A 57,208-nucleotide genomic window follows, 5' to 3' on the forward strand; every position below is an offset into this window, starting at 1 on the left:
CGTGAACCATATTGACATTATCAAATGCGTTCTCTACAGTCCAAAGAATAAGAAGGCTGCCCTGGTTTCGCGATCGGGAGCAAGCCGCCCCAAGGGTATGGAGACAACGTGGAAGATTCTCGTCAATACGACTGCGACGTGTTGGTGGTCGGGTCGGGCGCGTCGGGCATGGCAGCTGCAATCACCGCGGCAACGTCAGGCCTGAAGGTCCTTATCGTTGAAAAAGAGCCGCGCTTTGGCGGCTCCACCGCGCGTTCCGGCGGCTGGCTGTGGATACCGGGCACCTCGCTGGCCAAGGTGCAGGGCATCCATGAAACACCGGACGAAGGCCGCGCCTATCTGCGTCACGAAGCCGGCGACAGCTACAACGCCGAACGCGTGGATGCCTTTCTGGAGCAGGGGCCGCGCGCTGTCGACTTCTTCACGTCGAACACCGAAGTGCAGTTCGACATGCCGCTGGTGTTCCCCGACTATCACGCGGAAGCCCCCGGCGGAAAGCAGGGCGGACGTTCAATGGTGGCGCGGCCCTACGATGGCCGCAAGCTCGGCGCCCACGTCAGGGACCTGGCGCCCGCGCTGCCCGAGTTGACCGTGTTCGGCATGATGCTGGGCTCGGGCAAGGAGATCGTGCATTTCATGCGGGTCACGCGCTCGCTGGCGTCGGCCTGGTACGTGGCCAAGCGCCTGAGCCGGCATTTCCTGGATGTGGCCAAGCATGGCCGCGGCATGACGCTGACCAACGGCAATGCGTTGGCCGGCCGGCTGGCCGCCTCCGCGTTCAAGCTGGGCGTGCCCCTGTGGCTGAATGCGCCGGCCAGGTCGCTCATCATCGAAGATGGCGCCGTGCGCGGCGCGGTGGTGCAGCGCGATGGCGCGACCGTGCGCGTGCGCGCCGCGCGCGCCGTGGTACTGGCTTCCGGCGGCTTTCCCTATGACATCGAACGCCGCAAGCAGCTGTATGCGCACGCACCCAACGGCACGGAACACTATTCGCCATCGCCCACGGGCAACAGCGGCGACGGGCTGCGCCTGGCCGAGAGCGCGGGCGGGCAGGTCAATAACGCCCTGCCCAATGCCGCGGCATGGGTGCCGGTGTCCGTGGTGACACGCAAGGACGGCAGCCCGGGCTACATGCCGCACTTCATCGACCGCGCCAAGCCGGGCGTCATCGCCGTCACGCGTAATGGCCGCCGCTTCACCAACGAAGGCAGTTCGTACCATGACTTCGTGCAGGAGATGGTGCGCGCATGCGAGGGACAGGGTGAGACCTGCGCCTGGCTGATCTGCGACCACAAGACCCTGCGCAAATATGGCCTGGGCAGCGTGGCGCCGTTCCCGTTGCCCATCAAGCGCTACCTGGACACAGGCTATCTGACTCGCGGTGCGTCGGTGGCGGAGCTGGCGCAGAAGACCGGCATCGATGCCGGCAGCCTGCGCCAGACGGTCGAAGCGTACAACCGCGAGGCCGCGCTGGGCCGTGATCCGCAATTCGGCAAGGGCAGCAAGGCCTACAACCGCTATCAAGGCGATGCGCTGCATGGCCCGAATCCCTGCGTGGCGCCCATCGTGAAAGGGCCGTATTACGCGATCAAGGTCATGATCGGCGATATCGGCACCTTCGCCGGCCTGAAGGTCGATGGCCAGGGCCGCGCATTGAACGAGCTGGGCGCGGTCATACCCGGCCTGTACGCCGTGGGCAACGACGCCTGCAGCATCATGGGAGGCAACTACCCTGGCGCGGGCATCACCTTGGGTCCGGCGCTGACCTTCGGCTACGTCGCGGGCCAGAGCATTGCAGCCGCCGGCAAGGCCGCTGCGCGCGAGCAAGCCGCGGACGCTTCCGCGCAGGCGGCCGCATGAGCGCCGCGACGGCGGGGCTGCTGCAGGGCAAGCTTGCCCTGGTGACGGGAGCGGGGCAGGGCAACGGACGGGCATTGGCGCTGGGCCTGGCGGCTGCGGGCGCGCGCGTGGTGGCGACCGACGTGCAGGCCGATAACGCCATGCAGACGGCAAGCGCCATCATCGCCGCGGGCGGAGAGGCCTGGAGCCACGCGCTCGACGTGACGGACCCCGAGGCATGCACGGCGATCGCGGCGCAGGTGCAGCTGGAAGTGGGGCCGATCGACGCGCTGGTCAACAACGCCGGCATCCTGATCCGCGAAGGCATAGACAGTCCGCGCGCCGCCGAGAACTGGCGTCGCGTGCTGGACGTGAACCTGAACGGCAGCTTCAACATGATCCACGCCTTCCTGGGCGCGTTGCGCGCCACGCGCGGCGTCATCATCAACGTCGGCTCGATCGCGTCGTTTGCCGGGGTGGGCGCGACCCTGGGCTATTCACCGTCCAAGGGCGGTGTAAAGATGATGACGCAGGCCATGGCGCGCGACCTCGCGCCCGACGGCATACGGGTCAATGCCATTGCGCCAGGTGTCATCGAAACGCCGATGACGCAGTACACGCGGGACGATCCCGCCCGGCTGGCGAACTTCATGCAGCGCATTCCGCTGGGACGGGTGGGACAGCCCGAAGACCTGGTGGGCCCCGCCGTGTTCCTGGCTTCGCCGATGGCGCAGTACGTGACAGGCGTGTCCCTGCCGGTGGATGGCGGCTACCTCGCGGTATAGCGCCAGGCTCCACGGGCGAGGGACAGAAAAAAGAATCATCGACGTGCAGCACATCTGAAAAACACTGGAGACAACGATGAAAGCAACGGGGATTTTTTCCACCTTGTCCAAGGCGGCTGCCTTGTGCGCGCTGGCGGTGGGCGCGCAGGCCTACGCCCAGGACATCAAGATCGGCTTTAACGGCGACCTGTCGGCTTCGCCGTCCGCGCAAAGCGGGCAGGCCGCGGTGCTGGGCCTGCGCACGGCCATCGACGACATCAACGCCAACGGCGGCCTGCTCGGACGCAAGCTGGTGCTGGTGGTGCGCGATGACCTGTCGCAGCCGCCGAAGTCGATCCAGAACATGACGGACCTGATCGACAACGAGAAGGTCGTGGCCATCGTCGGCCCCACCAACTCGGGCAACGCGCTGGCCTGGAAGCACATCCCGAACCAGAAGAAGATTCCCGTCATGGGCGCCATCGGTTCCGGCACCGACATCACCAAGCCCATGCGCGCAGGCGCCGACAACTACATGTTCCGCGTCGGCATGGTGGACCGCGAACAGGTCGATGGCGTGATCGGCTACCTGAAGAAGAATCCCAAGGTCAAGAACGTGGGCTTCATGATCGAGACGACCGGCTACGGCCAGAGCGCGCTCAAGGACCTGGAGGAAGTGGGCGCGGCGCAGGGCGTCAAGGCCGTCGCGGTCGAGAAGTTCGGCGTGGCCGATACGGACATGACCTCGCAGCTGAACAAGCTGAAGGCGGCGGGCGTGGACACGGTGGTGATCTGGGCGCAGAGCACGCCGATCGCGCACGTGTTCCGCAGCATGGAGAAGATCAACTGGTTCCCGCTGACGCTGACCTCGTGGGCGGCGGACAACATCGCGTTCTACGACACGGCGGGCAAGACGCTGTCGGAAAAGCCTTTTTTCCTGCGCACCATCACCGACAACCGCACGGCCGCGCAGCAGAAGCTGTATGACCGCGTATCGGCCAAGATGACCTCGCCCACCGCGTTCGGCTTTCTGGCGCATGCCTATGACGGCATGAATCTGCTGGGCATGGCGATCAAGCAGGCGAACTCCACCGATGGCGACAAGGTGCGCCTGGCGCTGGAGAACCTGGATGGCACCTACGAAGGCGCGATGAAGACCTACACCAAGCCGTTCTCGGCCACGGTGCATGACGCGCTGCTGGTAAGCGACTACAAGTGGGCGCACTGGCAGGACGGCAAGCTGGTGCCTTACGCGGATGACGTGACCGTCGCCGTCGCCAAGTAGCAGCAGGACAGCGACAGGCATAAGGGGCCATCATGTTGGCGACATTGTTGCAGGCGCTCGTCAGCGGGCTAGCCGTAGGGGGCGCGTATGCGTTGGTGGCGCTGGGCTTCAGCATCACGTTCACGACCACGCGCACGCTCAACTTCGGACACGGGGAATTCGTGTCCGTGGGGGCGTTCATCGGCGTAGGCGCCTTGTTCCTGTTTGCCGGCAAGCCGATCACTACCGCGGCCTTCACAGGCCTGGAACTGAGTGGTTGGGAGTACTTGCTGGCCGGGCTGGCGGCGGTGCTGGTGATGGGCTTGCTGGGCGTGCTGCTGTACGTGTTCGGCGTGCGGCCGTTCGCCTCGCGCCCGGGCATGGCCTGGGTCATGAGCACGCTAGGCTTCGGCATCCTGCTGCAGAGCGCCGCGTTCGCGGTCTGGGGACCCGCGCCGGTCACGGTGCCGGCGCCCTTCGGCGACGAGGTGATCCGCGTGTTCGGCGCGGGCGTGCGCAGCCAGGAACTGCTGCTGCTCGCCGTGGCGGTGGTGGTGATGGTGCTGTTCGACCGCGTCATGAACCGCACGGTGCTGGGCAAGGCGATGCGGGCCGTGGCCGCCAATCCCGCGGTCGCCAACCTGATGGGCATCAATGTGAACGCAGTGATGACCGGAGCCTTCTTCGCCAGTTCGGCGCTGGCCGGCCTGGCGGGTTTTCTGGTCGCGCCGATCACGTCGGCTTCGATATTCATGGGCCTGGCCATCGGGCTGAAGGGCTTTTCCGGCGCGATGATAGGCGGCCTGTCGAATCCGCGCGGCTGCGTGCTGGGCGGCTTCGTGCTGGGGCTGCTGGAGTCCTATGTGAACCTCTGGCAGTCGCAATGGCGTGAAGTGGCGATCTTCGGGTTGGTGATCCTGGTGCTGGCAGTCAAGCCCACCGGCCTGTTCGGCAAGCGTCTGGTGGAGAAGGTATGAAGCGGCACGGCCAGACCCTGATCGCCGTGGCGCTGGCGGCGGCGCTTGCCGTATTCGCCGCCCTGGTGGACAACGATTACTACCTGCGCATCGTATTCATGGCTTGCGTGTACTACCTGTGCGCGGCGGGCGTGAACGTGCTGGTGGGGTATGCGGGACAGAAGTCGCTGGGCCAGGCAGGCTTGTTTGCGGCCGGCGCCTATACGGCGGCCTTGCTGACCTCGCGTTGGCAAGTCGATCCGTGGCTGGCCCTGGCCGCGGCGCCGGTGGTGGCCGGCGTGTTCGGCGTGCTGATCGCCCTGCCGTCGCTGCGCGTTAAGGGGCCGTACCTGGCGATGGTGACGCTGGCTTTCGGCATCGTCATGGAGAAGATCGTCACAGAATGGGTGGACGTGTTCGGCGGCCCTTCGGGCCTGTTCGGCATCATGCCGTTGACCTGGGGCGGCAACCCGTTCACCAACCAACAGTGGGTGTGGTTCGCGCTGGTGCTGTGCGTGGCGACGCAGCTGCTGCTGCGCAACGTGCTGGACGGACGCTTCGGACGCGCATTGCTGTCGGTGCAGGCCGACGAGATCGCCTCGTCTTCCGTCGGGGTGCGCGTGTATCGCGCCAAGGTCATCGCCTTCGTGGTGGCGGCCGTGACCTGCGGCATCGCGGGCGCGCTGGTGGCGCAGCAGAACCAGTACATCAACTCGGATTTCATCGGCTTCAACCTGTCGATCTTCATTCTGCTGCTGGTGCTGTTCGGCGGGGCGGGCTCGAAGGCGGGGCCAGCCGTGGGAGCGATAGCGCTGACCATCATCGACGCGATGCTGGCGCGCTGGCCGTCGGTGCAGCATTTCTTCTACGGCGCGTTGCTGCTGTTCGCGCTGTACTTCATGCCGGGCGGCGTGATGGGTCTGTTCTCGCGCCGCGCGCGCCGGGTCGCGGATGCGCGGCCGCAAGGCGGCGGCAGCGAGGCGGCGGCGCCGGCCATGGCCAAGCCGGCGGTTGCGGCGCAGGAAGAGCTGCTGCTCGTGGTCGAGAGCCTGTCCAAGGCCTATGGCGGGGTGAAGCCGGCGCAGGACATTTCCTTCTGTCTGCGGCGCGGCCACGTGCACGCCCTGATCGGACCGAACGGCGCGGGCAAGAGCACGCTTATCAACATGCTCAGCGGCGTGGTGCTGCCAGACGCGGGCGTGGTCCGCTTCCAGGGCACGGACATTGCGGGCGAGCGGCCGCACGTCATCTGCAAGCTGGGCATAGGCCGCAGCTTCCAGAACCTGCGCCTGTTCGGCGAACTGTCGGTGCTGGACAACGTGCTGCTGGGCCGCCACAGCCGCATGAAGAACGGCTTCTGGGCATCGCTGCTGGGTCTGCCGAGCGCACGCGCCGAGGAGCGCCGCGCGCGCGAGCACGCCTATCGGCTGGTGCGCATGGTGGGCCTGGAGCATCTGGCCGACACGCCGGCGGGCAGCCTGCCGTATGGCCTGCAGCGGCGCGTGGAACTGGCGCGCGCATTGGCGACGGAGCCGACCCTGCTGCTGCTGGACGAACCGGCGGCTGGGCTGAACCCGCAGGAGACCGCGGAGCTGGGCGAGCTGCTGGTGCGCATCGGCGCATCCTGCGGCATCACGCTGTTGATGGTCGAGCACCACATGGATCTGGTGATGGCGATTTCCGATCACGTGATCGTGCTGGACTACGGCATCAAGATCGCCGAGGGCAAGCCCGCCCAGGTGCAGGCTGACAAGCGCGTGATCGAGGCGTATCTGGGAACCGGCATGGCCTGAGGCCAGGCCATAGGCATAGGAACAGGCCGCAAGACGATGCTGAAACTAGAATCCGTGCAGATTTCGTATGGCGCCATCCAGGCGGTGCGCGATGTGTCGCTGGAGATCCGCGCGGGCGAGATCGTGACCATCATCGGCGCCAACGGCGCGGGCAAGAGCACCCTGCTGAAGGGCGTGGCGGGCCTGGAGCCCTTGCAGGGCGGACGCGTGACCTTCGATGGGCGCGACATCACGCAGGTGGCGGCGCATCAGCGCGTGGGCCTGGGCCTGGCGCTGTCGCCGGAGGGGCGCGGCGTGTTCGCGGACCAGACCGTCTACGACAACCTGGTGCTGGGCGCCTACATCCGGCGCAGGGACCCCGCGGCAGTGGCCGAAGGCGTGGAGCGTGGCTACCGGCTGTTCCCGCGGCTGCGCGAACGGCGCGAGCAGCTGGCCGGCACCTTGTCGGGCGGCGAGCAGCAGATGCTGGCGATGGCGCGCGCCCTGATGAGCGAGCCGCGCCTGCTGTGCCTGGACGAACCCTCGCTGGGGCTGGCGCCTTTGATCGTGCAGGACATCTTCGCGGCGATCTGCAAGCTGCGCGACGACGGGCTGACCATCGTGCTGGTGGAGCAGATGGCCAACCAGGCGTTGGGCGTGGCGGACCGGGCCTATGTGCTGGAGACCGGACGCATCACGTTGAGCGGCTCGGGCGCGGAACTGCTGCGCGACCCCAACGTACGGGCGGCGTATCTCGGCGCGCATTGAGTCCAGGCCCCAGGCGCGATACCATGTCCGCGGCGCCGCGTGGGCGGCGCGTCCCATTTTCCTTCCAGGCCGGCGCCCGTGACGTCCCCGACAGTTGATGCAAGCCAGGACCGCACCGGTCTTATCTATCTTCAATTGATGTTCGTCATGGCCACTTGGGGCCTGAACATCGTCTCGGTCAAGTACCTGACGCTGCACATGGATGTGCAGGCCCTGGCGGCCGTGCGCATCGTCATCGCGTTCATCACCGTCACCCTCATCATCAAGGCCCGCCGGGGCCGCATTCCGCGGCTGGGCCGCGCGGAGTTGGGCTGGGTCGCGCTGGCGGGCTTCCTGGTGGTGTATGCGCACCAGATGGCGCTGGTGACGGGACTGCGGGTGTCCTCGGCCGCGAATGGCACGCTGATCATGGCGACCAGCCCTTTGCTGTCGGCGCTGCTGGCAGCCATCTTCTATCGCGAGAGGCTGACGCTGGTGCGCATTTCCGGCGCCTTGCTGGGCCTCTTGGGCGTGGGCATGGTGGTGGTCGGCAGCGGCGCGCGGATCGGCCTGACGGGCTGGGGCGATGCCATCGTGTTCGTGGCGGTGCTGGTGTTCGTCTGCGGCGGGCTGGTGATCCAGCGCATGTCGCGCAGCATGGATCCGCTGGGCATGCTCTGGTACATGTACCTGGCCGGTGGCCTGATGCTGGTGGTGCACGCGGCGCTGACGCCCGCGACCTATCAGGGCGATACCTGGCAGATGACGTGGTGGCCGTGGCTGGTGCTGCTGTTTTCGGCGGTGATCGCCTCGGGCGTCAGCAACATCGTCTGGAATGCCGGCATTGCGCGGCTGGGCATCAGCCGCGCCGCCTTGTTCGTGAACTGGCTGCCGATCTTCGGCCTGCTGTTCGCGGCCCTGTTCCTGGATGAGCACGTCACGCCCACGCACGTCGCGGGGCTGGCCTGCGTGCTGGGGGGAACCTGGCTGGGATTGCGGCGCGGGGCGCCGGCGGCGGGCCGCAATGCGGCCGCCAAGACCTGATCCGCGGCAAGCGTCGCGGCCGGCCGGTACAGGCCCGGCCCGCGATGCCGCAAGCGCTTAACGCTGGCTCTTCAGCAGCTTCGCGGCTTCGACCGCGAAGTACGTCAGGATGCCGTCGGCGCCGGCGCGCTTGAACGCCAGGAGCGCTTCCATCATGACCTTGTCGTGGTCCAGCCAGCCGTTGGCGGCGGCGGCCTTGATCATGGCGTACTCGCCGCTGACCTGGTAGGCGAAGGTAGGCACGCGGAACGTGTCCTTGACCCGGCGCAGCACGTCCAGGTAAGGCATGCCGGGCTTGACCATGACCATGTCGGCGCCTTCCTGCAGGTCGGCCGCGACTTCGCGCAGGGCTTCGTCGAGGTTACCCGGATCCATCTGGTAAGCCATCTTGTTGGACTTGCCCAGGTTGGTGGCCGAGCCCACGGCGTCGCGGAACGGGCCGTAGAAGGCGCTGGCGTACTTGGCGGAGTAGGCCATGATCTGCGTGTGGATGTGGCCGTTGGCTTCCAGCGCGCGGCGCACGGCGCCGATGCGGCCGTCCATCATGTCGCTGGGGGCGACCATGTCGACGCCGGCCTCGGCTTGCGTGAGCGCCTGCTTGACCAGGATTTCGACGGTGGCTTCGTTGATGACGTAGCCGTTGTCGTCGATGACGCCGTCCTGGCCGTGGCTGGTGTAGGGGTCCAGCGCCACGTCGCACAGAATGCCGAGTTCGGGGACCTGCTTCTTCAGTTCACGCACCACGCGCGGGATCAGGCCGTTCGGGTTGGTGGCTTCGATGCCGTCGGGCGTCTTGAGCGAGGGGTCGATGGCGGGGAACAGCGCCAGCACGGGAATGCCGAGTTCCACGCATTCGCGGGCCACCGGCAGCAGCGTGTCCAGCGAATAGCGGACCACGCCCGGCAGCGACGGCACGGCCTGTTGCAGGCCGGTGCCTTCGGCCACGAACACGGGGTAGATCAGATCGTTGACCGTCAGGGCGTTCTCGCGCACCAGGCGGCGGGTGAAGTCGTCGCGGCGCAGGCGGCGCGGGCGGGATACCGGGAATTCAGGGGAGATGATCTGCGGGTTCATGGTACGACCTTGGGTGAAATCCAGTTTTCTATATGCGCGCCGGCCTCTTCCAGGCCGATGCGTTCGGGCGCCGAGAAGGGGATGGTGTGCAAGGCGCCGATGTCGGCCAGGTCCTTGCGCACGGAGAACACGGTGCGCATGCGCTGGCCGTAGGGCAGCTTGTCGGCCTTGGTCAGCAGCGCCAGCACCGGGCGTCCGGTGGGGGCGATGAAGTTGGCGAGGCGGCGGTCCAGTTCGGTGACGCCGCGGCGGATGTCGATGAGCAGCACGATGCCGACCAGCGATTCGCGGTCACGCAGGTAGCCGCCCAGGATGTCGGCCCACTTTTCCTTTTCGTTGCGGGCCACGGAGGCGTAGCCGTAGCCGGGCAGGTCGACGAGATAACCGATGTGGCCTTCCGGATCCAGGGGGTCGGGCAAGCCGAACATGTTGATCAAGCGCGTGCGGCCCGGCGTCTTGCTGGAGAAGGCAAGACGACGCTGGTTGCACAGCACGTTGATGGCCGTGGATTTGCCGGCGTTGGAGCGGCCGACAAAGCAGACCTCGGGAGCGCCGGCGGCCGGCAACTGGTCGAGGCGAGCCGCGGAAGTGAGGAAAGAGGCGCGATGTAGGAGGGACACGGGTGGCTTTGGATACGGTTGGTTTCGAGCCCTATTGTATAATCCGGCGTTTGCAACAGTGGTCCCCGTGCGCGGAGCCGTCTTTTTTGCTTACTGTTTGGCTTGCTGATCGCTTTATCCGGCAAGTTCGCAGCAACATCGCAGGCAGGAAGGCAAAACAGGTTCGATACGGCATTCCAGGGTGTGCGGGCAGGCGTGGGCGCCTTTTTGCGCCTTGATCGATGCGATCGTCGAGGTCTTCATGAAGCGTGTGCTGTCCCGGATGTTGGTTGCGAGCGGGCTGTTGCTCGGCGCCTCCGCCTTATCTACTACGAGTTTCGCCGCCGAAGGCGCCGCGGGCCCGGTAAAACCAGATGCCGCCAAGGGCGGACAGCTGTTTGACCAGGGTGATGCGGCCAGGGGCATCATCGCCTGTGCGTCCTGTCATGGCGCGGCGGGCAATAGCACCATCCCGGTGAACCCCAATCTGGCCGCGCAGTCCCACGAGTACCTGGCCAAGCAATTGGCGGACTTCCAGATCAAGCCTGGCGCCAAGCTGCCGGTGCGCAATGGCGCGGGCGGCAATCCCACCCCGATGACGGCCATGGCGCAGAACCTGACGCCCGCCGACATGCAGAACATCGCGCTGTACCTGGCGCAGCAGCCGCTCAAAGAGCCCGCCACGGCCGGCCAGGAGAAGCTGGTTGATCTGGGTCAAAAGATCTGGCGCGGCGGTTTGCCGGATCGCAAGGTTCCGGCCTGCGCATCGTGCCATTCTGCCAATGGCGCGGGCATTCCCAGCCAGTACCCCCGGTTGTCGGGCCAGTTCCCCATGTACATTGAAGAGCAGCTGAAGCTGTTCCGCAGCGGCGACCGCAAGAACGACGTCATGTTCGCGATCGCGGACCGCATGTCGGACGCCGACATCAAGGCCGTGTCGGACTACGCCGCGGGTCTGCGGTAGGCGCCAGCCAGCCACGCGCGCGGCTGGTCCGCGTTCTGCAAACTCAGCGCAGCGGAACCTGGTTCCGCCGCGCGTTGTCTATGAGGGGGGTAGCCGATAGCGCGGCCCCCCTTTTTTCATGAATTCGACCCGTACACACTCCCGTCCTTCCCTGCGCAGCCTGCCCGGCGATTTCTTCGAATTGCTGGGCTCGATGCGTTTCGCCGTCAGCCTGCTGATGTTCATCTGCGTGGCGAGCCTGGTGGGAACGGTCTTGCAGCAGAACCGCTCGTCCAACAATTACATCGACCAGTTCGGGCCGTTCTGGTTCGAAGTGTTCGACAAGTTCTCCATCTGGCACGTCTACAACAGCTGGTGGTTCCTGCTGATCATGGGGTTCCTGGTCGTGTCGACCTCGGTCTGCCTGATCCGCAACGCGCCCAAGATGCTGCGCGATGCCCGTTCGTTCCGCGAGCACGTGCGCGCCAGCAGCCTGCGCGCCTTCCCGCACCGGGTGGAAACCGAAGAACCCACCGACGTGCCGCAGACGGCCGCGGGCCTCAAATCCCTGCTGGGCCGGCTGGGCTATGCCGTACGCGAACGCCAGGACGCGGACGGCGTGCTGCTGGCGGCCAAGAAAGGCAGCGCCAACCGCCTGGGCTATGTGTTCGCCCACGCGGCCATGGTCATCATCTGTATCGGCGGCTTGCTGGACAGCGAGTTGCCGGTGCGCCTGCAGGTCATGTTCGGCGGCAAGAAGCCCATCGTCGAGAACATGCTGATCTCGGAAGTGCCGGAAAGCGGCCGCCTGTCGGTCGACAACCCGAGTTTCCGCGCCAGCGTGCTGGTGCCGGAGGGCGGTCAGGCCAGCACGGCGGTCGTGATGGTGGGCGACGGCGCCCTGGTGCAGCCCATGCCCTTCACGCTGAAGCTCAAGAAGTTCGTGGTCGACTATTACTCCACCGGCATGCCCAGCCGCTTCGCCAGCGAGGTCGAGGTCACCGACCCGGACACCGGCAAGAGTTTCGACTCCACCATCGAGGTCAACGAGCCGCTGCGCTTCAAGGGCATGACGGTCTACCAGTCCAGTTTTGACGACGGCGGCAGCGCGGTGACGCTGAAAGGCTACCCGCTAGTAGGATCTGACGCCGCTACCTTCGCGGTTGACGGCACGGTGGGCAAGACCAGCGAAGTAACCGCTCACACTGCCCGCGGCGCGCGCAGCATGGGCATCGAGATTACGGCCCTGCGGCCCATCAACGTCGAGGATCTGACCGGGGGCGCGCCCAAGGGCGGCAACCAGAGCTTCGCCGACCATGTCGCGTCGGTATCCGGCAGCGCCGCGGGCAAAAAGAACGAAAACCTGCGCAACGTCGGCCCCAGCGTCGAGTACAAGCTGATCGATGACGCCGGCCAGGCCCACGAATTCCAGAATTACATGCTGCCCGTCGAGCTGGACGGCGCCGCCGTGTTCCTGGCCGGGGTGCGCAACAACGCCTCCGAGCCGTTCCGCTACCTGCGCATTCCGGCCGACGACGACAGCTCGATCGCCGAATTCATGCGCCTGCGCGCGACGCTGGCCGACCCCGCGGCGCGCCAGGAAGCCGCGCGCCGCTTCGCGGAACGCAACAGCCCTGCGGGGACGGATCGCCAGCCGCTACAGACGGCCGCCGAGCGCGCCCTGGAAACCTTCTCCTCCGGCGGCTTGCAAGCCGTGGCGGCGTTCCTGCAGGCCAATACGCCGCCGCAGGACCTGGAACGGGCAGCCGACGTGGTGATCCGCCTGATCGGCGCCAGCATGAACGAACTGCGCGCCATCGAGCGCGAGCGCGCCGGCCTGCCGCCCGTGGCCACCGAGGGCCCGGAGGCCGAACGCGCCGCCGTCTGGTCGCGCCTGTCCGTGGCCGCGCTGTCGGACCTGACCGTCTATCCGGCGCCGGTGTTCCTGTCGCTGGCGGACTTCAAGCACGTGCAGGCCAGCGTGTTCCAGGTCAGCCGTACGCCCGGCAAGAACACCGTCTACCTGGGCAGCCTGCTGCTGGTCCTGGGCGTGTTCTCGATGTTCTATATTCGAGACCGCCGCATCTGGATCTGGATCAAGCCGCAAGGCGGCGGCAGCAGCGTCCTGGCGGCCATGACGTCCCAGAAGCGTACACTCGACTTCAACCAGGAGTTTGAACGCTTCAAGCAGGCGCTGCTGCGCCAGAAGAGGTCTTAAGGTTTCCTATGTCCACTACGACCACCACGCATCCCTCCTCGCCGCAGTCGCTGGCAGCCTCGCCGGACCAGCTCTGGCAGGACGCCTTGTCCGAAACCGGCGATGGCCGCGCCCAGCGCGGCAGGCCTGACTGGACCGACGTCGTCTTCTTTTTGTTGCTGGCAGTGGGTGCGGGCTTCGCGCTGACCCGCTACAGCAACGCGATGGACTATTACGAGAAGATCATCCTGTGCGGCACCGTGCCGGTGCTGGCCTGGATGGGCTGGTTGTGGCGTCCGCTGCGCCACCTGATGGTCGCCTGTGCCATCGCGGCCGGACTGGCGCTGATGCTGTACGGCAACGACCTGGCCCGCGCCGAGCAGGTGTTCTTCCTGAAGTACCTGTTCTCCTCGCAATCCGCCATCCTGTGGATGTGCGCGCTGTTCGCGCTGGCCATGGTCTGCTACTGGATCGGCTTCTTCAGCCCCACGGCCGCCTGGCTGGGCACGGCGCTGAGCTGGGGCGCGGTGTTCGCCGGCGTCACGGGCCTTTTGGTGCGCTGGCGCGAAGGACACCTGATGGGCCCGGACCTGGGCCACATCCCGGTCAGCAACCTGTATGAAGTATTCGTGCTGTTTGCGCTGATCACGGCGCTGTTCTACCTCTACTACGAACGCAAGTACGCCACGCGCGCGCTGGGCGGCTTCGTGATGCTGGTGGTGACGTCGGCCGTGGTGTTCCTGCTGTGGTATTCGTTCACGCGCGATGCCGGGCAGATCCAGCCGCTGGTGCCGGCGCTCAAGAGCTGGTGGATGAAACTGCACGTGCCCGCCAACTTCATCGGCTACGGCACCTTCTCGCTGGCCGCCATGGTGGGCTTTGCCTACCTGGTCAAGCAGCACGGCCAGACCACGTCCTGGGCCAAGCTGGCCCCGCTGTTCGTGCTGGGCGTGCTGTTGTGCGCCGAGCCCATGGTGTTCCGCACCGACGGCCTGTCGGCCACCTGGATGCTGTATTTCGGCGTGGGCGCGGTGATCGTGGGCGCCATCCTGCTGGGACGCCGCCGCATCGCAGCGGCGCTGCCCTCGCTGGAAGTGCTGGACGACATCATGTATCGCGCCATCGCGATCGGCTTCGCGTTCTTCACGGTCGCCACCATCCTGGGCGCGCTGTGGGCGGCCGACGCCTGGGGCGCGTACTGGCAGTGGGACCCCAAGGAAACCTGGGCGCTGATCGTCTGGCTCAACTATGCGGCCTGGCTGCACATGCGCCTGATCAAGGGCCTGCGCGGCACCATGGCGGCCTACTGGGCGCTGATGGGCCTGCTGATCACCGGCTTCGCCTTCCTGGGCGTGAACATGTTCCTGTCCGGGCTGCACTCCTACGGCGAGCTGTAGTCGCTGACGGCCTGTTCAGGCCTTCAGCACGACCATCACGGGCTGGGGCGAGTACACCTTGACGCCGGGCGCATTGATGGTGTTCTGCAGGGTCAGGCTGGTCATGCGGACGATGGGCGCGCCGCGCACCAGCATGGTGAACGCGCCCGTCATGTAGCGCGACTGTCCCATGAAGGTCTGCGAGATCAGGCCGCCGCCCACGCCGGCGGTATCGCCCAGCGTGACGGGTATCAGCGTGGCCATGTTGTGCACGGGCGCGGCCATCAACCATACATTCCAGACCACGGGGATACCCATGGACGACGTCGCCGTGTCGATGTGCGGCACCGGCGGCACCGGGGTTTTGCAGACGTCGGGTACGCCCACGGCCAGGCTGGGCAATTGGCAGACTGCGAGCATATTGATCTCCTTGTGCGGCGAGGGGGCGGCGATGCCGCGTGGGGTCAAAGGGGGGCGCGTCCGGCTGACCAGAGTTCGGCTTCAAGCAGGGGCGCGTCGTTTTCGATGATGCCGCGGCGCTGCGTCCAACGCGCGCCGTGCGTCAACGCGCGATGCATGCGCGTGCGCAGGAACGTGGCGTCGCGCAGGTCGGCCCCGCCCAGGTCGGCCAGCGAGAAATCGGCATCGGTCAGGTTGGCGCCGCGGAAATCGGTGTCGGCGCAGCGCGCGCGCTGGAAGACGCACAGCGACAGGCTGGCGCCGCGCAAGGACGCGCCGTCCAGCGTCGCCTCGGCCCAGATGGCGCCGTCGAAACGGCCGCCCTGCAGGTCGGCGCCGCTCAGGTCGGCCTGAGGGAACAAGCACTGTGGGGCCGACGCGCCAGCGAAGCGCGCGCCGCGCAGCGTTGCGCCCTTGAAGCCGGCCTGGCGCAGGTCGGCATTGCGGAAGTCCGCGCCGTCCAGCTGGCTGTCGGTGAAATGGCAGAGCGGGTAGGCTTGCGAGGAGAAGTCCTGCGCCGTCAGATCGCATTCGATGAACATGGTGCTTTCCGCGCTGGCTCCCGCCAGCACGATGCTGCGCAGGTCCAGCTGGTGGAGCAGGGTGTAGCTCATCCGGGCCTGAGACAGGTCGGCACGCGCAAGCGCGCCGCGCGAGAACACCGAGCGCTCCACGCGGGCGGAACGGAAGGAGGCCGCTTCGAGCGAGGTGGAGTTGAAAGCCGCTTCCCGCAGCTCGGCCCCTTCCAGGCTGGCCTGTCCCAGATCGCATTCGGTGAAGCTGACGCCATGGGCGTGGCTGCGGTCCAGCACCGCGCCGCGGGCCTGGCAGCGAAACAGCCGGGCCATATCCAGATTGGCGTCCGCGGCGTCCACGCCAGCCAGCACGCAGTTGAGGAATTGGCTGTCCTGCAACTGGCAACCGCTCATCCTGGCGCCGCTCAAATCCACCTGATCGAAGAACGCGCCCGCCAGGTCCAGGCCGCGCAGGTCCTGGCCCGCCAGGCTGAGGTGCGCTATCGGCTCGCCGTGGCCCACCTGGTCCAGCAACTGGTCCAGATTCATGCGGCGTTCTCCGGCTGCCGGGCCGGCCAGAGCTTGGCGCCCTGGGTATGGGCGTCGTCCAGCCCGGTGCTGCCGTCCATCTGCGCCTGCGCGACATCGGCGCGAAAGAGGTTGGCGCCGGTCAGGTCGGCGCGCAGCAGGATGGCCTTGCCGAGCAGGCTGTTGATCAGGTTGGCGTTGCGCAGCCGCGCGCCGGTGAAATCGGCGCGCACGAAGTGGGTGTCGGGGACGGCCACGCCGCTGAGGTCTGCTTCCCGCAGGCTGCAGTTCGAAAAGTCACTGGCGGCAAGTTGTGCGCCACGCAAGTCGGCGCGATCGAGCATCGCGCCACGCATGCTGCCCACCTTGAACCGCATGCCGCGCAGGCATGCGCCGGCAAGCGCTACGCGTCCCGCGTAGGCGCAGCCATCGAGCGTGGCGTTCTCCAGGCTATGGCGGCCCGAAAACTCCACGTCCATGAAGCTGACGCGCAGCAGGTCCGCGCGGGAGAAATCGGCGTTCGCCATCGTTCCCTGCATGAACACGCACTGATTCAAGCGCGCTTCGTGAAAGCGGCAATCCTCGAAGGCGGCCATCATTGCGGCCCATTGCTCGAATGACGCGCCGCTCAGGTCGCAACCGCGCAAGCGCGCCTGATGCAGGCGTCCCAGCAGCCAGACGCTGCCGGCAAAGCTGCAATCCTCGCAGCTGGCATGGTCCCAGATGGTCTCCGTGATGCGGCTTTCGGTGAAGTCCGTCTGCACGCATTGCGTGCGGCCCAGGTTCGCGCGCGACATGTCGGCGCGGCGCACGCTGGCGCGCGTCAGGTCGGCGCCGGCCAGCACGGCGTCGGCGAGGTTGCAGCCGTCCAGCCGCGCGCCGGCGAGCCGGGCGCCGGCCAGGATGGCGCGCTGGAAGTCGACCCCGGAAAGATCCATGCCGCTCAGGTCCGCGCCGGTCAGGTTCATGTCCCGGCAATCGCGATCGCCTTTCAGGCGCGCTTCCAGCTTCATGCGCGTGCGCCGTGCCCGCAACGGCGGCATGGGCGGGGGCGGCGCGAACTGATGCGCCGATTGCTGATAGGCCTGATGCACCTGCGGGCCCAGGGTTTGGCTGAGCGATGGCGGCGAATCTGCGGCTTGCTGTACGCCGCGCTCGGCCTGCGCGTGAGGGTTGGCATCGAAGTCGGCGATGTGCCGCTTCACCACGCGCGGGTCGAAGCCGGCGGGAAGCTTGCCGTCATCTTCCAACTTGCGCAGCGCGTCCACGTCGACGCCCGAGACCGCGGCCATGGACGGCAGGTTGGGATCGGCCAGCGCGCGCGCGGCGGGTCCGCCGGACAGGCGTTTGGCCTCTTCCAGCTCCTGCTGCATGCGCAGGATGGTCTGAGGCAGATCGGCCAGGTCCGGCGCCTTTGACGGCGGCTCCAGGGGAACCATGTACAGGTCGGGATCCAGGCCCTGGGCGAGCAGCGATTCGCGCTCGCGGGCATGCCGCCGTGCCGCGCCGGCATGGAGGTTGCGGTTCGACGGCCGCTGGACCGTGGCTTCCATGGCCGCCTGCGGCAGCTCGCCGCAAATGTCTTCCGGCACGAGCTGGGCATCCAGCAGGGCATGGACCGCGCCGAGCTCGGTCTCGAGGCGCTGTCCCATCACCGTCTGGTAATGCGCCATGTCGCGCGCCTGGCCGGCGTGTTCCAGCGCGGGCATGATGTGCAGGATATCGGCGGCGTCATCTTCGCGCACCGGCAGCGCGCCGTGCCAGATCAGCGCCAGCTGCGCGCGGTCGGGAAAGAACCAGGCCGTGGTCAGGCGCAGCGCGACTTCTTCAAGCGCGCTGCCGTCGGTCTGGCGGCTGACGAAGCAGCGGGCGCGCCAGTCGGGCAGGCGGCCGCGCAGCACCTCGTGTTCAGGGTGCATGTTCCACAGCTCAAAGTCGGCGCCGCCAGCAAGCGCCGAATTGGCGGGGCCCCATTGGTCGGGCGGCGCGGCATTGAAGAAGCGCCAATCCATGTCGGACGCGAAACCCGGGAAGTCATGCTCCAGCCACTGCTGGCCATACTGGCGGCCCAGCAGCGCGGCCCGTTGCGGCCAGTCCATGGGCATGGCCGTAAAACCGGCGGGGGCGACGCGCTGGGAGGGCGACGCGACGCGCTCCTGCGGGTGCTCGATGTTGGGCAGCCGGCGCACGCGCACGCCGTTGACGTCTTCTTCCTGCGCGCCGATGCCCAGCGGGTTCTCCGCGCAGCCGGGGCCGCCGTAGGCGCGGCTCCAGTCCAGACGCATGCGCTCGAAGGGCTGGGGGGCGGTGGCCTTGCCATCGAGCCAGTAGCGGTCGCCGAAGACCAGCAATGATTTGTCGATCGCGCCCACCTTCAGGCGCACGGCGCAGGCGCCGGGACTCGCGGGATCATGCGGGTAGGCGTGGCCCGCGACCAGCACCTCCGGACATAGCTTGGGCGTGGCCAGGTCCAGCAGGCCGCCGGCTTCGGCGCCGGCCAGCTTCCACAGTTCCTGGTCCATGAGCAACGTGGGCGCCTGCGCGATATCGACCAGCGCGAAAACCGCCACGCCCAGCACGTCGCGGCGCTGCCAGCGGTAGGGGCGGGTAAGCAGGCCCAGGCGGAACGGCTTGATGGTCTTCATAGCTATCCCGTGGCCTGGTCCAGGACAACCTCCCGGGTCGCGGGATCGACCCGCACCTGTATGGTCTTGCCGGCGCTGAAATCGGCCAGGTGCAGGGGCGACAGCGGCACGCTGAGCGTGCGCGACAGGGCGGGCGTGGCGCTGGTGGCGGCGACCTCCAGGTCCAGTTCGATGATGAAGTACAAGGTGTCGCCGATGCGGCGGCGCGTGTCGCGCGCCGCAGTCACCCGCGCGGTGCCAGGCAGTCCGCTGGCGCGCAAGCCGTCCTGCCGCCGCACTTGCTTGCGTCCCGCCGCGCGGCGTTGGCGCTCGCGCCACAGCATGTACGCCGCTTGCGCCAGGGACAGCAAGAGGCCCAGCCACACCCACTCGGCCCAGCCGGGCCATGCATCGATGAAGTCGGACATGGCGGCCTTAGATGATGCTCCAGAGGCCGGCCATCGACGCGCGCAGCGGAACCTGTTCAGCCTTGACACCATCGTAGGCATAACTCGAGCCGGTGGTGCGGTAGGACACTACCTGTCCGATACTGCTGACGATGGCATAGTTGGTGAACGACGTATTCAGCATGACCGTCGTGCGGAACAGCGCCATGCGATGCATGCCGAATTCCGCCTTGGCCACCGCCAGGCCGATGGAGAAGGGCGTGGCCTGCAGCCAGCTCTTCTTGGAAAGATCCTTGACGTTGGCGGCGTCCATGACGACGTCGGCGGGCGTTTTTAAAGTGATGTTGCCATCGGCCTTGACCAGCACGGTGGATCCTGTCGACTCCATGTCTATCTTGCCCTTGGCTTTGAGATCCATGGTGGACGTTTCGGACTCCACGTGCATCGCGGTCTTGGCCTTGACGTCCATGTTCGCGTCAGTGGAAAGCACCTCGACCTTGCCCTTGGCCTTCTCGGTGAGCGCGCCGGTCTTGACGTGATGGAGCGAGTCGCCTTCGTTCACGTAGACCTGCTCGCCATTCTTCAAGGTTTCCTTGAAGAGTCCCGTGATCTCGCGTTCCTCGCCCTTGGCCGCGACCGTCGTCTTCAGGCCGTTGTCGAATTTCTCGTCCATCAGGCCGTCTTTCACGTTGACCGTGCGCGATGCCTTGACGGTGTATTCCTCGTGTCCCTTCACGAACACGTCGCGCGTCTTTTCGATGTGCAGCTTGTCGGTGCCGGTGACCTTGATGTCGCGGTTGCCGCCGATCTTGGTGGTGTCGTTGTCGCCGATGGTGGTGGTGCGGTTCTCGTCGGTCGAGTGGAACTCGTTGGCCTCCACTTCGGTGCACAGTTCGCGTTCCGCGTGCAGCCAGATGCGTTCGCTGCCGCTCTTGTCCTCGAACATGAGCGCGTTCGCAGTCGCGGGCGTGCCGCTCTTGGAGCGGCTGAGAAAGCCGCTTTGCGTGGCATTGTCCGGCAGGTCCCAGGGCGGCAGATTGTTGGCGTTGAAGACGCGGCCGATCACGATGGGGCGGTCGGGCTGGCCGCCGATGAAGTCGACGATCACTTCATCGCGCACGCGCGGCAGTTGGATCCCGCCAAAGCCGCCGCCGGCCCAGGGGCTGGACACGCGCACCCAGCACGAGCTGTTCTCGTCCTTCTTGCCGTAGCGGTCCCAATGGAACTGCACCTTGATGCGGCCCATCTTGTCCGTCCAGATTTCCTCTCCTTCCTTGCCCACTACCGTGGCGGTCTGTGGGCCATGGGTGCGAGGGACGGGAGTCACGCGCGGCGCGCGGAACTGGGTGCTGGACGGCAGCACGACGAATTCCAGGTCGAAGTCGCCGGGATCGGGCTGGCCGCTGGCATAGCCTGTTTCACGGATCCGGTAGTAGGTGCTGACGACGAGGTACTCGCGGTTCTCGGCCTGGCGCGGATGATTGCGCAGCGTGAAGAGATGGCCCGTGGCCAGCCCGCGGGCGTTGGAGCCGCCTGCGCTCTGCTCCTTTCGGCATTGCAGGTCTTCAAGCCGCACGCGGGTGTAGTGTTCCGCGTCATCGGGGTTGGTGTAGCCGCCTTGCCATTCGTACATTTCCAGGTCGCCGTGATCGTGGGCGCCGGGGTTGTTGCGGCGCGCTTCCAGGCTGGCGGCGGGCGTGAGCGGGTGATAGTCCGTGGTGGCAAAGGCGCCGGGCGTGATCTGTTCGGCCACTTCCCATTTGTAGACATGGTCTTCGCGCGGGATGGTGATGCGGTCCGGCCCGTAATAGGGAATCTGCTCGTAGCCGGAGACGGGCTCGTGCTGCGTGATGTCGTCGGTGAGGACAAGGGTGTGCTTGCCCTTGTCGTGCTTGAACCAGAAGTAGATGCCCTCGTGCTCCATCAGGCGGCTGATGAAGGCGTAGTCGGTTTCCTGGTACTGGACGCAGTATTCCCAATTGCGGTAGCTGTCCACCAGCTTGAACTCGATGGGATAGTCGTAGTCCTTCAGCACTTCCCGGATGACGTCGGGCACGCTCTTGTTCTGGAATATCTTGTTGTCCGAGGTCTGGGTCAGGTACCAGAGCCACGGCCGCACCGTGGCGCGGTAGATGGTGTAGCGCGAGGTGTTGTTCTCGCGGCCTACCAACGCGCAACGCGTGATGTGTCCGCTGAGATAGCGCGGCGCGGCGGACCCGGTTTCGATCTCCAGCGTCAGCGGCTTGCCCAGCAGCGACTTCATGTCCAGCGAATAGGATTCCGAGACCAGTTCGATCTCCAGCTCGTACAGCTGCGAAAGGCTCTCGGCGCCGTGCATGGCGCGGAACTTCAGTTGTTCCGGCGGCAGGGGCGTATGCGCCTTGACGACACGTTCGCTGGGCACGTTGCGGTCCATCTCACCGTCTCCTTATGAGAATGCTTCGCCTGTTGCTGCGTGTGCTGCTTTCGATTTCTTCGCGGCCGCGCGTGAAGCGCGTCGCGATGACTGCAATGGGATGTCCGGCCACGCGATGGGGCCGCTTGCAAAGGGCGGGCAGGGCTCGTCACGAACGGGTCTGCGCCGGGGAAATCTGTCTCTGGATCTGATGCGCGCCGGTCTTGCCGCCAGCGTGAGCGCCGATTGTAGGCAGGGGCGAAAGCGCCCGAGAAGCGCTCTCACATGCTTTTGTGTTTTTTACGCTTCGGTAACAGTCCTTCCGCGCCGGGCTGGATTCCGTAAGGTCTGTGTCTAAAAATCAATGCAGCAGGGAGAGAAGTGTTCAATTATTTACTCGGGTGTTAGTTATCTGTAAGAAAAATCTGTAGTTGTTAGGTTGCCGTTGCATGCGGAAAGAGATGCCTAGAATTCACCCTTCCGTGAAGCAGCGCGGAGCGTAGTGGTTGTATCCAGGCAGCATCCCAGCAGGCATTTAACTGATGACTATGGAATTCGCCGACATCCTCAATACACTCGATTCACGTCTGCCCTGCGGGGAAGACCTCGAATACGACGCCGACTTCCTGCAACTGCAGCAAGCCGCGGCGGGTCGCGACGAACAGCAGTTCGGCTCGACCATCATTGCTGCGCAGCCGCCCGACTGGCGCGAGGTCGAACGTCTGGCGCGCGCGCTGCTGGAGCGCACCCGCGACCTGCGCATCATCGGCCTGTTGACCTCTGCCTGGACCGAGATCCGCGGCCTGCCCGGCTATAGCGACGGCCTGGCGCTGGCCGTCGATACGCTGGAACGCTATTGGGAGCCGGTGCATCCGCGGCTCGACAGCGTCGGCGAAAACGATCCCATGCCCCGCATGAATGCGCTGGCGGCCTTTGGCGACATGCAGGGCTGTGCGCGCAGCGTGCGCTCGGCCAGCCTGGTCAGCGGCGTGCACGGGCAACTGAGCTTGCGCGATACCGAGGCGCTGCTCGATGGCAGCCGCCAGGACGCGGACGCCTATCCTGGCGGACGGCCGCGCCTGGTCGAGCGCTTGCGCCAGGCCTGGGCGCAGGGCAATGCCGAGGCGCACGCGCTGCAGTCGGCCGCCCAGGCGCTGCGGCGCATGCAGAAACTCGTGGCGGACAAGCTGGGCGCCGCCTGGGCGCCCGATTACGCCGCCATTCTCCGCACCCTGGACCTGGTGCTGGACGCAATGCGGGACGTTCAACCCGCGCCGCCGGCCGCGATGCCCGCGGACGATGCGCCGGCCGCCGGCGACATCGCCGCCATGCCGCTTGCCGCCGCCGCCGAGGGCGCGCCGCGCTGGCGGGACATGCCCATCCAATCGCGCGACGAGGCCGTGGCGATGCTGTCCAAGGTCTGCGCCTACTTCGAGGCCAACGAGCCCGGCCATCCCGCGCCCTACCTCATCCGCCGGGCCCAGCAGCTCATCCCGATGAGCTTTCACGACATCATCAGGAATCTGGCGCCCCAGGGGCTGGAGCAGTTCGAGGCATGGCTGCCGCGGTCCGAAGCAAACCGGCAGGAACCGTAAGGCGGGCCAGCCGCCGCACCAACAAGAGGAGACGACATCATGGCGACCAGCCTGAAGGGAAGCGGCCAGAAGTTCATTGCAAGAAACCGCGCGCCGCGGGTGCAGATCGAGTACGACGTGGAGATCTACGGCGCGGAACGCAAGATCCAGCTGCCGTTCGTGATGGGCGTGCTGGCGGACCTGGCCGGCAAGTCCGAAACGCCGCAGCCGGAAGTGGGCGAGCGCAAGTTCCTCGACATCGACATCGACAACTTCGATGAACGCATGCGCTCCATCCAGCCGCGCGTGGCGTTCCAGGTACCCAACACGCTGACGGGCGAAGGCAACCTGAACGTGGACGTCACGTTCGAGAGCATCGACGATTTTTCGCCGGCCACCGTAGCCCGCAAGGTTGGCGCGCTGAATGAACTGCTGAGTGCGCGCACCCAGCTGGCGAACCTGTTGACGTACATGGACGGCAAGACCGGCGCCGAGGAATTGATCGGCAGCGTGCTCAAGAATCCGGCGCTGATGAACGCGCTGGCGGCCGCGCCTAAGCCGCAGGAAGATCCGCGCGCATCCGATGCCCCCGCGCAGGATCCGGCCGCCTGATTTCCGCTTGAATCGTTTTTCGGAGAATGCCATGACCGCAGTGGCCAAACGCGCCGACGCGCGCGCTGTCGAGACCCTGCAGGCGGACGATCTTTCCGCCCTGCTGAAGAAGGAATTCAAGCCCAAGACCGAGCAGGCGCAGGAGGCGGTGGAGCATGCCGTGCGCACGCTGGCGCACCAGGCGCTGGAGAACAGCGGCGTCGGCCTGTCGTCGGACGCCTACCGCACCATCCAGGCCATCATCGCCGAGATCGACCGCAAGATGTCGGAGCAGATCAACCGCGTGATGCACCACCCCGACTTCCAGCAGCTGGAGGGCGCGTGGCGCGGCCTGCATTACCTGGTCACCAACACCGAGACCGATGAGCTTCTGAAGATCCGCGTGATGTGCCTGTCCAAGTCGGAGCTGGGCCGCACGCTCAAGCGGCACAAGGGCGTGGGCTGGGACCAGAGCCCCATCTTCAAGCGCGTGTATGAGGAAGAGTACGGCCAGTTTGGCGGCGAACCCATCGGCTGCCTGGTCGGCGACTACTACTTCGACCACAGCCCGCCCGACGTGGAACTGCTGGGCGAGATCGCCAAGATCTCGTCCGCCGCGCATTGCCCTTTCATTGCGGGCGCTTCGCCCAACGTAATGCAGATGGATTCGTGGCAGGAACTGGCCAACCCGCGCGACCTGACCAAGATCTTCACCAACACGGAATACGCCGCATGGCGCAGCCTGCGCGAATCCGAGGACTCGCGCTACATCGGGCTGGCGATGCCGCGCTTCCTGGCGCGGCTGCCGTACGGCGCGCGCACCAACCCCGTCGACGAATTCGACTTCGAGGAAGACACCGACGGCGCGAATCACGACCGCTACACCTGGACCAATTCCGCCTATGCCATGGCGGCCAACGTGAACCGCTCGTTCAAGCTGTACGGCTGGTGCACCTCCATCCGCGGCGTGGAGTCGGGCGGCGCGGTGGAAAACCTGCCGTGCCACAGCTTTCCCACCGATGACGGCGGCGTGGACCTGAAGTGCCCGACCGAGATCGCCATCAGCGACCGGCGCGAGGCCGAACTGGCCAAGAACGGCTTCATGCCGCTGGTGCATCGGAAGAACTCCGACTTCGCCGCCTTCATCGGCGCGCAGTCGCTGCAAAAGCCGCACGACTACTACGAGGCCGACGCCTCTGCCAATGCCAAGCTGGCCGCGCGCCTGCCGTATCTCTTCGCGTGCTGCCGCTTTGCGCATTACCTGAAGTGCATCGTGCGCGACAAGATCGGCTCGTTCCGCGAACGCGACGACATGGAGCGCTGGCTGAACGACTGGATCATGAATTACGTGGATGGCGATCCCGTGAACTCCTCGCAGGAAACCAAGGCGCGCAAGCCGCTGGCCGCCGCCGAGGTGCAGGTGCAGGAGATCGAGGACAACCCGGGCTATTACTCCGCCAAGTTTTTCCTGCGGCCGCACTATCAGCTGGAAGGGCTGACGGTGTCGCTGCGATTGGTTTCCAAGCTGCCTTCGCTCAAACAGAACGAAGGCTGAGTGGCGCTGACAAGTCGGGGCGCAACCGTGCCCCATAACTCCAGGAGACAGATGTGGCAGTGGATATGTTCATGAAGATCGATGGCGCCAACGGTGAATCCAAGGACGCCAACCACAAGGACTGGACCGATATCGTGTCCTTCTCATGGGGCGCCACCCAGCCAGGCAACCTGGCCAGCGGCGGCGGCCTGGGCGCGGGCAAGGCCAGCTTCAACGACCTGCACGTAGTGGCCCGCATCGACAAGGCCGCGCCGGCCGTGATGAAGCACTGCGCCAGCGGCAAGCACCTCAGCAAGATCGAGCTGTCCATGTGCAAGGCGGGCGGCGAGCAGATCGAATACTCCAAGATCACGCTGGAAGACGTGCTGGTGTCGTCGGTGCAGATATCCGGGGACCGCAGCGCCGAAGGCGTGGTGGTGAACTTCGCGTTCCAGGCGGCCAAGGTCAAGCAGCAGTACTGGGAGCAGACCGACAAGGGCGGCAAGGGCGCGGAAAGCCTGGTGGCCTGGGATATCAAGCAGAACAAGGAAGTGGGCTAGGGCGGAGGCACCCATGTCCATCGCCGCGGTTCCTTTCGGCGCGCTCAGCCTGGCTGGCCAATTGGACGAGCTGCAGGCGCAGGTGCGCCGGCAGCCCGCCGACGCGGACCTGCGCGCCCAGCTGTTCCAGCTGCTGGCGGTGCAGGGCGATTGGGCGCGCGCGGCCGAGCAGCTCAATGTCTGCGGGCATCTGAACGCGCAGGCGCGACCGACGCAGGTGCTCTACGCCAGCGCCATCGCGGCGGAGCGCGAGCGCGAGGCCGTGCTTGCCGGGCAAGGCGAACCCGCGCTGCTGGGCGAACCCGCCGATTGGCTGCGGGCCATGATATCGGCGCTGCGCCTGGACGGTACCGCGCCAGCCCAGGCGGCCGAGCTGCGCGGCAAGGCTTTCGAGGATGCCAGCGCGCGCGCCGGTCTGCTGGAACTGGCGGCGCAAGAGACTGCGCAGCCGTTCCAGTGGATCTGCGACGGCGACAGCCGCCTTGGGCCGGTGTTCGAGTTCCTGGCAGGCGGGCGCTACGTGTGGTTGCCCTTCGCCGCGCTCAAGCGCGTGCGTCTGCTTGCGCCGGAAGGCCTGTGCGATCTGGTCTGGGCGCAGGCCGAGATCGAACTGGAAGACGGCCGGGTGCGGCAGGGCCTGGTGCCGGCGCGCTACCCCGCGGCGCCCGGCGCGCGCATGGTGGAACTGTCCGACTCGGCCAAGCTGGGCAGGACGACCGACTGGCGCGCGTTGCTGCGTGATACCTACGCGGGCGTGGGGCAGAAGATGTGGCTGACGGATGCGGCGGATATTGCGCTGCTCGAGGTACGCAGCCTGGAGCTGGCGTGATGGGCCACGCCGACCGTCCGGGCGATTGGGAGCCGCTCTCGCGCGGCCAGCGCGCGGCGCGCGACCGGCTGCAGCCGTCGCTGCTGGACCGCCTGATGGACAACGAACCCGCCAAGCGCGAAGAACCGCGCGAAAACGCCATGCTGACGCATGAGGCGCTGCGCGCGGCGGTGCTGCGGGACCTGCGCTGGCTGCTCAATACCGTCAATCTTCAGGCGTCCCAGGATCTGTCTGCGCACCGCCCGGTGGCCGCCTCGGCGCTGAACTTCGGCGTGCGCGCCATGGCCGGGAAGCGCATGTCGGAGATCGACTGGATCGACGTCGAGGAGTCGATCCGCGAAGCGATCGCCGCGTTCGAGCCACGCATCCTGGATTCGTCGGTGGAAGTGCGCTGCGTGTCCGATGCCGGCACGCTGGAGCACCACAATGTGCTGAGCCTGGAGATACGCGGCATGCTGTGGTGCGTGCCGCAGCCGCTCGAGTTCCTGTTCCGCACGGACATCGACCTGGAAAGCGGCCACATGGATCTGCGCGATCTGGGCGGTGCCTGATGGACGATCGGCTGCTGGATTACTACAACCGGGAACTGGTCTATCTGCGGGAGCTGGGCGCGGAGTTTGCGCAGGCCCATCCCAAGGTGGCGGCGCGGCTGGGCATGAATGCCACGGAGGTCGCCGATCCTTATGTCGAACGCCTGCTGGAGGGCTTCAGCTTTCTGACCGCCCGCATCCATATGAAGATGGATGCCGAGTTTCCGCGCTTCTCGCAGCGGCTGCTGGAGGTGGTGTATCCCAACTACCTGGCGCCCACCCCGGCGATGGCCATCGTGCAGTTCGCGCCCAGCATGAACGAGGGCACGTTGGCGGGAGGCTTCGAATTGCCGCGCGGCACGCTGTTGCGCGGCCGTGTGGCGCGCGGCGAGCAGACGCCGTGCGATTTCACCACCGGCCACGCCCTGCGCCTGTGGCCGCTGCAGGTCACGCAGGCGGAATTCACGGCCGCGCCGCAGGATCTGCCGCTGGCGCGGCTGGGCCTGGCCGGGCGCACTGCGCGCGTGCTGAGCGCGCTGCGCATCCGGATAGAGGTTTGCGGCGGGCAACGCCTGGAGGACCTGGATCTCGATCAGCTGGTGTTCCACCTGAACGGCCAGGACCTGCAGATGCAGCGTCTGCTTGAAGTCGTCATGGGGCATACCGTGGCGGTGCTGGGGCACGACACCGCCAGGCCGGTGGCATGGATCAACAGGTTGCCGCCGGACGCGGTGCGCCACGAAGGTTTTGCCGACGAACAGGCGTTGCTGCCGGGCGACGCCCGCGTGTTCCAGGGCTATCGCCTCTTGCAGGAGTATTTCGCATTTGCGCAACGCTATCTGTTCTTCAGCGTCAACGGATTGAAGCAGGGTCTGCGCACGCCCGCGCTGCCCCAGGGCGCGCAGCGCGAAACCCGTGCTTTCGACCTGACCCTGCTGTTCTCGATGGCGGCGCCGGAACTGGAAGGGGCGATATCGGCCGCCAACTTGGCGCTGCATTGCGTGCCGGTGATCAACCTGTTCGCCAAGCGGGCGGACCGCGTGGCGGTAACGCCCAGGACTTCCGAGTACCACGTGGTCATCGACCGCAGCCGCCCGCTGGACTACGAGGTCTACGGCGTGACGCGCGTCGCGGGCCATGCTGCCGCGCAACGGCAGGAGCAGGAGTTCCGGCCGTTCTACGGTTCGCTGGGCAGCGACCCCGACGAGCATGGCGCGTACTTCTCCATGCGCCGCGAGCCGCGGCTGGTGTCCGATAGCGCGCAACGCAACGGCACGCGCAGCGGCTACATCGGCAGCGAAGTGTTCCTGTCGCTGGTGGACCGGCGTGAGGCGCCGTTCTCGGGCGACCTGCGCCACCTGACCCTGGAAACCCTGTGCACCAATCGCGATCTGGCGCTGCTGTTGCCGCTGGGCGGCGACACCGACATGACCTTGCGCGTGTCGGCGCCGGTGCGCGCGGTCAAGGTGCTGCACGGGCCCTCACGGCCGCGCGTGGCGCTGGCCGAGAACGCCGCTACCTGGCACCTGATCAGCCACCTGGGCCTGAACTACCTCAGCCTGACCGACCTGGACGCCGAGCAGGGCGCGCAGACCCTGCGCGAGATGCTGCATGTGTACGGCAACCTGGCCGAGCCGGGCATGCGCCGGCACATCGCGGGCCTGCGGCACGTCAGCGCGACGCCGGTGCATCACCGCCTGCCCGTGCCCGGCCCCATCGTCCACGGGCGCGGCGTGCGCATCGCGCTGCAGGTGGACGAGACCGCGTTTTCGGGCATCAGCCCCTATCTGTTTGGCGCCGTGCTGGAGCAGTTCTTCGCACGCCATGTATCGATCAACCTGATGTCGGAGCTGGTCCTGTCGACCCTGCAGCGCGGCGAGATCGCCCGCTACAAGCCCCGCATGGGACGCCGGCCCGTGGTCTAGGGGCTGTGCACACTAAAAGGAGCGCGTGATGAAGTCCGCCGCACATCTTAGCCGCATGGCTTATGACCCCGTCCATTTGCTGGGCGAACTGCTGCGCCGCGAAGACGACGGCAGCTATGCCGTGGCCTGCGATGGCCGCGTCTGGACCGTGCAGCGCGCCGCCAGCTGCCTGCTGGAGCCGCAGCCGGGCGACGAGGTGCTGATCAGCGGCCCGGACCCCGCCCGCATTTACCTGATCGCCGTGACCGTGCAGGCCGATCCCGCGCGCGCCACGCTGCAAGCCGAGGGCGATCTGGTATTGCGCTCGCGCAGCGGCGGCGTGCTGCTGGAGGGCGAGAGCGCCGTGCGCGTGCGGGCGCCCGAGTACGCGGTAGAGGCCGGAGAGGAACGCCATACCTGCGGCAGCATGCGCATGGTGGCGAAGCAGCTGCATGCCACTGTGGGTGAAGTGCGGCTGGTGGGCCGCAGTTACGAGGCGGTGATGGACCGCATGACGCTGATGGCGCGGCTGTCGCAGCGCAGCGTCAGCGAGATGGACCAGGTGCGCGCCGGCGCCATCGATTTCCAGGCCGAGCAGAGCGCGCGGCTGCACGCGGCCTACACGGTGGTGACGGGCGGCGACCTGGTCAAGGTGGACGCCAAGCAGATACACATGGGGTAGGACGGTGGATATCGCCCAGCCCGTCGCCGATCCCGTCCATCCGTCCGCCGCGCCTGTTGGCGCGCTGGCGCAATGGTGGCGCGCAGTCGAGCGTGAACCGTACGCCCATGACCTGTTCCATGCCTTGCGCTGGATCGATGCGCTCTCGGGCGCGCGCAAGCCCTTGGGACGCGATACGGTTGCGCGCCACGAACCCGTGCGGCTGCGGCAGGAGCCGTCGATGGCGTTCGCGCCGTCGACCGTGGCCGCCGCGCGCGCCGCGACGGGCGGGCGGCCCGCGGAACTGTCGATCTACAGCTTCGGCCTGTTCGGTCCCAACGGACCCTTGCCCCTGCACCTGACGGAGCATGCCCGCGAGCGCCTGGCGCATCACGGCGACCGCACGCTGTCCGCATTTGCCGACGTGTTCCATCACCGGCTCATCCTGCTGTTCTACCGCGCCTGGGCGGACGCGCAGAGCACGGTCAGCCTGGACCGCAAGGACGAGCGCTTTACGCGCTACGTAGCCAGCCTGTTGCACATGGGCGAACCGTCGATGCGGCGCCGCGACGCGGTGCTGGACCACGCCAAGTACCACATGGCGGGCCACCTGACGCGGCAGACCCGCAACCCCGAAGGACTCAAGCACATCCTGCAATCGTTCTTTGGCCTGCCCGTGCGTATCCGCGAGTTCGTGCCGCAATGGATCCGCCTGGAGCCCGGGCAGCGTCTGGGCCTGGGCGGCTTTGCGGGACTGGGACGCGACACGGTGCTGGGCGTGGCGGTGCGCGATGCCCAGCACAAGTTCCGCATCGAGATCGGCCCGCTGGCGCTGGAGGACTACCAGAGCTTTCTGCCGGGAGGCGCACGCGCCCGCCAACTGACGCATTGGGTCAGGCATTACATCGGCATGGAGCTGGCCTGGGACCTGAGACCGGTGCTGCGTGCGGAGGACGCGCGCGGACTGAGCCTGGGCGCAAGTCGTCCGCTGGGCCTGTCGTCGTGGCTGGGCAGGCGCCGGCCCGAACAAGGCGAGGCGGGCGATCTCCTGCTGGACTACGAAAGCCGCGGCGCTCGGCCGCCACGTGGCCGTGCGCCGGCCTCAACCTCAACGACGACGCGCGTATGACGCGCCACCATGCCATGTCCGATATCGGCCGCATCGACCTCTTCGGAAAGCTCAATCCGCTGCTCTACCAGACGCTGGAGGGCGCCACCGCGTTCTGCAAGCTGCGCGGCAATCCCTATGTGGAGCTGGTGCATTGGGTGCATCAGATCCTGCACGCGCAAGACAGCGACCTGCACCGCATCGCGCGCCGCTTCGGGCTGGACCTGGCCATCCTGCAGGCCGACCTGACCGCGGAGCTCGACCGCCTGCCGGCCGGCGCGGGCTCGGTTTCCGACCTGTCCGAACACATCGACCATGCGGTCGAAAGAGCCTGGGTGCTGGGCTCGCTGCGCTATGGCGCGGCGCGCATCCGCAGCGGCCATCTGCTGGCGGGACTGGCGCGGACCTACGCGCTGCGCCATGTGCTGCTGGGCATGTCGGCCCAGTTCTCGCGCATCGCGCCAGACACGCTGTTGGAACAGCTGCCGGAGATCGTGCAGGGCTCGCCGGAAGACGCGGCCGAGACTGCATCCGTCGCCGCTGCCGGGGCGCCGGACGCGGGCGGTTCCGCGCTGGCGCGGTTCGCCGTCGACCTGACTGCGCGGGCGCGCGCGGGCGAGATCGACCCTGTGTCCGGGCGCGACGAGGAAATCCGCCAGCTCATTGACGTGCTGACGCGGCGGCGGCAGAACAATCCGTTGCTGGCCGGCGAGGCCGGCGTCGGCAAGACAGCCGTGGTGGAAGGGCTGGCGCTGCGCCTGGCGGCAGGCGAGGTGCCGCCGCAACTGCGCGACGTGACGCTGTATCTGCTGGATATCGGCCTGCTGCAGGCGGGCGCGGGCGTGAAGGGCGAATTCGAGCAGCGGCTGCGCGGCGTCATCGACGAGGTGCAGGCCAGCGAGAAGCCGGTGGTGCTGTTCATCGACGAGATCCATACGCTGGTGGGCGCGGGCGGCGCGGCAGGCACCGGAGACGCGGCCAATCTGTTGAAGCCGGCGCTGGCGCGAGGCCAACTGCGCACCATAGGCGCCACCACCTGGTCGGAATACAAGAAGTACATCGAGAAAGACCCCGCATTGAGCCGCCGCTTTCAGGTCATACAAGTGCACGAGCCCGACGAGGCGCGCGCATTCGGCATGCTGCGCGGGCTGGCTGAAACGCTGCAGGCGCACCATGGCGTGCTGCTGCTGGACGAGGCGATCGAAGCGGCGGTGACGCTGTCGCACCGCTACATTCCGGCGCGCCAGCTGCCCGACAAGGCCGTCGCATTGCTGGACACGGCCTGCGCGCGCGTCGCGGTCAGCCAGCATGCGGCACCGCCCAGCCTGGAGGACGCGCGCAGGCGGGTGCAGGCGCTGGAGCTGGCGCTACGCATCGCCGAACGCGAGCTGTGTCTGGGAGAAGGCGACGCGCAGCGGATCGAACGGCTGGCGGCGGAGCAGGCCGTCGCGGCGGAAGAGGAGCGGGCGCTGGCGGAGCGCTGGGATTCCGAGCGCGGGCTGGCCGAGCGCGTGCTGACACTCCGCCAGACGCTGGAACTCGCGTCCTCCGACGCCCAGGAAGATCAGCGCCACGCGTTGGCGCAGGCGCGTGCAGCGCTGACGGCCAGCCAGGGCGAGACGGCGATGGTGCATTGCGCGGTCGATGCCGCCGCCGTGGCCGCGGTGGTGGCCGACTGGACCGGCATACCCGTGGGCCGCATGCTGCGGGACGAGGCGCGCGCCGTGCTGGACCTGGCGGATACGCTTTCGGCGCGGGTGATCGGCCAGCGTGAAGCGCTGGATGCGGTGGCGCGCCGCGTCCAGACTTCGCGCGCCGGCCTGACCGACCCGGACAAGCCGGTAGGCGTGTTCCTGCTCTGCGGTCCCAGCGGCGTCGGCAAGACGGAGACCGCGCTGGCGCTGGCCGAGGCGCTTTACGGCGGCGAACAGAACCTGATCACCATCAACATGAGCGAGTTCCAGGAGTCGCATACGGTGTCCACGCTCAAGGGCGCGCCGCCGGGATATGTCGGGTATGGCGAGGGCGGCGTGCTGACCGAGGCCGTGCGCCGGCGGCCCTACAGCGTGGTGTTGCTGGACGAGGTGGAGAAGGCGCATGCCGACGTGCACGAGATCTTCTTCCAGGTCTTTGACAAGGGCTGGATGGAGGACGGCGAGGGGCGCTACATCGATTTCCGCAATGCGGTGATCATCCTGACCTCCAACGTGGGCGCGGAACGGATTGCGGCTCTATGCCGTGATCCGGAGCTGCTGCCCGACGCAGCCGCGTTGGCCGCGGCATTGCGCGAGCCGCTGCTGCAAGCCTTTCCGGCCGCGCTGCTGGGGCGGCTGGTCGCGGTGCCCTACCTGCCGCTGCCGGACGCCATGCTGGCGCGCATCGTGGACCTGCAGTTCGAACGCGTGCGCCGCCGCCTGTTCGAGCAGCACGGCATCGTGCTGGAGGTGACGCCCGAGGCAACTGCGCTGGTGGTGGCGCGCTGCGCCGAGGTGGAGTCTGGGGCGCGCATGGTGGATGCCGTGCTGACCAACACGGTGCTGCCGCGGATCAGCCGGGAACTGCTGGGTGCCTCCATGCAGGACCGCAGGCTGAGCAAGGTAAGCCTGTCGGCCGCCGACGGGGAGTTTCGCTATGACTACGCCTGAGACCTCAACGGTTCTCGTCGCCGGACTCGGGCTTGACGGGCGCGGGCCGCAGGTAGCCGCCGATCTCGCGCAGATGGTTGGACGCGCTGCGGGCGTCTGCCGCGTCGCGCGGGCGGCCCAGCGTGTCGTCGACGGGATGAGTGCGGTGCTCGGCCAGCGCGTCGTGGGCGGGCAGGGCGGACGGGGTGCCGTCCGAGAAGATGCTGGGCGTGCCGTCGCCGGGCGCATCGAACAGCGCCAGCGGATCGGTGGGCGGGCGCGACACCGCGCCGTCGCCGGGCGGCAGGTGGCGCAGGGGATCCTCCGGGTTGCGCGCTTGCGCGGAGTCCAGATCGAAGGGGTGCGTGGAGACGTCCGGCGCGCTGCCCACGGGCAGGGTGCCCGGGCCGATCAGGTCGCTGAAGATGTCGTCGTCGGCCGCGGCGGCCACGCTGGTTGCCGGCGCCTCGGGCGTGGCCGCTGCGGCGCGCAGCCGGTAGTCGCCGATCTGCAGCTCGTCGCCTGGATGCAGCGGCACTTCCTGGTCGCGCGCGAGCGCCTGGCCATTGACGCTGACCGTGCTCATGTCGCTCAGGTTGAGCAGAAAGCCAGCGTCCTCGTCATTGACGCGGATCGCCGCCTGCACGCGGCAGATGCCGCGCGTCGGGTCGGGCAGGGCCAGTTGGTTGTCGAGACTGCGGCCTACCGTGCCGCCGGGCGCCGTGAATACGGCGTGGATGGGTTCGAAGGCCGGATCGCCGGCACGCTGGAACACGGTGAGCTTCACGCCTGTCTCCTGGGCGCCGTCGGCGCGTTAACGGGTCTGGGACGCTTGCGCCGCCTGGAACGCCGGCCCCCACTGGGGGTGTCCGGCCTCATTCGGCGCGAGCTGGAACGAGGGCTGCAACTGCAGGATGCGCGCGAAGCTGTCTTCGCACAGCTGGCGATAGTTGGTCACGCAGTAGCTGAAGGCCTGCAGCTTGAGCGCTTCGACCCGCATGGCCGTGGGCGCGGTGGCAAGCGCGTCGGAAGTGGCCACCGTGCGCACGACGGCGCCGAAGCGGCTGGCGGCGTATTCGTCGCGCACCTGCTGCAAGGCTTCCACAGCCTGCGGCGATGGGGTGGAAGCACAGGCCGCAAGCAGCGCGAGCGTGGATATCAAGCAGATGCGTGCGGGCTGTTTCATGGCGCGGGCGTGTCGTTCGGAGTGTGTAGGCCTGGTCATTCCGCCGATGATAGCGGCCCGCCGTGCAAGGTATGCGTCGCGGCGTAACAGACGTGTGTACTTTTATTTCCGAGGTCTTATGAGCAGTCCATGCCTACGAGTGATTCCGACGAAACGGCGGCGCATCGCGGCGATACTCGCGGCTGCGTTGACGGCGGCGATGCTCGCGGCATGTTCGTCGACGGCCAAGCGCGTGCCCGTGCCGTACGCGATCGAACTGCGCGCGGATCCGAAAGTGAACCAGAACGCCAGCGGCAGGCCGTCGCCGGTGCAGGTGACCATCTATGAACTGAAATCGGCCAGCATCTTCGAATCGCGTGACTTCTTCACGCTGCAGGGCGATGCGCACGCGGCGCTGGGCGCGGAGCTGCTCAATGTCGATCAGGTCATCCTGAAGCCGGGCGAAACCAAGGTGGTGCAGTACCCCGGCAACGCCGAGGCGCGCGTGGTGGGCGTGGTGGCGGCCTATCGCGAACTGGAGCAAAGCAAGTGGCGACTGCTGGTGTCGTTGCCCGAGGCGCAGAACACCAACATCTACAAGGTCTGGCAGTTTTCGCCGAACGAGGAGACGGTGAAGGTCGCGGTCAAGCGCGACGGGCTGGAAGAAGTGGATCGCAGCCGTTCGTGGTGGCCCTTTTAGAAGCGAAGAGAACCGCACATGGTGAGCAGAGACAAAGTGATCTGGTCGGAGGGCATGTTCCTGCGGCCGCAGCATTTCCAGCAGTTTGAACGCCATATGCTGCACACCGCGCAGCAACGCGCAGCCATGCTCCAGGGATGCTTCTGGGGCTTTGGCCAGCTGTCGCTGGACCGCGACGCGCTGGCGATCGGCAAGGTGGCGGTGATCAGGGCGCAAGGCGTCATGCCCGACGGCACGCCTTTTGATTTCTCGCATCCGGACGCGGCGCCCGCGGCGTTCGAAGTGCCGGCGCAGACGCGCGGCGCGCGCGTCGTGCTGGCCCTGCCGCGCGTGCGCGCCGGCGCCAGCGACGTCATCTACGAAGGCGAGGAAGACACGTTGGCGCGCTATCTGGTGCACGAAGCCGAAGTGGAAGACAGCGGCTCCGTGGCTCTGGAACCCGTCCTGATGCAGCTCGGACGCTTGCGGCTGCGGTTGATGCTGGAAGACGAACTTACCGACGACTGGCTGGGCCTGGGGGTGGCGCGCGTGCTGGAGCGGCGTTCGGACAACCGGGTGGTGCTGGACGAAGGCTATGTGGCGCCGTGGCTGGCGGCGGGCGAGCATCCGGTCCTGCGCGGCTTCGTCGATGAACTGCAGGGGCTGCTCGACGCGCGCAGCGAGGCGCTGGCCTCGCGCCTGTCGCAGCCCGGCCGCGGCGGCGTTTCCGAGGTGTCGGACTTCATGCTGCTGGAGACCGTCAACCGCTACATGGGTTCGATCTGGCATGCGCGGCAGCTTCCGGCGCAGCATCCCGAACGCCTGTTCCACGACTGGCTGATGCTGGCCTGCGACCTGGCCACCTTCACGTCCGCCACGCGGCGGCCCGGCGTGCTGCCGGACTACGTGCACGACGATCTGCAGGGCAGCTTCACGCCGTTGATGAATGAGCTGCGCCGATCGCTGTCGGCCGTGCTGGAGCAGCGCGCCTTGCAGATACCGCTGCAGGACCGCGGCCAGGGCGTGCGCGTGGCGCAGATCCAGGACGCGGAACTGTTGCAGTCGGCCGGCTTCGTGCTGGCGGTGCATGCGGACATGGGCGTGGAGACCGTGCGGGCGCGCTTTCCGGCGCAGGTCAAGATCGGTCCGGTGGAGCGCATCCGCGACCTGGTGCACCTGCAATTGCCGGGCGTCGGCGTGCGCGCGCTGCCCGTGGCGCCGCGGCAGATTCCGTACAGCGCCGGACATGTCTATTTCGAACTGGATAAGAGCGGCGAGTTCTGGAAGCAGCTGGAGCGCACCGGCGCGCTCGCGTTGCATCTGGCGGGCGATTTTCCCGGGCTGACGATGGAGTTCTGGGCGCTGCGCGACTGAGCGCGGTCAAACCAGGCGGAGACAACTATGCATGCTTCGGATCACACGCTGGCCGGCCCCCCGGGCGGCATCGGCGAAGGCGCCGCCAATACGGCGGGCAGGCTGCGGCCTCACGACTACGTCATCAGCGGCGCCAATCCGCTGGTGGCGGCGGCGAACCCGCTGCTGGACCTGATTCCGCAGATACGCGCCACGGCGACGCATCCCTCGCCCGCGATGCTGCGCGAGCACTTGCTGGACGAGGTGCGTCAATTCGAGCTGCGCGCGCAGCAGGCGGGCATCCCCAACGAAACCATACTGGGTGCGCGCTATTGCCTGTGCACGGCGCTGGACGAGGCCGCGGCGCTTACGCCATGGGGCGGGGGCGGCGTATGGTCCGCGCACAGCCTGCTGGTCACGTTCCACAACGAGACCTGGGGCGGAGAGAAGTTCTTCCAGCTGCTGGCCAAGCTGTCGCAGAACCCGGGGCAGCACCTGGATCTGCTGGAATTGCTGTATTACTGCCTGCTGCTGGGTTTCGAGGGACGCTATCGCGTCATCGACAACGGCCGTTCGCAGCTGGAAACGCTGCGCCAGCGCCTGTTGCGCATCCTGCGCGGCGCGCGCGGCGACTATCCGCTGGCGCTGTCTCCGCATTGGCGCGACGAGCCGGCGCAGACGCCATTGCGCCGCCTGCCCGTGCCGCTATGGGTGTTCGGCGCGTTGGCTGCCGTCCTGGCGCTGGCCTTGTATTGGGGCCTGGGTTGGCGCCTGGGCAGCGAATCCGACGCCGTGTTCGCGTCCATCGCCAAGCTGCGTCCGCCGACCGTACAGATCGCCCCGACCACCGTGAAGCGGCCCGCGCCCGCGCCGCGGCTGGCGGTGTTCCTGGCGCCCGAGATCCGCGACCAGTTGGTCACCGTGCGCGACGAGGTGGACCGCAGCGTGGTGGTGCTGCGGGGCGACGGCGTATTTGAATCCGGCGCCAGTTCCGTGCGCGACCAGTACCTGCCGGTGCTGTCGCGCGTGGCCGACGCTTTGCGCGAGACGCAGGGCAGCATCCTGGTGCGCGGCTACTCCGACAACACACCGATGCGCAGCGCGCGCTTCCCGTCCAACTGGCATCTTTCGCAGGCACGCGCCGACGCGGTCAAGGACATGCTGGAGCAGCGCCTGGGCCAGACGGCCAGGGTGCGTGCGGAAGGGCGCGGCGATGCCGATCCGGTGGCGCCCAACGATACGGCCGCGGGCCGCGCGCTGAACCGGCGGGTGGAGATCACGGTGCTGGTGCCGCCGGTGGCGCACGAGCAGGGAGGACAGGAATGATCTACAGGCTGTTCGGATGGTTCTTCAGCCGCCGCGTGTGGAACTTCCTGGGGCTGGTGGCCCTGGCGGTGCTGATCTGGATCGCGGGGCCTCTCATCGCCATCGGCACGGTGCGCCCGCTGGAAAGCGAAACGGTGCGCATCGCTGTCATCGTGGCGATGTTCGCGATCTGGCTGCTGCGGCTGTTGTGGCGCAAATGGCGCGAAGGGCGCTTGAACGCGCAGCTGCTGAGCCAGTTGCGGCGGCCCAGACCCAAGGCGGAAAAGCCGCTGGAGGAAGCCGCCGGCAACGATGAGATACGCCAGCTGGAAGCGCGCTTTCACGAGGCCGTGGAACTATTGCGCAAGACCCGCTTCGAGAGCCGCGGCAGGCGCGGCGCGCTCGACCGGTTCTCCAAGCAGTACCTGTATCAGCTGCCCTGGTACGTGATCATCGGCGCGCCGGGCGCGGGCAAGACCACCGCGTTGGTGAATTCGGGGCTGAACTTTCCCTTGGCCGAACGCTACGGCAAGGTGGCCTTGCGCGGCGTGGGCGGCACCCGCAATTGCGACTGGTGGTTCACCGACGATGCGGTGCTGCTGGACACGGCGGGGCGCTACACCACGCACGAAAGCGATCCGACCGGAGACGAAGAAGAGTGGCGCGGCTTTCTCGGCCTGCTGTCCAAGTACCGCGGCCGCCAGCCCATCAACGGCGCCATGCTTACCGTCAGCGTCGAAGACCTGCTGTCGGCGTCCGACGCGGAGCGCGCGCAGCATGCGGCAGTGCTGCGGCGCCGCCTGCAGGAATTGCGCGAGCAGCTGGGCATCGCGTTCCCGGTGTACGTGCTGGTGACCAAGACGGATCTGCTGTCGGGCTTCGAAGAGTACTTCGCTTCCTTTACCCGCGACGAGCTGGCGCAGATCTGGGGCTTCACCTTGCCGTATGCGCGCGCGCAGGAGCCGGGTTTCGACCTGTATGAAGCCTTTCACGAAGAATATGCGTTGTTGCAGCGGCGCTTGGATGACGCCTTGCCTGAAGTGGTGGCGGCAGAGAGCGATCCGGCGCGGCGCGCGCTGGCCTACATGCTGCCGCAGCAGTTCGCGGGCCTGCAGGCCATCCTGGGCCATTTCCTGAGTGACGTGTTCGCGACCTCGAAGTTCGAGGCGCGCGTGATCCCGCGAGGCGTCTACTTCACCAGCGGCACGCAGGGCGGAGAGACCTTCGACCAGGTGACTGGCCATCTGAAGCGCTACCTGCGCATCGACGGCGGCGCCGCGCCCGCGGCCAGCGTGCCGGGTGAGGCGGAAGGACGCAGCTACTTCCTGAAGAACCTGCTGCAGGACGTCATCTTCCGCGAGGCGGGCCTGGCCAGCCGCAACCTGCGCTGGGAACGCCGCTATCGGCAGCTGCACTGGGCGGGGTACGGCCTGGTGACGGCGGCCTTCCTGGCCCTGGTCGCGGGCTGGGCCATGAGCTATCGCAACAACGCGGATTACGTGGAAGAAGTGGCGCGGCGGGTGCCGGCGGTGGAGAAGCTGAGCCGCGACATCAAGATCACGCGCACCGGCGACCTGTTGGGGCTGATGCCGTTCCTGGACAGCCTCTGGTACCTGCCCCAGCACGAGGGCTTCGAGATCGACAATCCGCCGCTGAGCTATCGCTATGGCCTCTACCAGGGCCAGAAGCTGCGGGCGGCGGCGCAGGGCGTGTACGGCAATACGCTGGACCAGGTGCTGCTGCCGCAGGTGGCGCGGCGCGTCGAGACGGCCCTGCGCGACGCCTCGGCCAGCGACCTGGAGTATTCCTACGAGGCGCTGCGGGCCTACCTGATGCTGTACGAGGCCGAGCGCTACGATGCGGAGTTCATGCATGCGTGGCTGCTCTCGGACATGCAGGCCACCCTGCCTGAAGGCTACACGCGGCGCCAGTACGAACAGCTGTCGCTGCACCTGCGCAACCTGACGCAGAGCCACGTGCTGGCCTCGCCGTTTCCCAAGGACGACGCGCTGGTGGCCCAGGCGCGCGAGAAGCTGGCGCGCTACACGCTGGCGCAACGCGCGTACAGCCGGCTGCGCCGTACCCTGGCCAACGCCGATGCGGCGCCCGAGATCACGGTGGTGACGCTGGGCGGCGCGCAGGCCAGCGCCGTCTTCGTGCGCAAGAGCGGCAAGCCGTTGAGCCAGGGCATTCCCGCGCTCTACAGCTATCGCGGCTATTGGGACGTCTTCAACAAGCGCGTGACCGGCGTGGCCGAGGTGTTGCGTTCGGATGATGCGTGGATCCTGAACATCCCATTGCGCAGCCAGCTGGACCAGACGGCGCAACGCCAGCTGGTGGTGGACATCAAGCGCTTGTACATGAACGATTACGTGGCCCAGTGGGACGGCTATCTGAACGATATGCAACTGGCGCCAAGCAAGTCGCTGCTGCAGAACATCCAGATGGCGCGCACCTTGTCCGCGCCGGAGTCGCCGCTGGTGCAGCTGGTGCGCGGCGTTGCGCGAGAGACCTCCTTGCTGCGCGATACCGGCAAGGATGACCGCTCGCTGGTGGACCAGGCGCGCGACCGCGTCAGCAGCACGCGCGAGGCGCTGGAGCAGATGTTCGGGCCAACCGGACCTGGCGCGGCCATGCGGGCCGACGCCACGGACGAGAAGCTCGAGCGCATCGTGGACCAGCATTTCGAGCCGTACCGCCGGCTGGCCGAAGGCGAGGGCGCGGCGGCCGGCGCCACCTCGCCGATCGCCGCCACCACCGGCCTCATCAACGAGCTCTATACCTACCTGACGGCGGCGGATGCGGCCTTGCGCAGCGGCAGCCCCGCGCCCAGCTCGGATTCCGTGACCAAGCTGCGGGCCGAGGCGGGCCGCTTGCCGGGGCCGCTGCGCGACGTGCTCAATGCGCTATCGGTGAACGCGTCCGGCGAGGTGTCCGACGTGGCCCGCGCGCGCATGGGCGAGACCGTGTCCGCCACCATCGGCATGTTCTGCGGCCAGTCGGTGGCCGGACGCTATCCGTTTTCGAGCCGTTCGGCGCGCGACGTGGCGCCCAACGACATGGCGCGGCTGTTCGGGCCCAACGGCCTGATGGACGACTTCTTCCAGAAGAATTTGGCGAACCAGATCGACGTTTCCGGACAGCGGTGGCGCTTCAAACCGGGCATCGACGGCAAGTCGGGGGAGAACTCCGCCACGCTGGACGCGTTCCAGCGCGCGGGCGTGATCCGCGACGTGTACTTCATGGCAGGCAACCCCATGCCCTCGTACCGGGTGGCCATCAAGCCCGTGGAAATGGACGCGGGCATTACCCAGTTCGTGATGGACGTGGACGGCCAGGCGGTGCGCTACGCGCACGGCCCGCAGGTGGCGACCACGGTGCAGTGGCCCGGTCCCCGCGGCAGCAACCAGGTGCGCATCGAGCTTACGCCACAGGTCGGGGCGGCGGGCATGACCACGTCCGGTCCCTGGGCGCTGAACCGCATGCTGGACCGCGCCCAGCTGCGGCGCGGGGCCACGCCGGAGGTCACGCTGGCCACATTCGACCTGGGCGGACGCAAGGTGGTGCTGGAGATCACCGCCAGCAGCGTCAAGAGCCCTTTCCATCTGGGCGAGATGCAGGCGTTTGCCTGCCCGGGCGCGTCGTGAACAGGACAAGGACATGGAGCTAGCAGTGGAGCGTGGGCGTGTGGGCTGGTACGGCAAGATTCCGGCGGCGGGCGACTTCGTGCACCGGCGCCTGCCGCGTGAGCTGATCACCTGGTGGGACCGCTGGCTGCAGTTCGGGCTGGCGGCGCTGAAGCAGGCGCCAGACATCAATGCCGCGCGCGGCTTCGCGTCGGCGCCCATCTGGAATTTCGCGATTCCGGCCGGGCCGGGCGCGGGCGTCGCACAGCTGGGCTGCATCACGCCCAGCCGCGACCGGGTGGGCCGGGGCTATCCGCTGTGCGTGGTCATGGCCGTGCCGCCCGCGCAATACCACAGCAGCATCCTGGATGGCGCCAGCGACTACTACCGGCAGATCGGCGCCAGCATGCTGGCGGCGGTGCGTCATGGCTGCCCGGCGGAACAGTTCGACCGCAGCCTGCAGCAGGTGCGTACGCCTGCCGCGGCGCCGGGCGCCGCCGCGCCGCGCGGCGGCAGCGACATCATGGACATCCTGAGCGCCGGCCGGGAGCAGGACTCCGCGCCGCTGGCGCGCCGCGCGCTGGGCGCCTGGCCCGATCTGCCGTTCTGCTTCAACCCCAGTTCCCACACCAGCTATTGGTGGACCAACCAGGCGGACGGCGCGGCATTGCAGACCTACATCCATGGCGGCGCGTTGAACGCGACGCTGTTCGCCAGGCTGTTCTCATCCCTGCCGACCTGGCATCCCTGAAACTGCCGGAGGACCGCGCATGCTACGAACTTCAGCTGTGCCGCCTGAGCCGGGCGCGGCAGGCTTCCCGGCCGCTTCAGATGCGGCACGCCTGGACGATATCCTGCGCCTGGCGCCCGGGCGGCTGCGTGAACAGGAGATTCTGCGAGTCGTCGCCGGCTTGTCCGCGTCCCTGGCCGCCATGCACGAAGCCGGCAGGGCGCATGGCGGCATCAGCCCTGATGCCGTGGTCCGTGACGGACAGGATTTTGCCGTCCTGGCGCCGCCTTCCGATGCGGCGCCCGATGATGAAGACGCCGCACGCCATGCCGGTTACGCCGCGTTCGAACAGTACACGGACGATCCGGGCCATTCTTGCGGCCCCTGGACGGACGTGTACGGGCTGGCGGCGCTGGCGTACTTCCTGGCGACGGGCGCGGCCCCGCCAGGCGCGCTGGCGCGCCGCGTGCGCGACGATTGCCTGCCTCTGGATGCATGGCAGCCGGGCGCCTATCGCGCGGCGTTCTGCGCCGCCGTGGACGAGGGCCTGGCGATGGACGAGCAGGCGAGGCCGCGCACAGCCGCGGCGCTTGCTGCGGCGATGGGGGTGATCCCGCCGGCGGTGCCGGCGCCTGCGGCGGCTTCCGTACCCGGTCCGATGGAGGATCCGGAGCCGGACACGGCCGCGCCTTCATTGATGGCGGAGACGCCCGCCGACGAGTTTGACGATCCACCGCCGGCTGCGGCGCGCCTGACGGCGATGCGGCCCGAACACCCGGGGCCGGCGCGGCGCATGCTGCCGCTGGCCGTGGCGGGCCTTCTGCTGCTCGCGGCGGGGGGATATGCATGGCTGCGGCCGGCACAGCCGCCGGTCGAACTGGCTGGCATCGCGCCGCCCCAACCCCAACCCCAGCCGCAACCCCAGCCGCAATCGGAGCCACCGTCCCAACCGCCGCCGCAACCCCGGCCGCAGTCGGAATCACAGCCGCAACCCGCGCCCGCGCCGGCTCCACCGACCTTGCCAGATTCCCCCGCCGCGGCCGTACCAGCTTCGCCGCCGCAGGCCGCGGCCATAGGCTCCGCCATGCCGTCCGCCGGCCCAAAACCAGAAAGCGCCTCTGAGCCTGAAGCCGCGGCAGCCCCCGCCGCGCCCGTGACCCCGCCGCCTCAGGCGGCGCCCGTCACGGTGCGCGTGGCCGTGCGTCCATGGGGAGAGGTGCTGGTCAATGGCCGCTCGCGCGGCGTCAGCCCGCCGCTGCGCGAACTGTCCCTGCCGCCCGGCCGTTACCAGGTGACGGTGCGCAACGCATCAGCGGGCGACTACCGCATGACCCTGACGGTGGCGGCCGGCCGTCCGGCTTCCATTACGCATGAGTTCGAGTGAACGATTGGGTATCGGGCCCGCCTGCGGCGCGCGGTCCGTGCCGCGAGTGGCGGCAGCCCCTCAGGGCAGCGTGGACTCGCCCTTGAGCAGGTCTTCCAGCGTTTCGCGCTGGCGCACGACGTAGTACTTGTCGCCATCGACCATGGCTTCGGCCGCGCGGGGGCGGGCGTTGTAATTGCTGGCCATGGCCATGCTGTAGGCGCCCGCGGACTCCACCGCCAGCAGGTCGCCCTGTTGGATGGCCAGCTTGCGCTGCCGGGCCAGCCAGTCGGCGCTTTCGCAGACCGGGCCGACGATGTCGTATAGGGTTTCGTCGCCCGCGCGCGGATGCACGGGGCGCACGCCGTGGAAGGCTTCGTACAGCGCGGGACGCAGCAGGTCGTTCATGGCGGCGTCGACGATGGCGAAGTTGCGCGCTTCCGAATGCTTCAGGTACTGGACCCGCGTGAGCAGCACGCCGGCGTTGCCCACCAGCGAGCGGCCGGGCTCCAGCACCAGGTGCAGATGGCCGAAGCCGCGCGCGTTCAGGCGTTCGAAGACACGGTCCAGCAGGGCCTGGGGCGAGGGCGGAATTTCATCCGTATAGCGGATGCCCAGGCCGCCGCCCAGGTCCAGATGGGCGATCCGGATGCCGGCCTGATCCAGCTTTTCGATCAGGTCCAGCAGTTTTTCCAGCGCGTCGAAATAGGGACTGATATCCGTGAGCTGCGAACCGATATGGCAGTCCACTCCCACGATTTCCAAGGCCGGCAGCGACTGGGCCAGGCGGTAGACGTCCAGCGCCGACTCGATGGCGATGCCGAACTTGTTCTCCTTCAGGCCGGTGGAGATGTAGGGATGCGTCTGCGCGTCCACGTCCGGGTTCACCCGCAGCGAGACGGGTGCGCGCAGGCCCATGCCATGCGCGATTGTCGATAGCAGGCGTAGCTCGGCTTCGGACTCGACGTTGAAGCACTTGACCTTGGCCGCGAGCGCGGCGCGCATTTCCCAGGCCTGCTTGCCCACGCCGGAAAACACGATCCTGGACGGGTCCGCACCCACCGCCAGGGCGCGCTTGAGTTCGCCGCCGGAAACGATGTCGAAGCCCGCGCCCAGGCGCGCGAATTCCTTCAGGACGGCCAGGTTGGAATTGGCCTTCATGCCGTAGCAGACCAGCACCGGATGCTGGCCGACGGCGTTGCGGTAGGATTCCCAGGCAGCCTTGAGCGCGGCGCGCGAGTACACATACAGCGGCGTGCCCAGCTTTTCGGCCAGGTGGTCCAGCGGCACGTCCTCGGCGTACAGGACATTGTTGCGGAACTGGAAGTACGGATGACCGGCCAGTTCAGGCTGCGCGGGGAATCGGGGTGTCATGGCAGCGATGGCGCCGGCGGAATGACCGTCTGCGGCGGTTGCTCCGTACGCGAGGGCGGCTTGCCGTCCGGCGTCGGCATGTACAAGGGACCTTTATACCCGCAGGCGGCAACCATGCCGGTCGCCAGCAGCGTGGCTACAATGCGAAGGACCATGCGGCGAAATGCCAAGTGGAACACTGGGAACTCCTAAATCTTGCAGGCTCGATTATGACCGAAACCGAATTTCTTGCGTTGATCGACCAGGTGCTGAACAGCATCGAAAGCCAGGCCGATGACTGGGCGGCTTCGCTCGATGTCGATGTCGAAACCAGCCGCAGCGGCAATGTGCTGACGATGGTTTTCGAAGACAACACCCACGTGGTGGTGAATAGCCAGGCTGCCATGCAGGAACTGTGGGTCGCGGCGCGCAGCGGCGGCTTCCACTACCGCTACGATGGCCAGCACTGGAACGATACCCGAGGCGGCCCGCAGTTGCCGGACGCCCTGTCGCAGATCTGTTCCGCGGCCGCGGGCGTGCCCGTGACGATACGCCTGTAAAACACCAGGTTCAGGCGAAAAAAAAGGCCGGCCCCATGGGGCCGGCCTTGTCATTTGCGCGTCAGAACGGAATCTTCTGGGACCAGGGCGTGTTGCCTTGCGTGCCCACGCCCGGCGCTACCTTGATCTTGGTTTCCTCGCTGGTGCTGCCGTTCAGGCCGTTGAGGAATTCACCCAGCGTGTCGGCCTCGGGCAAGCCCAGGCGCGCCACCGCCTGCCCGGGCGGGAATTCGGAGAAGTAGAACTCGCCGTTTTCGACCAACAGGCCATCGGGACGGGGGCGCGGCTTCTCTTCGGGCACGCCCTTGAGGACCGTCTGCATGTAATCGACCCAGATCGGCATGGCGACGCCGCCGCCGGTTTCGCGCGAACCCAGGGACTTGGGCTGGTCAAAGCCCAGCCATGCGGTGGCGACCAGCGACGGGGTGTAGCCGGAGAACCAGGCGTCCACCGATTCGTTGGTGGTGCCGGTCTTGCCGGCGATGTCGTTGCGCTTGAGCAGGACGCGGGCGCGCGCCGCGGTGCCGTAGGTGGCCACGCCGCGCAGGATGTCGTCCATGACCCAGGCGGTGCGCGGATCGATGGCGCGGGCGGCGGCGTCGCCGGCCACGACCGGCTTGGACTGCATGATGACCTTGCCGCTGCTGTCGGTGACGCGGTCGATCAGGTAGGGCGTGACGCGGTAGCCGCCGTTGGCGAACACCGAGAAGGCGCCGGCCAGCTGCAAGGGCGTGACCGAGCCCGCGCCCAGCGCCAGCGGCAACACGGCGGGCTGGCGGGCCTTGTCGAAGCCGAAGCGGGTCAGGTAGTCCTGCGCGTACTGCGGGCCGATGGCCTGCAGGATACGGATCGACACCATGTTCTTGGACTTGTACAGGCCCTGGCGCAGGGTCAGCATGGGTTCGTACTGGTTGCCGTAGTTCTTCGGGTTCCAGGCCTTGGAGCCGGTCTGCGCGGCCGTCAGTTCGAAGGGCTGGTCCGAGATCTGCGTGCCCGGGGTCAGGCCGCGCTCCAGCGAAGCGGCATAGATGAAGGGCTTGATGTTCGAACCGGGCTGGCGCCAGGCTTGCGTCACGCGGTTGAAGTTGCCGCGGTAGAAGTCAAAGCCGCCGACCATGGCGCGGATGGCGCCATCTTGCGGCGACAGCGCCACGAAGGCCGCCTGCACCGAAGGCAGGTTGATGATTTCCCAGTTGTCGCCGAACTTGCGGATGTAGACCACGGAGCCGCGCTTGATGCGCTGCTCGGGTTTGGCCTTGTCGTTCAGTGCGCGCGCCACGACGCCCAGCACCTTCTTGTCGGTGACGGTGATGATCTCGCGCGAGCTGCGCGCCAGCTTCACTTCGGTGGGGCTGGCCGACAGCACCAGCGCGGTCAGCAGGTCGCCGCTGTCGCTGAACTTGTCGAACACGCCGTCCAGGAATTCGTCGAGCGCCTGCGGATTGTTCTCGGTGCCCGGCGGCAGGTCGAGCTGTTCCTCGGGGCCGGGGTAGGGCGCGCGGCGCGTGTATTCCAGCACGCCTTCGCGCACGGCGCGATAGGCCGCTTCCTGGTCCTTGGACTGCACCGTGGTGTAAATGTTGATGCCGCGCGAATAGACGTTGTCCTGGTACACGTTGAACAACAGCTGGCGCGCCAGTTCCGCCACGTATTCGCCATGGACGGAATAGCCGCCGGCCGGCGTGCCTTCTGCGGACTTCATGACGATGGGCTGGGCCAGCGCCTGTTGGTATTCCGGTTCGGTCAGGTAGCCCAGCGAGTGCATGCGGCCCAGCACGTAGCGCTGGCGCAGCTCGGCGCGCGGACGGTTGGCGATGGGGTTGAAACGCGACGGCGCCTTGGGAATGCCGGCCAGCATGGCGGCTTCCGCGGGCGTGACTTCCGACAGGGGTTTGCCGAAATAGGTGCGCGAGGCGGCCGCGAAACCATAGGCGCGGTGGCCCAGGTAGATCTGGTTCATGTAGAGCTCGAGGATCTGGTCCTTGGTGAGCTCCGACTCGATCTTGAAGGTCAGCAGCAGTTCATAGAACTTGCGCGAATAGGTCTTTTCCGACGACAGGTAGAAGTTGCGCGCCACCTGCATCGTGATGGTGCTGGCGCCCTGCGACTTCGACATGTTGACCAGGTTGGTCAGGCCCGCCCGCACCACGCCCATCCAGTCGATCCCGCCGTGCTGATAGAAGCGGTCGTCCTCGGCCGCCAGCACCGCGGACTTCATGACGTCCGGGATTTCGTTGAAGCGCAGCACGTTGCGGCGCTCTTCGCCGAATTCGCCGATCAGGACGCGATCCGCCGTAAAGACGCGCAGCGGCACCCGGGGGCGGTAGTCCGTCATGGCGTTCAGGTCGGGCAGGTTGGGCCAGGCCAGCGCCAACGCCATCCCAGCCAGCAACACGCCGCACAGGAACAGGCCGGCAAAGAAAATGCCGGTTTTTACGAAGAATCGCAGTATCGGGGAACCGCTCTTGGCGGGCTTGTCTTTCTTGGAGGAATTCTGGGGCTTGCTCATCGCGGCGATTTTACGGGTATCTCCGGGTCCGTCTTGGCACGGGGCACCGGTTTCTGTAACAAAATCGTTCAGTGTGGTAGGCGGGCAACTGGCGGCTGATGTGATAATGCCGTCATGAACTTTTCCGCTAACTCATGTCCGGAGGCTGACCCGGACCCGGCGTCCTCCTGCGAGACGCCCGAAAACCAGCCTTGCGCGATCGAGTGCACAGGCAAGGCCGCCACGCTGCCGCATGACCTGCCGGTTTTCCTGGTCGGGATGATGGGCGCGGGCAAGACCACCATAGGGCGTGGCTTGGCGCGTGCCCTGGGGCGCGAGTTTATGGACTTGGATCATGAGCTCGAGGCGCGTTGCGGCGTGCGGGTGCCGGTAATCTTCGAAATCGAGGGCGAGGCCGGTTTTCGTCGCCGGGAATCCGCCGCCTTGGAAGAGTGTACCCAACGGCGCAACATAATTCTTGCCACCGGCGGCGGCGCGATCCTGGCGCCGGAAAACCGCCAGCGCCTGCGCGAACGCGGCATCGTGGTCTACCTGCGCGCCAGCGTGGACGAACTGTTCCGCCGCACCTGCCGCGACCGCAACCGTCCCCTGTTGGCCACGGCCGACCCGCGCGGCACGCTGCGCGACCTCATGACCCTGCGGGAACCCCTCTACAAGGAAGTGGCCGACCTGGTGGTGGAGACGGGCGCCATGCCCATCCACACCCTGGTCAAGGCGCTGCTGCCGCAACTGCAAGCCTTCGAGAAGCGCATATGAACGTTGTACACGTGGACACCCCGGGCGGGGCCTACCCGATCCATATTGGCCCCGGCCGCCTGGACGTCCTGGACCAGAGCATTCCGGCGGACGCCACCGCGATCGCCGTGGTCACCAATCCGACCGTCGCGGCCCTGTATGGCGAACGCGCCGAAGCCGCGCTGGCCCGTACCGGCAAGCGGGTGCTGCGCATCGAATTGCCCGATGGCGAAGCCTACAAGGACTGGCAATCGCTGAATCTGATCTTCGATGCCTTGCTGGGCAACCGCCTGGACCGCCGCTGCGTGCTGGTGGCGCTGGGCGGCGGCGTCATCGGCGACATGACCGGTTTCGCGGCCGCGGTCTACATGCGCGGCGTGCGCTTCCTGCAGGTGCCCACGACCCTGCTGTCGCAGGTCGATTCGTCCGTGGGCGGCAAGACCGCCGTCAACCATCCGCTGGGCAAGAACATGATCGGCGCGTTCTACCAGCCGGTGGCCGTCGAGATCGATACCGACGTGCTGAACACGCTGCCGGCGCGCGAGGTGTCCGCGGGCCTGGCGGAAGTGATCAAGTATGGCCTGATCCTGGATCCGGCTTTCTGGTCCTGGTGCGAGGAAAATGCGCAGAAACTGCGCGAGCTGGATGCCGAGGCGGTGGCTTACGCCATCCGCCGCTCCTGCGAGCTCAAGGCCCAGGTGGTAGGCAAGGACGAGCGCGAGTCCGGCCTGCGCGCCATACTCAACCTGGGCCACACCTTCGGCCACGCCATCGAGTCCGGCCTGGGTTATGGCGCCTGGCTGCATGGCGAGGCGGTCGGTTGCGGCATGGTGCAGGCTGCCGAGCTGTCGGCCGATGTCGCCGGTTTCGACCGCGCCGACGTGGCGCGGGTGCGCGCCCTGGTGGCCGCCATCGGTTGCCCCGTCGTGGCTCCTGACCTGGGCGCCGACCGCTGGCTGGACCTGATGCAGGTGGACAAGAAAACGGAAGGCGGCTCGATCCGCTACGTGCTCATGCCGCGCATCGGCGAAGCCATGACCCGGGCTGCTCCCGACGACGCCGTGCGCGCCGTCCTGGCTCGCACCACTCAATAGACATGCTGGAGACGGTGTTGCAGATGAAAGAGCTGGCTTCCTATGCATCCCACCCGTCTCAATCGCGCGGGCGGACCTATGCCGAGCCGCCGCCGGAAAACCGGACGGAGTTTCAACGCGATCGTGATCGCATCGTCCATTCCGGCGCCTTCCGGCGCCTGGAATACAAGACCCAGGTCTTCGTGAACCACGAGGGCGACCTGTTCCGCACCCGCCTGACCCACAGCCTGGAAGTGGCCCAGATTGCGCGCACGCTGGCGCGCAGCCTGGGCCTGTCCGAAGACCTGACCGAAGCTATTTCGCTGGCGCATGACCTGGGCCACACGCCGTTCGGCCATGCCGGCCAGGACGAGCTCAACGCCTGCATGCGCGAATTGGCGCCCGAGGCGGGCGGCTTCGAGCACAACCTGCAAAGCCTGCGGGTGGTGGACGAACTCGAAGAGCGCTACGCGGACTTCAACGGCCTGAACCTGTGTTTCGAAACGCGGGAAGGCATCCTCAAGCACTGCTCGGCCGCGCACGCGCGCCAGTTGGGCGAGGTCGGCCAGCGCTTTCTGGACCGCACCCAGCCCTCGCTGGAGGCGCAGTTGGCCAACCTGGCGGACGAGGTCGCTTACAACAACCACGACATCGACGACGGCCTGCGGTCGGGCCTGATCACGCTGGAACAGCTGAAGGAAGTATCGATCTTCGAGCGCCATCACGCCCATGTGCTGGAAAGCTATCCGGGGCTGGCTGCGCGCCGCGCCGTGGCCGAGACCATACGCCGCATGATCAATACGCTGATCGTCGACCTGACGCGGACCTCGCTGGCGCGCATCCGCGAGTTCGCGCCCGCCACCGCCGACGACGTGCGCCGCGCGCCGCCGCTGGCGACCTTCTCGCCCGAGATCCGTAGCGAGGCCGACGAGCTGAAGAAATTCCTGTTCGACAACCTGTACCGTCACTACCGCGTGCTGCGCATGACGGCCAAGGCGCGCCGCATCGTGCGCGAGCTGTTTGCGGCTTTCCTGGACGATCCGCGCCTATTGCCGCCCGACTATCGTCGTCCGGCTTTCAACGAGCAGGCCCGCGCCATCGCCGACTACATTGCGGGCATGACGGACCGCTACGCCATCCGCGAACACAAGCGCCTGTTCGAGATGGCCTGAGGCCCGCGGGCCTCAGGCTTGCGCCGCGGCTTCAGCCCGCCAGATAGCGCTGCGTCAGCAGCACCCAGTAGGCTGCGCCTACGGGCAGGCTATGGTCGTTGAAGTCATAGCCCGGGTTGTGCACCATGCAGGCCCCATGCCCGCTGTTGAAGCCTTCCGCCGAGCCATCGCCATTGCCCACCAGCAGGTAGGAGCCGGGCACTTCCTCCAGCATGAAGGCGAAGTCCTCGCTGCCGGTCAGCGCCCGGGTCTGGAGGTCCACTTGCCCGGCGCCCACCAGTTCCACCGCGACCTGGCGCGCGAAATCGGTTTCTTCGCGAGTGTTGACCAGCACGGGATAACCGCGACCGTAGTCGATGGTGGCGCGCACCTGATAGCTGGCCGCCTGGCTGTGGACCAGTTCCGTGATGCGGGCTTGCAGCGTGTCGCGCACGCCACGGTCCAGCGCACGCACGCTGAGTTTCAGCGTGGCGGTCTGGGGGATGACGTTGTTGGCTTTACCCGCATTGAATGCGCCGACCGTGATCACCGCCATGTGCAGGGGATCGATGTTGCGCGCGACGATGCTTTGCAGGCCCAGCACGATGGCCGCGCCGGCCACCACCGGATCGGCGGCGCAATGCGGCATCGCGCCGTGTCCGCCCACGCCTTCCAGCACGATGGTGACGTTGTCGGATGAGGCCATCGCGGCGCCGTCGCGCAGCAGCAGGCGGCCTTGCGGATGGCCCGGCATGTTGTGCATCGCGAAGATGGCGTCGCAGGGATACTTGCGGAACAGTCCGTCCTCCATCATGCGCTTGGCGCCGCCCAGGCCTTCCTCGGCGGGCTGGAAGATCAGGTTGAGCGTGCCGTCGAAGCCGCCATGCTTGGCCAGATGGTGCGCCGCGGCCAGCAGCATGGCGGTGTGGCCGTCGTGCCCGCAGGCATGCATCACGCCTTCGTTGCAGCTGGCGTGCTCCAGGCCGGTCGCTTCCTGGATGGGCAGGGCGTCCATGTCGGCGCGCAGACCCAGGCGCTTGCCGCCGCTGCCGCGGCGCAACTGCCCCACCACGCCGGTGCCGCCCAGTCCGCGTTCCACTTCATAGCCCCATTGCGTCAGGCATTGCGCCACCAGATCGCTGGTGCGGAACTCCTGGAAACCGAGTTCGGGGTGGCGGTGGATGTCGCGGCGGATCGAGACGAACTCATCGGCCTGGGCGGTCATGGCCTGCAGAACGGGATGCATGGCGGAGAAGTCCTGGAATCGGGTCACGGATTGCCTGCCAGTTTCATGTGGCTGGAGATTTCGCGGAAGCGCTCGGTCTCGGCGCGGTACATGGCGTCAGCCTGTTCCGCGCTCATGGGGGCGGAGACTTCGATGTTCTGATGCGCCAGGCTGTCCTTCACCGAGGGATCCTGCATGGCGGCGTTGAGCGCGGTATTCAGCCGCAAGACCACGTCCTGCGGCGTGTCGCGCTTGACGAAGTAGCCGGTCCAGGTGGTGAAGTTGAACCCCTTGAGCAATTGGCCTTCGTTGACCGACGGCACGGCCTTGAGCGCGGGCAGCTGGCTGCGCTGCGGCTCCAGGGTGGCCAGCAGCTTGATGCGGCCTTGCTCTGCCAGCGCTACCTGCTGCTGCGACAGCGGCAGAATGGCCAGGTCCACCTGACCGCCGCCGATGTCCTGCATCAGCGGCGCGCCGCCCTTGTAAGGCACGTGCATCATGTTGACGCCGATGGTGCGGGCCATGTGTTCGCCCAGCACGTGGTACAGCGAACCCACGCCCACGCTGCCGAAGCTCAGCGGCTGGGTGGCCGAGCGCGAGCGCGCCAGCGTGACCAGTTCGTCGGCGTTGTTGGCGGGCAGGTCGGCGCGCGCCACGATCACCATGGGCGCCATACCTATCATTTGTACCAGGCGGAAATCCTCGCTCTTGAGCTTGATTGCGGGGTTGGCTATGGGGGACAGAATCAGTTCGTTGGGCGAGCCCTGGAACAGGTAGTAACCGTCGGCCTTGGCTCCCAGCACCTTTTGCGCTCCCAGCGCGCCGCTGACGCCGCCCAGGTTCTCCACCAGCACGGGCTGGCCCAGTTGCTTGGACACGGGCGAGGCCACGACCCGGGCGATGGAATCGGATGCGCCGCCGGCCGGGTAGGGCACCATCATCATGACGGCACGGTCGGGATAGTCTGCGGCGCGGGCGCCCTGGCCCAGCAGCGTCGCGCCCAGCGCCAGCGCGCAGCCGGCCAGGCGCAGGCCATTGAAAAGCATGCTCACGAAATTCCCCTTGGAATGATCTAGTCGTGATTCGCATGCTAGGGACAGGCCTCGCTAGTTGTCTAACGAATTGTTATTCTGGAAGCTAGAAAAAAAACTCATAGATAAACGGGGACTCGAGCATGAATCTCAAGCAGCTCGAACATCTGTTGGCCGTGGCCGAGGCGGGTTCCTTCAGCCGCGCGGCCGAACGCCTGTACCTGACCCAGTCGGCGCTCAGCCGCAGCATCCGCCTGCTGGAAGAAGACCTGGGGGCGCGCCTGCTGGACCGCATGGGCAAGCGCACCGAGCTGACTCCGCTCGGCCTGACCGTCGCCAGCCGCGCGCGGCGCATCCTGTTCGAATCGGGCGAGCTGCGCCGCAGCGCGGAACTGCTGACCCAGGGCGACCGGGGCAGCATCAGCATCGGGCTGGGTTCGGGGCCGGGCGTCATGCTCATGACGCCGCTGCTGGCGCACGTGGCGCAGCACTATCCGCAATTGCGGCTGGACGTGATGCGCGGTTCGCCGGAGGCGCATCTGGCGCTGTTGCGCCAGCGGCGCCTGGATGCGCTGGTGGTCGATACGCGCGGCATCGTGCCGGCGGCCGATCTGCGCATCGAACCCATTTCGGAAATGCGCGCCGGGTTCATCTGCCGCCGCGGCCATCCGCTGGCGCAGACGGGTCGGCCGGCGCGCTTCGCGGAGGTCGCGGCCTATCCGTTGGCGTCCACGTTTCTCGCGGCCGATACCGTACGCATCGTGGTCGACCATTTCGGTGTTGAGGCCGACCCGCAAACCGCGATGCGCCTGCGCTGCGATGAAATCGGCAGCGTGCTGGAAGCGGTGCGCGTGTCGGACGCGGTGTTCCTGGGCATCGTGGGTGCGGCGCGGGTCGGCATCGCCGCGGGCGAATTGACGGAGTTGCCCACCGATCCGCCGCTGCGCAGCCACGCGCTGTTCGCGATGGTGACGCTGACGGGCCGTACCGAAGCGCCGGCGATGGCGCTGGTGCGTGAATTCGTGGCCCAGCGCCTGCGCGATTGAACGCGTCGATTGAACGTGCTTCAGCGCTGCTTGCGGTAGGGCTCGTCTTCGGGCACGAAGGTGGCTTCCGCGAGCGCGTCGCGGGTCCATTCCTGCATGGCGGGCAGCGCCAGCACGGCGTCCATATAGTCGCGCACCGGGCCGGACGCCGCGATGCCATAGGTCGTGAAGCGCGAGACCACCGGCGCGAAGAAGGCGTCGGCAATCGAGAACTCGCCGAACAGAAACGGCCCGCCCTGGCCGAATGCCGCGCGCGTGTCGTGCCAGATCGCTTGCAGGCGCGCGATGTCCTGTAGCGCAGCCGCGGGAAAGTCGATGCCCGGCAGGTGCGCTTCGACGTTCATGGGCAGCGCCTGGCGCATTGCGCCGAAGCCGCTGTGCATCTGCGCGGCGAGCGACCGCGCGCGGGCCCGGGCCCGCGCGTCCTGGGGCCACAGGCGGGCTTCGGGATGGCGTTCGGCCAGATATTCGCAGATCGCCAGCGTGTCCCAGATCGCGAATTCGCCATCCAGCAGCACCGGCACCAGGCCCGCGGGCGATACCGCGCCCACGCGGCGCGAGAATTCCTCGGTGAAGAAACCGAGCTTTTGCTCGGTAAACGGGATGCCCGCGACGCGCAAGGCGATCCATGGCCGCAGGGACCAGGACGAGTAGTTCTTGTTGCCGATGATCAAGGTGTACATGCCGCGATCCTTCCTAGCCGTTGATGTGATGATTCAGGCGCCGGTTCAGCGGCGCAGCAGCTTGCCCAGGTATTGCCCGGTGTGGCTGGCGGACGTGCCGGCCACGTCTTCGGGCGTACCCTGCGCCACTACGCGCCCACCGCCGTCGCCGCCTTCGGGACCCATGTCGACCACCCAGTCCGCAGTCTTGATGACGTCCAGGTTGTGCTCGATGATCAGCACCGTATTGCCGCTGTCGACCAACTGGTTCAGCACCTGCAGCAGCAGTTCGATGTCGCGGAAGTGCAGGCCCGTGGTGGGCTCGTCCAGGATGTAGAGCGTGCGGCCGGTGCTGCGTCGCGACAGCTCCTGCGACAGCTTCACGCGCTGCGCTTCGCCGCCCGACAGGGTGGTCGCGCTCTGGCCCAGCCGGATATAGGACAGGCCCACGTCGATCAGCGTGTGCAGCTTGCGGGCGATGGCCGGCACGGACTCGAAGTATTCCAGCGCCTGCTCGACCGTCAGGTCCAGCACTTCGCTGATGTTGCGGCCGCGATAGCGGATTTCCAGCGTTTCGCGGTTGTAGCGCTTGCCGTGGCAGACGTCGCAAGGCACGTACATGTCGGGCAGGAAGTGCATCTCCACCTTGACCACGCCGTCGCCCTGGCAGGCCTCGCAGCGGCCGCCCTTGACGTTGAAGCTGAAGCGCCCGGGGTCATAGCCGCGGGTGCGCGCTTCCGGCACGCCCGCGAAGAGTTCGCGGATGGGCGTGAACAGGCCCGTGTAGGTAGCGGGGTTGCTGCGCGGCGTGCGGCCGATGGGGCTCTGGTCCACGCTGATGATCTTGTCGAAGTTCTCCAGCCCCTGCATCGACACGTAGGGTGCGGGTTCGCTCTGCGCATGGTGCAACTGGCGCGACACGGCGACCGCCAGCGTGTCGTTGACCAGCGTGGACTTGCCGGAACCGGACACGCCGGTCACGCACACCAGCCGGCCCGCCGGGATGCGCAGGTCCACGTTCTTCAGGTTGTTGCCGCTGGCGCCCGTCAGGGTGAGCCAGGACAGTTCGTCGTTGACGGGGCGCCGCTTGGGGATGGCGATGGCGCGCGCGCCGCTCAGGTACTGGCCGGTCAGCGACTGGGGGTCGCGCTGCACGGTTTCCGGGTCGCCCTGCGCCACCACCTGGCCGCCGTGTTCACCCGCGCCCGGTCCCATGTCCACGACCCAGTCGGCCATGCGGATCATGTCTTCGTCGTGCTCCACGACGATGACGCTGTTGCCGAGGTCGCGCAGGTGCTGCAAGGTGCCGATCAGGCGATCGTTGTCGCGCTGGTGCAGGCCGATGGAGGGCTCGTCCAGCACGTACATCACGCCGGTCAGGCCCGATCCGATCTGGCTGGCCAGGCGGATGCGCTGCGCCTCGCCGCCCGAGATGGTGTCGGCGCTGCGGTCCAGCGACAGGTAGTTCAGGCCCACGTTGTTCAGGAAGCTCAGGCGCGCCTCGATCTCGCGCACGATGCGCTGCGCGATTTCCTGCTTGGCGCCCGTCAGGCTCAGGTCGCGGAACCAGGCCAGGCAGGTCGACAGCGGCATGGCCTCGACTTCGTAAATGGCCTGGCCGTGGCGTTCGCCGCCCCGCGGATCCTGGCCGATCAGCACGTTGCGGGCCTCGGGCCGCAAGCGCGATCCGCCGCAGTCCGGGCAGGTCTTGATGTTGCGGTACTTGCCGAGCTCTTCGCGCACGGTGGCCGAATCGGTTTCGCGCCAGCGGCGTTCCAGGTTCGGGATCACGCCCTCGAAAGTATGGCGCTTGACCGTGCTGCGGCCTTTCTCGTTCAGGTAGAGGAACGAGATCTCTTCGTCGCCGGAGCCGTACAGCACCTTGTCGCGCAGCGCCTCGGGCAGTTCCTCGAAGGGCGCCTCGATGTCGAATTCATAGTGCGCCGCCAGGCTGGTCAAGAGCGAATGGGTGAAGGCGTTGCGGCGGTCCCAGCCGCGGATGGCGCCGGCCGCCAGGCTGAGCTCGGGGAAGGCGACCACGCGCTTGGGGTCGAAGAAACCGACCTGGCCGATGCCGTCGCAACTGGGGCAGGCGCCCATGGGGTTGTTGAAGCTGAACAGGCGCGGTTCCAGCTCGGGCAGGCTGTGGCTGCATACCGGGCAGGCGTAGCGGCTGGAGAAGACCTGTTCGCGGCCGTTGTCCATGTCCAATGCCAGGGCGCGG

At 67.2% G+C, this 57,208-nt stretch carries 47 protein-coding genes (1 of these 47 only partly in view); 31 read left to right on the forward strand and 16 right to left on the reverse strand.

Features of this window, described 5'->3' with window-relative positions:
- Positions 1–108: 108 nt before the first annotated feature.
- From N5C88_RS11630 to N5C88_RS11660, 7 genes are all read left to right on the forward strand, one after another.
- Positions 109–1,860 (forward strand): FAD-dependent oxidoreductase, encoded by a 1,752-nt coding sequence (locus N5C88_RS11630; RefSeq protein WP_280015341.1) that lies wholly within the window; start codon positions 109–111, stop codon positions 1,858–1,860.
- Positions 1,857–2,624 carry a glucose 1-dehydrogenase gene (locus N5C88_RS11635; RefSeq protein WP_251878343.1) on the forward strand — a complete coding sequence of 256 codons (768 nt, stop codon included), beginning with the start codon at positions 1,857–1,859 and terminating at the stop codon, positions 2,622–2,624. The genes N5C88_RS11630 and N5C88_RS11635 overlap by 4 nt, the downstream gene beginning before the upstream one ends.
- A gap of 76 nt (positions 2,625–2,700) precedes the next feature.
- The gene (locus N5C88_RS11640) at positions 2,701–3,888 is read left to right on the forward strand and encodes an ABC transporter substrate-binding protein (RefSeq protein WP_251878341.1); all 1,188 of its coding nucleotides are present in this window, start codon (positions 2,701–2,703) and stop codon (positions 3,886–3,888) included.
- Between the two features lie 32 nt (positions 3,889–3,920).
- Positions 3,921–4,844: a branched-chain amino acid ABC transporter permease gene (locus N5C88_RS11645; RefSeq protein WP_059379409.1), complete on the forward strand. Its 924-nt coding sequence runs from the start codon at positions 3,921–3,923 to the stop codon at positions 4,842–4,844.
- Complete coding sequence (locus N5C88_RS11650) at positions 4,841–6,616, forward strand: branched-chain amino acid ABC transporter ATP-binding protein/permease (RefSeq protein WP_280015342.1); 1,776 nt, start codon at positions 4,841–4,843, stop codon at positions 6,614–6,616. The genes N5C88_RS11645 and N5C88_RS11650 overlap by 4 nt, the downstream gene beginning before the upstream one ends.
- A gap of 36 nt (positions 6,617–6,652) precedes the next feature.
- Positions 6,653–7,363 (forward strand): ABC transporter ATP-binding protein, encoded by a 711-nt coding sequence (locus N5C88_RS11655; RefSeq protein WP_054457241.1) that lies wholly within the window; start codon positions 6,653–6,655, stop codon positions 7,361–7,363.
- A gap of 138 nt (positions 7,364–7,501) precedes the next feature.
- Positions 7,502–8,386, forward strand: a complete 885-nt coding sequence (locus tag N5C88_RS11660; protein ID WP_059379447.1) for a DMT family transporter — start codon at positions 7,502–7,504, stop codon at positions 8,384–8,386.
- Between the two features lie 57 nt (positions 8,387–8,443).
- On the opposite strand, the gene hemB is transcribed toward N5C88_RS11660, so the two are convergent.
- Together hemB and yihA are read right to left on the reverse strand one after the other, a co-directional pair.
- On the reverse strand, positions 8,444–9,460 hold the full coding sequence (hemB, locus tag N5C88_RS11665) for a porphobilinogen synthase (protein ID WP_059379411.1): 1,017 nt from the start codon (positions 9,458–9,460) through the stop codon (positions 8,444–8,446).
- A complete protein-coding gene (yihA, locus tag N5C88_RS11670; protein WP_008169015.1) occupies positions 9,457–10,080 on the reverse strand; it encodes a ribosome biogenesis GTP-binding protein YihA/YsxC in 624 nt (207 codons plus the stop codon). Before yihA ends, hemB begins: the two co-directional genes overlap by 4 nt.
- 241 nt (positions 10,081–10,321) lie before the next feature.
- Between yihA and N5C88_RS11675 the strand changes: the two genes are divergently transcribed.
- The 3 genes from N5C88_RS11675 to ccsB all read left to right on the forward strand — a co-directional run bounded on the left by N5C88_RS11675 (position 10,322) and on the right by ccsB (position 14,596).
- On the forward strand, positions 10,322–11,023 hold the full coding sequence (locus N5C88_RS11675; protein WP_041656906.1) for a c-type cytochrome: 702 nt from the start codon (positions 10,322–10,324) through the stop codon (positions 11,021–11,023).
- Positions 11,024–11,141: 118 nt separating this feature from the next.
- A complete protein-coding gene (locus tag N5C88_RS11680) occupies positions 11,142–13,220 on the forward strand; it encodes a cytochrome c biogenesis protein ResB (RefSeq protein WP_187523987.1) in 2,079 nt (692 codons plus the stop codon).
- Positions 13,221–13,228: 8 nt separating this feature from the next.
- The gene (gene ccsB / locus N5C88_RS11685) at positions 13,229–14,596 is read left to right on the forward strand and encodes a c-type cytochrome biogenesis protein CcsB (RefSeq protein ID WP_059379413.1); all 1,368 of its coding nucleotides are present in this window, start codon (positions 13,229–13,231) and stop codon (positions 14,594–14,596) included.
- Between the two features lie 15 nt (positions 14,597–14,611).
- On the opposite strand, the gene N5C88_RS11690 is transcribed toward ccsB, so the two are convergent.
- Genes N5C88_RS11690 through tssI form a run of 5 tightly spaced genes read right to left on the reverse strand, consistent with a single transcriptional unit; the run spans position 14,612 to position 21,524 of the window.
- A complete protein-coding gene (locus tag N5C88_RS11690) occupies positions 14,612–14,995 on the reverse strand; it encodes a DUF4150 domain-containing protein (protein WP_059379414.1) in 384 nt (127 codons plus the stop codon).
- 44 nt (positions 14,996–15,039) lie between these two features.
- Positions 15,040–16,098, reverse strand: a complete 1,059-nt coding sequence (locus N5C88_RS11695; RefSeq protein ID WP_280015343.1) for a pentapeptide repeat-containing protein — start codon at positions 16,096–16,098, stop codon at positions 15,040–15,042.
- Positions 16,095–18,722: a DUF2169 domain-containing protein gene (locus N5C88_RS11700; RefSeq protein ID WP_280015344.1), complete on the reverse strand. Its 2,628-nt coding sequence runs from the start codon at positions 18,720–18,722 to the stop codon at positions 16,095–16,097. The genes N5C88_RS11695 and N5C88_RS11700 overlap by 4 nt, the downstream gene beginning before the upstream one ends.
- 2 nt (positions 18,723–18,724) lie before the next feature.
- Complete coding sequence (locus N5C88_RS11705) at positions 18,725–19,129, reverse strand: hypothetical protein (protein WP_280015345.1); 405 nt, start codon at positions 19,127–19,129, stop codon at positions 18,725–18,727.
- 7 nt (positions 19,130–19,136) lie between these two features.
- Positions 19,137–21,524 carry a type VI secretion system tip protein TssI/VgrG gene (gene tssI / locus N5C88_RS11710; RefSeq protein WP_118933116.1) on the reverse strand — a complete coding sequence of 796 codons (2,388 nt, stop codon included), beginning with the start codon at positions 21,522–21,524 and terminating at the stop codon, positions 19,137–19,139.
- A gap of 521 nt (positions 21,525–22,045) precedes the next feature.
- On the opposite strand from tssI, the gene tssA reads away from it, so the two are divergent.
- The 10 genes from tssA (at position 22,046) to tssH (ending at position 33,439) form a co-directional block, all read left to right on the forward strand.
- Positions 22,046–23,098 (forward strand): type VI secretion system protein TssA, encoded by a 1,053-nt coding sequence (gene tssA, locus N5C88_RS11715; protein WP_223283392.1) that lies wholly within the window; start codon positions 22,046–22,048, stop codon positions 23,096–23,098.
- Positions 23,099–23,137: 39 nt separating this feature from the next.
- Complete coding sequence (tssB, locus tag N5C88_RS11720; RefSeq protein ID WP_059379420.1) at positions 23,138–23,689, forward strand: type VI secretion system contractile sheath small subunit; 552 nt, start codon at positions 23,138–23,140, stop codon at positions 23,687–23,689.
- Positions 23,690–23,720: 31 nt separating this feature from the next.
- Positions 23,721–25,223, forward strand: a complete 1,503-nt coding sequence (tssC, locus tag N5C88_RS11725; protein WP_059379448.1) for a type VI secretion system contractile sheath large subunit — start codon at positions 23,721–23,723, stop codon at positions 25,221–25,223.
- Between the two features lie 71 nt (positions 25,224–25,294).
- Positions 25,295–25,762, forward strand: a complete 468-nt coding sequence (locus N5C88_RS11730; RefSeq protein WP_088607795.1) for a type VI secretion system tube protein Hcp — start codon at positions 25,295–25,297, stop codon at positions 25,760–25,762.
- Between the two features lie 13 nt (positions 25,763–25,775).
- Entirely contained in the window at positions 25,776–26,591 is an 816-nt protein-coding gene (locus N5C88_RS11735) for a type VI secretion system accessory protein TagJ (RefSeq protein WP_280015346.1), read from the forward strand.
- Positions 26,591–27,142 carry a type VI secretion system baseplate subunit TssE gene (tssE, locus tag N5C88_RS11740; RefSeq protein ID WP_059379422.1) on the forward strand — a complete coding sequence of 184 codons (552 nt, stop codon included), beginning with the start codon at positions 26,591–26,593 and terminating at the stop codon, positions 27,140–27,142. The genes N5C88_RS11735 and tssE overlap by 1 nt, the downstream gene beginning before the upstream one ends.
- On the forward strand, positions 27,142–29,046 hold the full coding sequence (gene tssF, locus N5C88_RS11745) for a type VI secretion system baseplate subunit TssF (protein ID WP_280015347.1): 1,905 nt from the start codon (positions 27,142–27,144) through the stop codon (positions 29,044–29,046). Before tssE ends, tssF begins: the two co-directional genes overlap by 1 nt.
- Positions 29,047–29,074: 28 nt before the next feature.
- Complete coding sequence (locus N5C88_RS11750; protein ID WP_059379424.1) at positions 29,075–29,707, forward strand: DUF3540 domain-containing protein; 633 nt, start codon at positions 29,075–29,077, stop codon at positions 29,705–29,707.
- 64 nt (positions 29,708–29,771) lie between these two features.
- Positions 29,772–30,815, forward strand: a complete 1,044-nt coding sequence (gene tssG / locus N5C88_RS11755; protein WP_165867873.1) for a type VI secretion system baseplate subunit TssG — start codon at positions 29,772–29,774, stop codon at positions 30,813–30,815.
- A gap of 14 nt (positions 30,816–30,829) precedes the next feature.
- Positions 30,830–33,439, forward strand: a complete 2,610-nt coding sequence (gene tssH / locus N5C88_RS11760; protein ID WP_280015385.1) for a type VI secretion system ATPase TssH — start codon at positions 30,830–30,832, stop codon at positions 33,437–33,439.
- A gap of 4 nt (positions 33,440–33,443) precedes the next feature.
- Here tssH and N5C88_RS11765 read toward each other — a convergent pair whose 3' ends face one another.
- Positions 33,444–34,205, reverse strand: a complete 762-nt coding sequence (locus N5C88_RS11765; protein WP_280015348.1) for an FHA domain-containing protein — start codon at positions 34,203–34,205, stop codon at positions 33,444–33,446.
- 27 nt (positions 34,206–34,232) lie between these two features.
- Positions 34,233–34,604, reverse strand: a complete 372-nt coding sequence (locus N5C88_RS11770; protein WP_059379426.1) for a TssQ family T6SS-associated lipoprotein — start codon at positions 34,602–34,604, stop codon at positions 34,233–34,235.
- A 118-nt stretch (positions 34,605–34,722) separates the two neighbouring features.
- Here N5C88_RS11770 and tssJ point away from each other — a divergent pair, with 118 nt between their 5' ends.
- Genes tssJ through N5C88_RS11800 form a run of 6 tightly spaced genes read left to right on the forward strand, consistent with a single transcriptional unit; the run spans position 34,723 to position 43,660 of the window.
- On the forward strand, positions 34,723–35,283 hold the full coding sequence (gene tssJ / locus N5C88_RS11775) for a type VI secretion system lipoprotein TssJ (protein ID WP_165867872.1): 561 nt from the start codon (positions 34,723–34,725) through the stop codon (positions 35,281–35,283).
- An 18-nt stretch (positions 35,284–35,301) separates the two neighbouring features.
- The gene (gene tssK / locus N5C88_RS11780) at positions 35,302–36,636 is read left to right on the forward strand and encodes a type VI secretion system baseplate subunit TssK (protein WP_280015349.1); all 1,335 of its coding nucleotides are present in this window, start codon (positions 35,302–35,304) and stop codon (positions 36,634–36,636) included.
- Between the two features lie 27 nt (positions 36,637–36,663).
- Entirely contained in the window at positions 36,664–37,941 is a 1,278-nt protein-coding gene (locus N5C88_RS11785) for a DotU family type VI secretion system protein (protein WP_059379429.1), read from the forward strand.
- Positions 37,938–41,567 (forward strand): type VI secretion system membrane subunit TssM, encoded by a 3,630-nt coding sequence (tssM, locus tag N5C88_RS11790; protein WP_118933109.1) that lies wholly within the window; start codon positions 37,938–37,940, stop codon positions 41,565–41,567. Before N5C88_RS11785 ends, tssM begins: the two co-directional genes overlap by 4 nt.
- A 13-nt stretch (positions 41,568–41,580) precedes the next feature.
- A complete protein-coding gene (tagF, locus tag N5C88_RS11795) occupies positions 41,581–42,297 on the forward strand; it encodes a type VI secretion system-associated protein TagF (RefSeq protein ID WP_059379431.1) in 717 nt (238 codons plus the stop codon).
- 19 nt (positions 42,298–42,316) lie between these two features.
- The gene (locus tag N5C88_RS11800) at positions 42,317–43,660 is read left to right on the forward strand and encodes a hypothetical protein (protein ID WP_280015350.1); all 1,344 of its coding nucleotides are present in this window, start codon (positions 42,317–42,319) and stop codon (positions 43,658–43,660) included.
- Between the two features lie 60 nt (positions 43,661–43,720).
- Here N5C88_RS11800 and lysA read toward each other — a convergent pair whose 3' ends face one another.
- Positions 43,721–45,013, reverse strand: coding sequence for a diaminopimelate decarboxylase (gene lysA, locus N5C88_RS11805; RefSeq protein ID WP_251878323.1), 1,293 nt, complete (start codon positions 45,011–45,013; stop codon positions 43,721–43,723).
- A complete protein-coding gene (locus N5C88_RS11810; protein WP_191295227.1) occupies positions 45,010–45,168 on the reverse strand; it encodes a lipoprotein in 159 nt (52 codons plus the stop codon). The genes lysA and N5C88_RS11810 overlap by 4 nt, the downstream gene beginning before the upstream one ends.
- 54 nt (positions 45,169–45,222) lie before the next feature.
- Here N5C88_RS11810 and cyaY point away from each other — a divergent pair, with 54 nt between their 5' ends.
- On the forward strand, positions 45,223–45,552 hold the full coding sequence (cyaY, locus tag N5C88_RS11815; RefSeq protein ID WP_013396958.1) for an iron donor protein CyaY: 330 nt from the start codon (positions 45,223–45,225) through the stop codon (positions 45,550–45,552).
- A gap of 61 nt (positions 45,553–45,613) precedes the next feature.
- On the opposite strand, the gene N5C88_RS11820 is transcribed toward cyaY, so the two are convergent.
- Entirely contained in the window at positions 45,614–48,061 is a 2,448-nt protein-coding gene (locus N5C88_RS11820; protein WP_059379435.1) for a PBP1A family penicillin-binding protein, read from the reverse strand.
- Between the two features lie 114 nt (positions 48,062–48,175).
- On the opposite strand from N5C88_RS11820, the gene N5C88_RS11825 reads away from it, so the two are divergent.
- Genes N5C88_RS11825 through N5C88_RS11835 form a run of 3 tightly spaced genes read left to right on the forward strand, consistent with a single transcriptional unit; the run spans position 48,176 to position 51,041 of the window.
- The gene (locus N5C88_RS11825; protein ID WP_054457189.1) at positions 48,176–48,817 is read left to right on the forward strand and encodes a shikimate kinase; all 642 of its coding nucleotides are present in this window, start codon (positions 48,176–48,178) and stop codon (positions 48,815–48,817) included.
- The gene (gene aroB, locus N5C88_RS11830; RefSeq protein ID WP_280015351.1) at positions 48,814–49,890 is read left to right on the forward strand and encodes a 3-dehydroquinate synthase; all 1,077 of its coding nucleotides are present in this window, start codon (positions 48,814–48,816) and stop codon (positions 49,888–49,890) included. The genes N5C88_RS11825 and aroB overlap by 4 nt, the downstream gene beginning before the upstream one ends.
- A 23-nt stretch (positions 49,891–49,913) precedes the next feature.
- A complete protein-coding gene (locus tag N5C88_RS11835) occupies positions 49,914–51,041 on the forward strand; it encodes a deoxyguanosinetriphosphate triphosphohydrolase (protein ID WP_059379451.1) in 1,128 nt (375 codons plus the stop codon).
- 31 nt (positions 51,042–51,072) lie between these two features.
- Here N5C88_RS11835 and N5C88_RS11840 read toward each other — a convergent pair whose 3' ends face one another.
- Both N5C88_RS11840 and N5C88_RS11845 read right to left on the reverse strand, forming a co-directional pair.
- Positions 51,073–52,266: a M20 aminoacylase family protein gene (locus N5C88_RS11840; protein WP_118933134.1), complete on the reverse strand. Its 1,194-nt coding sequence runs from the start codon at positions 52,264–52,266 to the stop codon at positions 51,073–51,075.
- A 23-nt stretch (positions 52,267–52,289) separates the two neighbouring features.
- Positions 52,290–53,291, reverse strand: coding sequence for a tripartite tricarboxylate transporter substrate binding protein (locus N5C88_RS11845; RefSeq protein WP_118933133.1), 1,002 nt, complete (start codon positions 53,289–53,291; stop codon positions 52,290–52,292).
- 128 nt (positions 53,292–53,419) lie between these two features.
- Here N5C88_RS11845 and N5C88_RS11850 point away from each other — a divergent pair, with 128 nt between their 5' ends.
- Complete coding sequence (locus N5C88_RS11850) at positions 53,420–54,322, forward strand: LysR family transcriptional regulator (RefSeq protein WP_118933105.1); 903 nt, start codon at positions 53,420–53,422, stop codon at positions 54,320–54,322.
- Positions 54,323–54,342: 20 nt separating this feature from the next.
- On the opposite strand, the gene N5C88_RS11855 is transcribed toward N5C88_RS11850, so the two are convergent.
- Together N5C88_RS11855 and uvrA are read right to left on the reverse strand one after the other, a co-directional pair.
- Complete coding sequence (locus tag N5C88_RS11855; protein WP_118933104.1) at positions 54,343–55,005, reverse strand: glutathione S-transferase family protein; 663 nt, start codon at positions 55,003–55,005, stop codon at positions 54,343–54,345.
- 45 nt (positions 55,006–55,050) lie between these two features.
- Positions 55,051–57,208 carry the 3' portion of an excinuclease ABC subunit UvrA gene (uvrA, locus tag N5C88_RS11860; RefSeq protein WP_059379441.1) on the reverse strand. 692 nt of this gene lie beyond the right edge of the window, so 2,158 of the gene's 2,850 nt are visible here — the last part of the coding sequence; its start codon lies off the right edge, out of view; it ends in the stop codon at positions 55,051–55,053.

It is taken from the genome of Achromobacter sp. GD03932, from assembly GCF_029839485.1.
Lineage (GTDB): Bacteria > Pseudomonadota > Gammaproteobacteria > Burkholderiales > Burkholderiaceae_B > Achromobacter > Achromobacter bronchisepticus_A.

Coding starts and splice junctions, on each gene's coding strand:
- N5C88_RS11690 (WP_059379414.1), bottom strand. CDS start 14,995: ATGCTCGCAGTCTGCCAATTGCCCAGCCTGGCCGTGGGCGTACCCGAC.
- N5C88_RS11750 (WP_059379424.1), top strand. CDS start 29,075: ATGAAGTCCGCCGCACATCTTAGCCGCATGGCTTATGACCCCGTCCAT.
- tssJ (WP_165867872.1), top strand. CDS start 34,723: ATGAGCAGTCCATGCCTACGAGTGATTCCGACGAAACGGCGGCGCATC.
- N5C88_RS11660 (WP_059379447.1), top strand. CDS start 7,502: ATGTTCGTCATGGCCACTTGGGGCCTGAACATCGTCTCGGTCAAGTAC.
- N5C88_RS11655 (WP_054457241.1), top strand. CDS start 6,653: ATGCTGAAACTAGAATCCGTGCAGATTTCGTATGGCGCCATCCAGGCG.
- ccsB (WP_059379413.1), top strand. CDS start 13,229: ATGTCCACTACGACCACCACGCATCCCTCCTCGCCGCAGTCGCTGGCA.
- N5C88_RS11770 (WP_059379426.1), bottom strand. CDS start 34,604: ATGAAACAGCCCGCACGCATCTGCTTGATATCCACGCTCGCGCTGCTT.
- N5C88_RS11850 (WP_118933105.1), top strand. CDS start 53,420: ATGAATCTCAAGCAGCTCGAACATCTGTTGGCCGTGGCCGAGGCGGGT.
- tssM (WP_118933109.1), top strand. CDS start 37,938: ATGATCTACAGGCTGTTCGGATGGTTCTTCAGCCGCCGCGTGTGGAAC.
- N5C88_RS11645 (WP_059379409.1), top strand. CDS start 3,921: ATGTTGGCGACATTGTTGCAGGCGCTCGTCAGCGGGCTAGCCGTAGGG.
- N5C88_RS11640 (WP_251878341.1), top strand. CDS start 2,701: ATGAAAGCAACGGGGATTTTTTCCACCTTGTCCAAGGCGGCTGCCTTG.
- tssB (WP_059379420.1), top strand. CDS start 23,138: ATGGCGACCAGCCTGAAGGGAAGCGGCCAGAAGTTCATTGCAAGAAAC.
- N5C88_RS11700 (WP_280015344.1), bottom strand. CDS start 18,722: ATGAAGACCATCAAGCCGTTCCGCCTGGGCCTGCTTACCCGCCCCTAC.
- tssK (WP_280015349.1), top strand. CDS start 35,302: ATGGTGAGCAGAGACAAAGTGATCTGGTCGGAGGGCATGTTCCTGCGG.
- N5C88_RS11695 (WP_280015343.1), bottom strand. CDS start 16,098: ATGAATCTGGACCAGTTGCTGGACCAGGTGGGCCACGGCGAGCCGATA.
- tssI (WP_118933116.1), bottom strand. CDS start 21,524: ATGGACCGCAACGTGCCCAGCGAACGTGTCGTCAAGGCGCATACGCCC.
- N5C88_RS11735 (WP_280015346.1), top strand. CDS start 25,776: ATGTCCATCGCCGCGGTTCCTTTCGGCGCGCTCAGCCTGGCTGGCCAA.
- N5C88_RS11800 (WP_280015350.1), top strand. CDS start 42,317: ATGCTACGAACTTCAGCTGTGCCGCCTGAGCCGGGCGCGGCAGGCTTC.
- N5C88_RS11820 (WP_059379435.1), bottom strand. CDS start 48,061: ATGAGCAAGCCCCAGAATTCCTCCAAGAAAGACAAGCCCGCCAAGAGC.
- N5C88_RS11635 (WP_251878343.1), top strand. CDS start 1,857: ATGAGCGCCGCGACGGCGGGGCTGCTGCAGGGCAAGCTTGCCCTGGTG.
- N5C88_RS11845 (WP_118933133.1), bottom strand. CDS start 53,291: ATGCTTTTCAATGGCCTGCGCCTGGCCGGCTGCGCGCTGGCGCTGGGC.
- tssC (WP_059379448.1), top strand. CDS start 23,721: ATGACCGCAGTGGCCAAACGCGCCGACGCGCGCGCTGTCGAGACCCTG.
- N5C88_RS11705 (WP_280015345.1), bottom strand. CDS start 19,129: ATGTCCGACTTCATCGATGCATGGCCCGGCTGGGCCGAGTGGGTGTGG.
- lysA (WP_251878323.1), bottom strand. CDS start 45,013: ATGACACCCCGATTCCCCGCGCAGCCTGAACTGGCCGGTCATCCGTAC.
- N5C88_RS11730 (WP_088607795.1), top strand. CDS start 25,295: ATGAAGATCGATGGCGCCAACGGTGAATCCAAGGACGCCAACCACAAG.
- N5C88_RS11835 (WP_059379451.1), top strand. CDS start 49,914: ATGAAAGAGCTGGCTTCCTATGCATCCCACCCGTCTCAATCGCGCGGG.
- N5C88_RS11810 (WP_191295227.1), bottom strand. CDS start 45,168: ATGGTCCTTCGCATTGTAGCCACGCTGCTGGCGACCGGCATGGTTGCC.
- N5C88_RS11650 (WP_280015342.1), top strand. CDS start 4,841: ATGAAGCGGCACGGCCAGACCCTGATCGCCGTGGCGCTGGCGGCGGCG.
- hemB (WP_059379411.1), bottom strand. CDS start 9,460: ATGAACCCGCAGATCATCTCCCCTGAATTCCCGGTATCCCGCCCGCGC.
- N5C88_RS11855 (WP_118933104.1), bottom strand. CDS start 55,005: ATGTACACCTTGATCATCGGCAACAAGAACTACTCGTCCTGGTCCCTG.
- aroB (WP_280015351.1), top strand. CDS start 48,814: ATGAACGTTGTACACGTGGACACCCCGGGCGGGGCCTACCCGATCCAT.
- cyaY (WP_013396958.1), top strand. CDS start 45,223: ATGACCGAAACCGAATTTCTTGCGTTGATCGACCAGGTGCTGAACAGC.
- N5C88_RS11785 (WP_059379429.1), top strand. CDS start 36,664: ATGCATGCTTCGGATCACACGCTGGCCGGCCCCCCGGGCGGCATCGGC.
- tssF (WP_280015347.1), top strand. CDS start 27,142: ATGGACGATCGGCTGCTGGATTACTACAACCGGGAACTGGTCTATCTG.
- tssE (WP_059379422.1), top strand. CDS start 26,591: ATGGGCCACGCCGACCGTCCGGGCGATTGGGAGCCGCTCTCGCGCGGC.
- tssH (WP_280015385.1), top strand. CDS start 30,830: ATGTCCGATATCGGCCGCATCGACCTCTTCGGAAAGCTCAATCCGCTG.
- N5C88_RS11825 (WP_054457189.1), top strand. CDS start 48,176: ATGAACTTTTCCGCTAACTCATGTCCGGAGGCTGACCCGGACCCGGCG.
- N5C88_RS11680 (WP_187523987.1), top strand. CDS start 11,142: ATGAATTCGACCCGTACACACTCCCGTCCTTCCCTGCGCAGCCTGCCC.
- tagF (WP_059379431.1), top strand. CDS start 41,581: ATGGAGCTAGCAGTGGAGCGTGGGCGTGTGGGCTGGTACGGCAAGATT.
- tssA (WP_223283392.1), top strand. CDS start 22,046: ATGACTATGGAATTCGCCGACATCCTCAATACACTCGATTCACGTCTG.
- N5C88_RS11675 (WP_041656906.1), top strand. CDS start 10,322: ATGAAGCGTGTGCTGTCCCGGATGTTGGTTGCGAGCGGGCTGTTGCTC.
- N5C88_RS11840 (WP_118933134.1), bottom strand. CDS start 52,266: ATGCATCCCGTTCTGCAGGCCATGACCGCCCAGGCCGATGAGTTCGTC.